This window comes from Frigoribacterium sp. PvP054 (assembly GCF_040547465.1).
Lineage (GTDB): Bacteria > Actinomycetota > Actinomycetes > Actinomycetales > Microbacteriaceae > Frigoribacterium.
In genome coordinates, this window is record NZ_JBEPPU010000001.1 from 517,765 (window position 1) to 573,215 (window position 55,451).

Sequence of the window (55,451 nt, forward strand, 5' to 3'; positions counted from 1 at the left end):
TGGACGAGGAGGGCTTGAGGCGGACGACCTCGTCGAGCGCGGCGTCGAGGTTCGAGTTCAGCTGCTCTTCGGTGAAGCCGGCCTTGCCGATCACGAAGTGGACGTTCGCGTGCTTGTCGACGCGGAACTCGATCTTGCCGCCCTTGATGTCGTTGACGGCCTGGGCGACGTTGGGGGTCACGGTGCCGGTCTTGGGGTTGGGCATGAGGCCACGGGGGCCGAGCACCTTGCCGAGACGACCGACCTTGCCCATGAGCTCGGGGGTCGAGACGGCCGAGTCGAACGACGTGTAGCCGCCGGCGACCTTCTCGATGAGCTCGTCGCCACCGACCTCGTCGGCACCGGCCGCGATGGCGGCCTCGGCCGCGGCACCCGTCGCGAAGACGATGACGCGGGCGGTCTTGCCCGTGCCGTGCGGCAGGATGACGGTGCCGCGCACCATCTGGTCGGCCTTGCGGGGGTCGACGCCGAGCTTCAGCGCGACCTCGACGGTCGAGTCGAACTTCTTCGAACCGGTCTCACGAGCGACGGCGACGGCCTCGCTGGTGCTGTAGAACTTGCCTGCCTCGATCTTCTCGGCAGCGGCGCGGTACGCCTTGGACTTCTGAGCCATGTTGGACCTCTTCGTACTGGGGACGTGGTAGCGAGCCTGGCCGGCTCTCCCACTGGTGTCAGGGGCGTGCAGGCGGGTCGCCTGCACGGAGGGGTGCTGCTTAGGCGTCGACCGTGATGCCCATGGAGCGGGCGGTCCCGGCGATGATCTTCGCCGCGGCGTCGATGTCGTTGGCGTTCAGGTCGGCCTGCTTGGTCGTGGCGATCTCGCGGACCTGGTCCATGGTCAGCTTGCCGACCTTGGCGGTGTGCGGGGTCGACGAGCCCTTGGCGACGCCGGCTGCCTTCTTGATGAGCTCGGCGGCGGGCGGGGTCTTGAGGACGAACGTGAACGAACGGTCTTCGTACACGGTGATCTCGACGGGCACGACGTTGCCGCGCTGCGACTCGGTGGCCGCGTTGTACGCCTTGCAGAACTCCATGATGTTCACGCCGTGCTGACCCAGGGCCGGGCCGATGGGCGGGGCGGGGTTCGCGGCGCCGGCGTTGATCTGAAGCTTGATCAGACCCGTGACCTTCTTTTTCGGTGCCATTGTTCTTTTCCTTCTTCTGGGGTTCGAGCCGGTCGCGGTCGCGACCTGCTCTCCCGGTGGCCCGCGGCGCGGACTCCGGTGATCTGATGACCTGGGGGTGCTGGCGTCTGCCTGCTAGAGCTTCGTGACCTGGTCGAAGCTGAGCTCGACCGGCGTCTCGCGCTCGAACAGCGAGACCAGCACGGTGAGCTTGCCGCTCTCGGGCTTGATCTCGTTGATCGTACCGGGAAGTCCGGCGAACGACCCCTCTTTGATCGTGATCGTCTCGCCGATCTCGAAGTCGACCTCGGCGGGGATGACGCGCTGGGCCTGCTTGCCGCCCTTGGCGCCACCCTTGGCCGGGGCCGGGGTGGTGTCGACCTGGACGAGGCTCTTCAGCATGTTGAAGGCCTCTTCGAAGCGCAACGGCGTGGGGTTGTGGGCGTTGCCCACGAAGCCCGTGACGCCGGGGGTGTGACGGACGACCGACCAGCTGTCCTCGTTGAGGTCGAGGCGGACGAGCACGTAGCCCGGGATGCGCACGCGGGTGACGAGCTTGCGCTGACCGTTCTTGATCTCGACGACGTCCTCCATCGGGACCTCGACCTGGTAGATGTAGTCCTCCATGGTCATGGAGACCATGCGGTTCTCGATGTTCTGCTTCACGCGTCGCTCGAAGCCGGCGTACGAGTGGATGACGTACCACTTGCCGGGCTTGCCGCGCAGTTCGTAGCGGAAGGCCTCGTACGGGTCGACCTCGGCCGGCTCGTCGTCCTCGACCTCGGTGGCCGACACGTCGACGTCGACGTCGTCGTGCGCGATCTCGGCGTCGGCGTCCTGGACGGACTGCTCGGCCTCGGCGACGACGGCGTTCGCCGCGGTGGCGTCGCCCTCGTCGGCGGCCTGCTCGGCCTCGGAGTCGGCCTCGTCGTCGGTCGCCTCGACGGCGGCCTCGGCCTCGGCCGCGTCGTCGATGTCGAGCGCGTCGTCGACGATCGCGTCGGCCTCGGGGTCGCGCGCCTCGGCGAGCGTGTCGAGCAGGCCGTCGAGGTCGCTCGTGTCGGTCGAGCCGGCGTCGCCCTCGTCGACGATCGACAGGGCCTCGGTCTCGGCGGGCTCGACGGCGTCCTCGTCGGCGGCCAGCGTGCCGCCCTCTTGGGCCTCTTCGACCTCGGAGGACTGCTCGGCAGCGGTGGCGAGGTCGATGTCGTCGCGCTCGTTGTCAGGCAATGGTTCTTCTTTCGATCGGGGTTGTCGGGTGCTCGTGCCCGGTGGCACGGGCCCCGGGTCGCACATGGTGCTCGGGATGTCGCGACGGCGGCTCGACGTCAGCTGCCGGTCGGACCGTTGCCGAAGACGTACCCGACGCCGGTGCCGAACACCAGGTCGAGCAGCGAGACGAGGGCCATCATGATGACCACGAAGACCAGCACGACGCCCGTGTAGCTGAACAGCTCTTTGCGGGTCGGGGTGACGACCTTCTTGAGCTCGGCGATCACCTGGCGGATGAACAGCGCAATGCGGGCGAACGGGCTGCGACGCGTCGCGCTGTCGCTCTTCGCCTTGTCGACGACGTCCTCACTGGGGACGTCAACGTCTTTTCTCGCCACTGTTCCGACCTTCCGAGCTCGACCCGTGGGCCTGTGTCCGTATCTGTGTGTGATCACCGTGTCATGAGGAACACAGCCGGGCTGCAGGGCGGACAGGACTCGAACCTGCAACCTGCGGTTTTGGAGACCGCTGCTCTACCAATTGAGCCACCGCCCTATGGGATCGACGCCCTCCAGATGACCTCTCGGTCGGCCCCCCGGGGAGCCTGCCCCTCACCGCCCGGTCGTTGGTGAACCGGATTGCAGAGGCGCGCTGAAGCTTGGCGCATTCGATCGCCTCGTCAAGTGTAGGCGAAGCGACGGGCGGGTGCAAAGCCGGTCCGGCCCACGACGGTCCGACCCGGTCGGTCACGGCCCCTCGCGACCTGTCCCGCGCGGACCCTCCCCCGCTAGGCTTGCCCGCGTGACCCCGACCGCGCGCCGCCTCTCGTCCCGTATCTCGTCGATCGCCGAATCGGCCACGCTGGCCGTCGACGCGAAGGCCAAGTCGCTGTTGGCCGAGGGCCGCCCGATCATCAGCTACGGCCCCGGCGAACCGAACTTCCCCACCCCCGACCACATCGTCGAGGCGGCCGTCGTCGCCGCCCGCGACCCGCGCAACCACCGGTACTCGGCCGCGGCCGGTCTGCTCGAGCTGCGCGAGGCGATCGTCGAGAAGACCCTGCGCGACAGCGGCACGACGGTCACGACCTCGCAGGTCGTCGTCACCAACGGAGGCAAGCAGGCCGTCTACCAGGCCTTCCAGGCCCTGCTCGACGACGGCGACGAGGTGCTGCTGCCCGCGCCGTACTGGACGACCTACCCCGAGGCCGTCGCCCTCGCCGGCGGCGTGACGGTCGAGGTCTTCGCCGGTGCCGACCAGGGCTACAAGGTCACGGTCGAGCAGCTCGAGTCCGCGCGCACCGAACGCACCAAGGTGTTGCTCTTCTGCTCGCCGTCGAACCCGACCGGTGCCGTCTACTCCCCCGACGAGGTCGAGGCGATCGGCCGGTGGGCCCTCGAGGCCGGCGTCTGGGTGATCACCGACGAGATCTACCAGGACCTCACCTACGACGGAGTCACGGCGACGTCGATCACCGCGGCCGTGCCCGAGCTGGCCGACCAGGCGATCCTCGTGAACGGCGTCGCGAAGACCTACGCCATGACCGGCTGGCGCGTCGGGTGGATGGTCGGCCCCGCCGACGTGATCAAGGGTGCCGCGAACCTGCAGTCGCACCTCACCTCGAACGTCTCGAACGTGTCGCAGCGCGCCGCCCTGGCCGCCCTCACGGGCCCGCAGGACGACGTCGAGGCGATGCGCGTCGCCTTCGACGCCCGCCGCGGCACGATCGTGCGCGAGCTCAACCGCATCGAGGGCGTCGTCACGCCGACCCCCGAAGGAGCGTTCTACGTCTACCCCGACGTGCAGGGGCTGCTCGGCCGCGAGTGGGGCGGCGTCACGCCGACCACGTCCCTCGAGCTCGCCGACCTCATCCTCGAGCAGGCCGACGTCGCGACCGTGCCGGGCGAGGCCTTCGGCCCGAGCGGTTACCTCCGCCTGTCGTACGCGCTGGGTGACGACGAACTCCTCGAGGGCGTGCAGCGCCTCCAGCGCCTGTTCTCGTGACCGCGAGCCGCCCGCTCGTCCGCTCCCGCGCCTCCTGAGGGCCGGGTCCACCGATCGGTGGACCCCGCGTCGACCGGTCGGGCCTGGTGCGCGGCGCCCCCGCGGCGCACGCTGGTCCCATGACACCGGAGCCCGTCGTGCGAGTGCGCGACCTCACCAAGTCCTACGGCACCGCCAGGGCCCTGCACGGCCTCTCGTTCGACGTCGCCCCGGGCGAGACGCTCGGGTTGCTCGGGCCGAACGGCGCCGGCAAGTCGACCACGATCGAGATCCTCGAGGGCTACCGCGACCGGTCCGGCGGCGAGGTGTCGGTGCTGGGCGTCGACCCGCGGCACGGCGGCCTCGACTGGAAGGCACGGCTCGGCATCGTGCTGCAGACCTCCGGCGAGCAGGGCACGGCCACGGTGCGCGAGCAGGTCGCCCACTTCGCCGGCTTCTACCCGGCCCCGCGCGACGTCGACGAGGTGATCGCGGCCGTCGGCCTCGAGGCGCAGGCGGGTGCGCGCATCCGCTCGTTGTCCGGCGGGCAGCGGCGTCGCGTCGACGTCGCGCTGGGCGTCGTCGGCGGCCCCGAGCTGCTCTTCCTCGACGAGCCGACCACGGGCTTCGACCCCGAGGCGAGGCGTCGGTTCTGGCAGCTGATCCGGTCGCTCTCGGCCGACGGCACGAGCATCGTCCTCACCACGCACTACCTCGACGAGGCCGCCCAGCTGAGCGACCGCGTCGCCGTCGTCGCCCGGGGCCGGCTCGTCGCCGAGGGGCGACCCGACGAGCTCGGGGACGAGGAGGCGCGCACGCCCCGCGTCACCTGGGTCGACGAGCACGGACGACACGACGTCCGCACCTCCGAACCGGGCGCCGTCGTCGCCCGCCTGCACGCCGAGCTCGGCGAGCCCCGCTCGCTCGAGGTGATCAGGCCGTCGCTCGAGGACGTGTACCTGGGGCTCGTCGCCGCCGCCGAGCGGGAGGCGGACGGGGCGCCGGGCGCGACCGCCGCCGATGACGGGCACCGCGCCTCCTCGTCCGAGGTGACCTCGTGAGGACGCTGGCGCTCGGGTTGAGCCGGACCCGCTACGAGGTGCGGGGGTACTTCCGCGCCGGCGACACGGTCTTCTTCACGTTCTTGTTCCCCGTGGTCATGCTGGCGATCTTCTCGACGGCGTTCAGCGCGTCGGGCTCGTTCGGCACGCGGCCGGACGGCACCGAGGTGGGGGCCGCCGCGTTCTACCTGCCGGGCATGATCGCCGCGGGCATCCTCTTGTCGGGCGTGCAGAACCTGGCCGTCGACATCGCCCTCGAGCGGGGTGACGGCACCCTGAAGCGGCTCGCGGGCACCCCGCTGCCGGTCGGGTCGTACTTCGTCGGCAAGTTCGGGCAGGTGCTCGTGACGAGCCTGCTGCAGGTGGGCCTGCTCGTGCTGGTGGCCCGCGTCCTGTTCGGGGTGCCGCTGCCGACCCAGGCGGGCTCGTGGCTGACGCTCGCCTGGGTGTACCTGCTCGGCATCGCGACGTCGGCCCTGGTCGGCATCGCCCTGTCCCGCCTCCCCCGCAGCGGCAAGAGCGCCACGGCCGTCATCGTGCCGATCACGCTGGTGCTGCAGTTCGTCTCGGGGGTGTACCTGCCCTTCACGCAGCTGCCCGACTGGCTGCAGGCCGTGGCCTCGGTGTTCCCGCTCAAGTGGCTCGCCCAGGGCATGCGCAGCGTCTTCTTGCCCGACACCTTCTCGGCCGCCGAGGCCGGCGGCTCGTGGGACCTGCCGGGCGTGGCCCTGTGGCTGGCGGTCTGGCTCGTCGCCGGGGCCGTCGCGTCGCTGCTGACCTTCCGCTGGATCAGGAAGGACTCGTGAGCCGTCCGGCACGACCGGTGCCGGCCGCTAACGTGGGCGACATGAGCGGCATGAGCGGTGTCGGCGCGTCCCGCGACCGGGCCGAGGCGGAGTGGTCGGCCTTGTCGGGCACCGCGATCTCGATGCGCTGGTGGGACGCCGGCCTGACGGCCACGGCCGTCGTGTCGGCGGTCCTGGCCACGACGTCGTCGACCGGCCGGACCACGGCGTCGTTCGTCGGCATCGGGCTGCTGCTGCTCGCCTGGTTCGGACTCGCCCGACCGGTGGTGCGTCGCAACGACGGCCTGCTCTCGGTGCCCGCCGTGTCCGCCGCGGCGGCCCTCGTCGTCGTCGGCGGCGTCGCCGTCGCCGCCACGCCGGAGCTCGCGGTCGTCCAGGCCTTCCTCATGCCGCTGCTCTGGACCCTGCTGCCCGCTCCACGGTCGGCGATCGTGGCCAACGTGGCCCTCTGCCTCGCGATCTCGGTCGGCTTCGTCGTGAGCATCGGGTGGTCGACCGAGGCCGTCTCGACGGCCGCCACCAGCGAGGGCCTCTCGCTCGTCTTCAGCATCGCGCTCGGACTGTGGATCACGACGATCGCCCGCGTCGGCGCCGAGCGCGGTCGTCTGCTCGACGAGCTGCGCGAGGCCCAGGCCGAGCTCGCGGTCCGGCACCGCGACGCCGGCACGAGCGCGGAGCGCGAGCGCCTGGCCCGCGAGATCCACGACACGATCGCCCAGAGCCTCACCGGGGTCGTCATGCTCGCCCAGCAGACCCGTGGCACGCTGGCCGCCGGCGACGTCGCGACGACCCTCGACCGGCTCGACGTCATCGAGACGGCCGCGCGCGAGGCGCTCACCGAGGCCCGGACCCTCGTCGCCGCGACCGCGTCGTCGGGCCCGGCCGGCACGGACGTCTCGGCGGCCCTGCAGCGCCTCGGCGAGCGGTTCGGACGCGAGAGCGGCATCGTCGTGACGGTCGACGCCGGCGAGGTCGAGCTGCCCCGCGACCTGCAGGTCGTCGTCGTCCGCTGCGCCCAGGAGGCGCTGGCCAACGTGCGCAAGCACAGTGCGTCCCCGACGGCGCGGGTGACCCTCACGGCCGCGGGCCGGACGGCCGTGCTGGTCGTGGCCGACGACGGCGCCGGGTTCGACCCCGCGACACCGTCGACCGGCTTCGGCCTCGACGGGCTGCGCGAGCGACTGGGCCTGTCGGGAGGTCGGCTCGAGATCGCGTCGGGCGACGACGGCACGGTCGTCACCGCCCGCGTCCCCCTGGCCGGGGCGGCGGCCGCGTGAGCGGGCCGACCCCGGACGACGGAACCGGCGGGACCGCCGCGACCGCAGGGACCGCCGTCGAGGGCACGCCGGCGGCCGTTCCCGGGCCCTCACGGGACGGGGCGACCGTCCACCGCACCCTCGTCGCCGACGACCACCCGATCGTGCGGCAGGGCATCGCCGCCCTGCTCGCGTCGACCGACGACTTCGTCGTCGTCGGCCAGGCGAGCGACGGACACGAGGCCGTCGCCCTGGCGGACTCCCTCGGACCCGACCTGATCGTGATGGACCTCCGCATGCCCGGGCTCGACGGGGTGGGTGCGACCGAGGCCGTCCTGGCACGACACCCGTCGACCCGCGTCGTGGTGCTCACCACCTACGAGTCGGACGACGGCATCCTCCGGGCGATCGAGGTCGGCGCCAGCGGCTACCTGCTCAAGGCCTCTCCGGAGGACGAGCTGCTGGCCGGCCTCCGAGCCGTCGCCGCCGGGCAGGTCGCCCTGGCTCCCGCGATGGCGACCCGACTCGTGGGCCGGGCACGGGCCGGCGTCGACGCCGGGCCTCGCACCAGCCCGCTGAGCCCGCGCGAGACCGAGGTGCTCGCCCTCGTGGCCGAGGGGTGCTCGAACCGCGAGATCGGGCGACGACTGTTCGTGGGCGAGGCGACCGTCAAGACGCACCTGCTGCACGTCTTCGAGAAGCTCGGCGTGCGCGACCGGACGCGCGCGGTCACGCTGGCGCTCGAGCGCGGCCTCCTGCCGCGGGGCTGAGCGCGCCGAGCCCGACGGACCGGCTCGGCCGACCTAGAGGGAGAGCCCGAGCAGGACGGGCTCGGGGTGCAACAGCACGCCGAACTCGGACTGCACCCGTTGCTGCACGTAGCGCGCGAGCTCGGCGACCTCGTCACCCGTCGCACCGCCCCGGTTGGTCAGCGCCAGCGTGTGCTTGCTCGAGATCGCGGCCCGCGAGCCGGGCAGGCGGAAGCCCTTCGCGACGCCCGCGTGCTCGATCAGCCAGGCGGCGCTGAGCTTGACCTCGGCCGGGGCCCGCGGGGCGGGGGCGGCCGGTTCTTCGCCGAGGGGCACGACGCGTCGCTCGGGCTCGGGGCCGGTCGGCCACCGCGGGGCGTCCGGCGGCAGGCTCGACGCGTCGGCGCGCGAGACGACCGGGTTGGTGAAGAACGAACCGCTGGACGCGGTGTCGCGGTCGTCGGGGTCGAGGACCATGCCCTTGGCGGCGCGCAGGGCGAGGACGCTCGAGCGCACGTCGCCGACCGAGACCCGGGCCCCGAGCTCGACGCCGAGGGCCTTCGCGAGCTGCGGGTACGCGACCTGCTCGCTCGCGCCTCCGTCGTCGACCAGCGCGAACTCGACCGCGGTCACGACGCCGCGGCGACCCTTCTTGAACACGCTCGTCCGGTAGCCGAGGTCGAGGTTCGCGGCGGGGATGCGGACGAAGTCGCCCGAGTCGTCGTCGAGGAAGTCCACCGCGACGAGGGTCGACGCCACCTCCTGCCCGTAGGCGCCGATGTTCTGGATCGGCGAGGCCCCGGTCGAGCCCGGGATGCCGCTGAGGGCCTCGAGCCCCGACCAGCCCCGGTCGACCGTGTGGGCCACGAGGTCGTCCCACGGTTCGCCGGCGGCGACCCGGAGGTGCACGCGGTCGTCGTCCGAGTCGACGCGCTCGACGCCGCGCGTGGCGACGCGCACGACCGTGCCCTCGAAGGGCTCGTCGGAGGCGACGGTGTTCGACCCGCCGCCCAGCACGAACCAGGGGTCGTCGCCCAGTGACGCCTCGCGGACGGCGGCCAGCAGGTCGTCGGTCGTCGTCGCCTCGACCAGGCGGGCGGGTTCACCACCCACCTGCATCGTCGTGAGCTCGGCGAAGGTCGTCACGCCAGGGTCACCACGACCTGCGCCTTGCCGAGCACCGCCCGGCCGGCGGACGTGACGGTCAGGTCGACGCGGGCCGTGCCGGCCTCGTCGTCGACCACACCGACCTTCGCGGTGACGACGATCTCGGCACCGGCGGCCGGGTCGACCACCACGGGCCGCGTGAAGCGCACCTGGTAGTCGGACACCCAGCCGAGCACGCCGGCGTCGTCCCCGGCGCCCTCGAGCCACTCGACGACCGGTTGCACGGCCGTGCCCATCGTCAGCATGCCGTGGGCGAGCACGCCCGGCAGGCCGACGTCGGCCGCGACGTCGTCGCGGTAGTGGATGGGGTTGAAGTCGCCCGACGCACCCGCGTACCGCACGAGCGAGTCGCGCGTCAGGGGGTAGGTCTTCTCGGCGACGACCTGGCCGACCTCGAGCGCGCTCACGCGGCGGCCCCCTCGTCGCCGCGGACGACGAGCGTCGAGACGGCCGTGACGACGTGCCGCCCGTCGGCGTCGCGCATCTCGGACGACGCGGTCACCATCGCGTTGCCGCCGAGCGTCTTGACGCCGGTGACCGTCAGGGTCGCGGTGAGCTCGTCGCCCGCCACGATCGGACGGCTCAGCGAGAAGCGCTGTTCGCCGTGCACGACACGGGAGAAGTCGATGCCCGCGTCGGGCTCGGCGAGCAGCTGCGCGAGCGTCGCCTCCTGCACCACGACGGCGAAGGTCGGCGGCGCCACGACGTCGGCGTGGCCTGCCGCGCGGGCGGCCTCGACGTCGAACGACAGCGGGCTCGTCGAGCCGGTCGCGCGCGCGAACTCGCGCACCTTCTCTCGACCCACCAGGTAGGGCGGGACCGGCGGGAAGACCCGCCCTTGCAGCTCTGGGTTCACGGACACGCCGTCGAGTCTAACCAGCGGGGTACGCCCCCCGGCCCGGTGTCGGGGGCACGGCGTACGGTCACGGCATGAGCGACGCGAACATCGACCCCGACATCACGCCCGTCGACCCGGCAGCGGCCGAGTCCGACCAGACGACCACCACCGAGCAGACCGAGACCGAGACCGACCAGGCCGCCACGGCGCGCGACGAGAACGCGCACCCGGCACACGGCGAGACCCTCGGCGGCGCCCGCCCCGACGCCGGCAGCACGGCCTCGAAAGACCCCGACGACTGGGTGACCGGCGACGAGCCGATCACCGGCCCGCAGAAGAGCTACCTCGACACGCTGGCCCGCGAGGCCGGCGAAGAGCTGCCCGCCGACATGACCAAGGCCGAGGCCAGCGAGCACATCGACCGCCTGCAGCAGAAGACGGGCCGCGGGGCCTGACCCCGCCCGCCCCGAGGGCGCCCGGGCCGATCTGCGAAGAACGGGCCGGGCGCCCTTCCCCTGCCCCGCCGTCGGACGTACACTCCAGGCACGTCTGGGATGGTAACTCGACGTGGGCACCCTCCTCCGGCGCGTGCCGGTACTGATCCACCTGCACCTCGAGCGCCGAGGGTGCGACGGGGTGCATCCGAGTCCTCCCCCGACTCGGGTGCACCTCTTCACGTCGGGCGACGTGCCACGCACCGCACGCTCCGTCCGGGTCCGCCCCCCTCGCGCCCTCCGCCGGGCGACGCCCGTCTAGGGTGAGCGGATGACCTCTGCCGGGCACCGCGGCCACCCTCCCGCCGCGGGCCGGCGCGGCGGGGCCGTCTCGACGGCACTCGCCCTGCTCGGGTCGACCCACCCCGGGCCGACGATCGTGGTGACCCTCCTCGCCGTCGTGCTGGGCGCCTCCTCGGGGTTGCCGCTCGGACGGCTCGTGCTGCTCGCCCTGGCCGTGCTGCTCGGGCAGGCGTCGATCGGCTTCGCGAACGACTGGCTCGACGCCGGACGCGACCGGGCCGTCGGCCGCACCGACAAGCCGGTCGCCCAGGGACGCGTGAGCGTGTCGGCCGTGCGGGCCGCCGCCGTCGTCTGCGGGCTGTCGATGCTCGTGCCCTCGTACGCCCTGGGCTCCGCGGCGGGCACGGCACACCTCGTGCTCGTGGCCTCGGGGTGGGCGTACGACCTGGGCCTCAAGCGCACGGCGCTCTCGGTGGCGCCGTTCGTCGTCAGCTTCGGCCTGTTGCCCGCCGTCGCGACCCTCGCCGCCGCCCCGCCGGCCGCACCCGCCGCGTGGGCCGTGGCGGTCGGCGCCGTGTTCGGCGTCGCCATCCACTTCACGAACGTGCTGCCCGACCTCGACGACGACGCCCGCACCGGCATCTCGGGCCTGCCCCACCGACTGGGGCGCACCGTCTCGGGCGTCGTCGCCTTCGTCGCCCTCGCCGTCGCCGCCGTCCTGCTGCTCGGCGGCCAGCTCGAGGGCGACTCGTCGACGCCCGGGCTGGTGGCCGCGGTCGTCGGCACCGGCGTGACCCTGGCGATCGCGGTCGCCGGGGTGCGCCTCGTGCGGGCGGGGCGCGTCGACCGCACCCTGTTCCGCCTGATCATGGCGGCGGCGGTCCTGCTCGTCGTGCAGCTCGCGCTGAGTGGCGGGACGATCGTCGCCTGAGACGCGATCGGCCGGGACGCGGGGCGACGCGTCAGGCCCAGCGCATCGCGTAGACCGAGGCGAGAACGTGCCGCGTGGGGGCGTGGAGGACCGCTCCGAGCGCCAGGTCGCGGACCCGGGCGGCTCCCGCACCGACCGGACGACCGAGCGCGGTGTTCCACTCGGCCTGACGGGCGGCGCGGAGGGCGGCCCTCGCCCGCCCGGCCTCGAACCGACCGAACGCCGCCGGGTCGAGCACCCGACCGCCCCGTCGACGCAGCGCCGCCGCGAGCACGGTCTCGAGGGCCGCGCCGTCGAGCCAGCCGAGGTTCATCCCCTGCCCGCCGATCGGGCTGATCTCGTGGGCGGCGTCGCCGATCAGCACCACGCGACCGACGACGGTGCGCGTCGCCAGGCGCCTCCGCACGCCGAACGCGCTGGTCGTCGTCGTGGTCGCCGGATCGACGTCGGCCCCCGTGCGGTGCGAGACCAGGGCGGCGAGGTGCTCGGCGGTCGGGGCGGTCGGGTTCGGGGCGGTCGCGGTCGGTGCCGCCTGCGTCGGCGCCCGTCGCCCGACCGCCTCGGGCACCGTGCCGACGTGGACGACGAACCGTCGACGACCACCCGGCAACGGGAACGACTCGACGACGCCGGCCCGCTCGAGGTGGACGACGGCGTCGGGTCCGTGCCCCGTCGCGTCGGCGACGTCGCCCATGACGTACCGATCGGGCAGGTCGCGCGCCCGGCTGTCGACCCCGACCGCCGCGCGGACCGCGCTGCGCGTGCCGTCGGCACCGACGACGAACCGGGCGGCGGCGACCACGGGGCCCGCGTCGTCGACACCGTGGACCACCACGTCGTCGTCCCGCTGCTCGAGCCCGACGAACCGGACGCCACGGCGGAGGGCGTCGTCGCGGCGATCGGCCAACCCCCGACGCAGCACGGCCTCGGTCGCGTCCTGGGGCACCGCCGCGACGAACGGCCACCGCCCGGAGGTCCGGTCGAAGGGCACGGCACCGATCGTCCGCGGCCCGCTGGTCGCGATGCCCCTCCGGATGCGGACGGCCCGGGCGAGCAGGTCGTCCGCGAGGCCGAGTCGGTCGAAGAGGTCGATCGAGGGCGGATGCACCCCGAGGGCGCGCGACCGGGCAGGGTCCTCGACCCGCGCCTCCCAGACGACGGCGTCGAGGCCACGGTCCGCCAGGGCCGCGGCGAGCATCACCCCGACCGGGCCACCACCCACGATCAGGACGTCATGCGTCCGCACGGCCACCTCCTCGGGCCGGCGGCGGGGTGCCGCGGCCCGCACCCGGCTCGTGGACGAGCATCAGCCGGTAGGGCCGCTGTCGGACGACCCGCCAGCCGTCGGGCGCGACGGCCGCGAGCTCGGGTGCGGTGAAGCTGCGGCGGATCGAGAGCAGCCCGTCGACGTGCACGAACGACCGACGGCGCCACGGGCGGGTCGCGGCCCGGTACGCGAGGTAGGCCCCGCGTGCGCGCTCGATGTCGGCGTGCACCACGAGGCGGGTCGCCAGGCGCGTGCTGTCGGTCAGCACGGCGGTGCGGGCCTCGTCGTCGAGGTGGTGCAGCACGTGGTTCGACACCACGACGTCGAAGGTCTCGCCGTCGGCGACCAGCTCGCCGCTCGCCGCCCGTCGGAACTCGACCCCGGGGGGCGTGGGGCGAGACACCGAGAACGCGTGGGCGCGGGCGTCGGGGTCGACGGCGACGACCTCGAGGGCGAGGCCGTCTCGTCGTGCCCACCCGGCCAGGGCGCGCGCGAGGTCGCCGCCGCCCGCTCCGAGGTCGAGCAGACGGGTGGTCCGGTCGGTCGTCAGCATCGGACGCAGGCGGCGACGGTAGACCCGCCGCCACCCGGCGACGAGCCCGTTGACGACCGGGAACGCCCGGTACGTCGCGGTCAGCAGCGCCGGGTCGCAGTCCGGGTCGTCCATCAGTTCGACGAGGTCGACTCCGCGCCGCGACAGGTCGGGCCACCGGGGAGGCCGGTCGTCGAGTGCCGGGACCGAGGAGGCGCGGGTCGGGTTCACGAGACCGTGCGTCGCGTCATCAGCGCGGTCTCGACGGTGAGCCCGGGGCCGAACGCCATGGCGCCGACCCGCTGCGCCGAGGGGGACGACGCGTCGACGCCCACGAGGGCCGGGTCCGGGCCGTCCGTCGCCGTGGTGCCCGGGCCGGCCAGGAGGTCGCGCAGGATGAACAGCACGGTGGCGCTCGACATGTTGCCGTAGTCGCGCAGGACGTCGCGTGAGGGGGCGAGCTGACGGTCGCTGAGGCCGAGCTGCTGCTGCACGCGGTCGAGGATGCTGCGGCCGCCCGGGTGCACCGCCCAGAGGTCGACGTCGCCGACGCCGACGCCCCCGGCCGTGAACAGCGGCGCCAGGGCGGAGTCGATGTGCAGCTCGATGATCTGCGGCACGTAGCTGCTCAGCACCATGTCGAACCCGAGGTCGCCGATGGTCCAGGCCATGTCGGTCTCGCCCACGGGCGTCAGGACCGTCTCGAGCACGTCGAGGTCGAGCACGACGCTGCCCGCCGGTGCGGGGCGCGCCGTGACGACGGCCGCGGCGGCTCCGTCGGCGAACACGGACGAGGCGACGATGGAGTCGGGGTCGTCCGAGCTGCGCAGGTGCAGCGTGCAGAGCTCTGCGCAGACGACGAGCACGACCGCGTCCGGGTCGGCAAGGCAGAAGTCCCGGGCCGCGGCGAGGGCCGGGAAGGCTCCGTAGCAGCCCATGAAGCCGAGGTGGTGGCGACGCGTCGACGGTGAGAGCCCCAACCCCCGCACCAGCAGGTAGTCCGGACCGGGTGCGAAGAACCCGGTGCACGAGACGCTGACGACGTGCGTCACGTCGTCGGGCCCGAGGTCGGGGGCACCGGCGAGCGCGGCACGGGCGGCGCCGAGGAAGAGGTCGGGCGACCGGTCGACGTAGACCTGGTTGCGCGTGCCCGTGCCGGGGCGGAGGATCTCGTTCGTCGCCGCGTCGTAGAACGTCGCCTCGCCCTCGCGGGGTCGCCGGTCGAGCTCGTCGACCACGGTGTGCCGCGTCTCGATGGCCGAGGCCCCGAACGCCGCCCCCACGATCCGCTGCCCGAGGCGCCCGAGCCCCGGCTGCGTCGCGAAGATCTCGCGGACGTCGTCCTGACGGATGATGGTCGGGGGCACGGCGGTGCCGATGCTGCGGATGCTCACGGCCATGCCTCATCGTAGGCCCGGCGGCGCGGCCGCGGGCACCGCGGGCGGAGTCGACGGCGGGGCGGACGCCGAGACCGTGGACGCCGCCAGACGGGATCGGGGCCGGGGACGACGAAGGCCCGAACTCGTGAGAGATCCGGGCCTGCGGTAGCGAGGGCGGGACTTGAACCCGCGACACCACGATTATGAGCCGTGTGCTCTAACCAACTGAGCTACCCCGCCGCAAGCTGCGGGCCCTGCCGGCATCACACCGGGACGGGACCGAGACAGCCAGAGCCCCGAGTCAGGATTGAACTGACGACCCCTTCCTTACCATGGAAGTGCTCTACCACTGAGCTATCGGGGCGTGACCACCGGGCGAGCGACCGGGGTCGCTGCCGATTGGCACCAGACAAGGGTAGCAGAGCGAAAGGGGTGCTGACGCCACGTGACGCCCCGGCCCGTCGCCCCCCGTCCGGGCCAGGATCGACGGGTGCACAGCATCGAACTCCTGCTCGACCGGGCCTCGGACGCGGCCGTCCGCGACGAGTGGCGCATCCTGTCCGAGGCGGGTCTCCCGTCGCAGGGCGACCACGCCGGCACGTCGAACGCGCCGCACGTCACGCTGGTGGCCCGACCCGGCCTCGACCCCGCCGCCGACCCGCGCCTCCTGCCCCTGACGGCGGCGCTGCCGCTGCCCGCCGAAATCGGCGGGCTCCTGCTGTTCGGCGGTCCTCCGCGCGGACTCGTGCTGGTGCGCCAGGTCGTCGTGACGCGCGAACTGCTCGCGCTGCACGAGGACGTGCACGAGACCCTGGGAGGCGCGGGTGACGTCCCGCACACCACCCCCGGCCGGTGGACGCCCCACGTCACGCTCGCCTCGCGCCTGACGCCCGACCAGGTGGCGCGGGCCGTCGACGCGCTGGCCGCGGCGGACGTGCCCCCGACCCGCTCGGTGGGCCTGTCGTCGCTGCGTCGGTGGGACCCCGGCACGAAGACCGTCGTGCCGCTCGGCCCCCCGCCCGCCTAGTCGGGCGGACCAGGCCGCGCCGGCGTCGGGACCGGCGTCAGGCGACGGGGCGCGAGGCCGCCTCGAGCGACGCCAGGTCGCCCTCGGTCAGCTCGATCCGGGCCGCGTCGAGCAGGCCCTCCAGCTGACGCGGGGTGCGGGCGCTGCCCAGCGCCCCGACGACGTTGTCGCGCGAGGCCAACCAGGCCACCGCCACGGCGCCGGGCTCGACCTCGAGCCGCTCGGCGATCTCGACGACGACCTCGAGGGTGCCCTGGTTCTGCGGCGTCACGTAGCTCAGCGCCCTGCTGCCCCGGGGGGAGTCGCCCCGGCCCGCCTCGTGACGGTACTTGCCCGTCAGGAACCCGCTGGCGAGCGAGGAGTGCGGCAGCACGGCGAGGCCGTAGTGGTCGACGATGGCCGCCACGTCGCCCTCGTACTCTCCGCGGCGCACGAGGTTGTAGGCCACCTGGACCACCCGGAACGGGTGCAGGCCGTCGCGGGCGGCGATCTCGAGGGCCTGCCGGAGGCGCGCCCCGGTGTAGTTGGACGCGCCGGCACAGAGGATCTTGCCCTCGTCGACGAGCTCGCTGAGCGCACCGACCGTCTCGTCGAGCGGGGTCTCGTCGTCGTCGAAGTGCGTGAAGTAGAAGTCGACATGATCGGTGCGCAGCCGGCGGAGCGAGGCCTCGACCGCGGCGCGGATGCTGGTGCGCGACAGACCGGGCGCGTCGGGGTGCTGTCCGCACTTCGTGCTCAGCACGACCCGGTCGCGGTTGCCCGGACGGGCGAGCCAGCGACCGATGATCGCCTCGGACTCGCCCCCCGAGTTGCCCGGCAGCCAGGCCGAGTAGACGTCGGCCGTGTCGACGACCCGCCCGCCGTCGTCGGCGAACAGGTCGAGCACCTCGAGCGCGGTGGGGGCCCCGACCGTCCAACCGAAGACGTTCGTCCCGAGCGCGAGCGGGAACGGCCGGGTGCCGGCGGGCAGGTCGGCCGTCACGAGGTCGGTCGCAGGGTTCAGGGTCGTGCCAATCGTGTTCGCGGGTGCTCGCACGCGTGGTGCGCGCGCGTGGGCTCTGAGCAGAACCGTAGCCGATGGCACACCGGGGGCCTGCCGTATCGTGGCCACATGTCCTCACGAGAACCGGCCGAGACCGACACGCTGACCCCGACCGCCCCGCTCGAGGGCACCTCGACGACCTCCGGCCCGGGCGCGGAGTGGTGGCGCACCGCCGTCATCTACCAGGTCTACCCCCGGTCCTTCGCCGACGACGACGGCGACGGCGTCGGCGACCTGCCCGGCATCACCTCGCGTCTCGACGCCCTCGCCGACCTCGGCGTCGACGCCGTCTGGCTCTCGCCCTTCTACACGTCCCCCCAACGCGACGCGGGCTACGACGTGGCCGACTACCGCGACGTCGACCCGCTCTTCGGCACGCTGGCGGACTTCGACGCCCTCCGGGCACGGGCGACCGATCTGGGGCTACGGGTCATCGTCGACGTCGTGCCGAACCACACCTCGAGCGACCACGCCTGGTTCCGCGAGGCCTTGGCCGCCGCCCCCGGCTCCCCCGCCCGCGGTCGCTACCTCTTCCGCGACGGCCGCGGACCCGACGGCGAGCTGCCGCCGAACAACTGGCAGTCGATCTTCGGCGGCCCCGCCTGGTCGCGCGTGACCGAGGCCGACGGGCAGCCGGGCCAGTGGTACCTGCACCTGTTCGACTCGTCGCAGCCCGACCTCGACTGGACGAACCGCGTCGTCCGCGACGAGTTCGTCGACGTCCTCCGCTTCTGGCTCGACCGCGGCGTCGACGGGTTCCGGGTCGACGTCGCCCACGGCATGATCAAGGCCGAGGGCCTGCCCGACTACACCCCGCCCGCGGACTCGGGCAGCATGGGCGGCGGCCAGGGCGACACCGCCCCGCCGCCCTACTGGGGACAGGAGGGCGTGCACGAGATCTACCGCGAGTGGAACACCGTGCTCGCCGAGTACCCGGGCGACCGGGTGCTCGTGGCCGAGGCCTGGGTGGAGCCCCTCTCACGCCTCGCGGACTGGGTCCGCCCCGACGAGATGCAGCAGGCCTTCAACTTCGCCTACCTCGAGACCGGCTGGTCGGCCCCCGCGGTCCGAGAGGTCGTCGACGCGTCCCTCGCCACGTTCTCGAGCGTCGGCGCACCCAGCACGTGGGTGCTGAGCAACCACGACGTCGTCCGGCACGCCAGTCGGCTGGCACTCACCGCCGAGAACCCCCAGGGGCACGGCATCGGGCCGAAGAGCGAGGGGCTGCCCGTCCCCGAGCTCGGGCTGGCCCGGGCGCGGGCCGCGTCGGCGCTCATGCTGGCGCTGCCCGGCAGCGCCTACCTCTACCAGGGCGAGGAACTCGGCCTGCCCGAGGCCGTCGACCTGCCCGACGAGTCCCGACAGGACCCCACCTGGTTCCGCACCGGCGGCGAGCGCTACGGTCGCGACGGCTGCCGCGTGCCGCTGCCCTGGTCGGCCGACGAGCCGGCCTTCGGGTTCAACGCGACCGGCGCCTCGTGGTTGCCCCAGCCCGCCGACTGGTCGACCTACGCCCGCGACGAACAGCGCGGCGTCGCCGGGTCGACGCTCGAGCTCTACACGCGGGCCCTGCGACTGCGGGCCGAACACGACCTCGGGGCCGGGTCGATGACCTGGCTCGACGGCTTCGGACCCGACGTCGTGGCGTTCCGCAGCCAGGGCGTCACCGTCATCGCGAACATGGGTGACGTCGCGGTCGAGCTGCCCGTCGCGGACGTGCTGCTGGCGACCGTCGTCGTCGACGGCCCCGCCCTGCCGCCCAACGCCACCGTCTGGCTCGCGACGTCGTCGTAGCCCCCGGCCGCCGCGACGTCGACTCGCGCCGAGACCAGGAGAGCCCCACCGGTCGTGCCGGTGGGGCTCTCCTCGTGGCGTCGGCGCCGGACGGCGACGACGGGTCAGTTCGTGTTGGCCTGCAGCCAGGGGTACGGGTCGACGGGGACGCCACCGATGACGATCTCGAAGTGCAGGTGGGCCCCGGTGCTGTTGCCCGTGCTGCCGACCTTGCCGATGATGGTGCCGACCGTGACGGTCTGGCCCTCGGTGACCTCGACCGAGCCCGTCTGCATGTGCGCGTAGACGCTCGTGACCTTCTGGCCGTTGACGACGTGCTCGATCCAGACGTTGTTGCCCAGGGCGCCGGAGGGGCCGCCGACCTTGCTGACGACGCCGTCGGCGATCGACTGGATCGGCGAACCGGCACCGGGGACGAAGTCGAGCCCCTGGTGGAAGGTCGAGCAGAAGCCGCAGTTCGCGACCTGGCGGGCACCGAAGCCGCTGCTGATCGGCACGCCGGTCTGGAAGGGCCACTGGACGGTGCCGTCGACGTCGTTCGAGAAGGTGCTGGCACTGGTCGACGCGTACTCGGTGACGGCCTTCATCTCGGTGACCGAGTACCCGTCGCGCGAGACGCCGGCGTCGGCGTCGGCGGCCGTCGAGGCGGTCGCCGTGTAGCTCTGCGAGTCGGTGGCCTTCTTGGCGGCCGTCTGGGTCGGGGTGTCGACGAAGAACGCGTTGGCGGGCACGGACGTGGCCACCAGCATCGACCCCGCGAAGAGCATGGCGCCCACGACGGTGACGCGCTTCGTGGTCTTCCGGAAGGTCGCTCCGGCGGTGCGGGGTGCACGGCCGGCGGAGCCAGGGCCCGGGGTCGGGCGGACGGCCCGGGCGGCACGCAGACGCCGCGTGGCGGTCGGGCGTGCGGTGGACTCGGCGGCCCGGCGGGCGGCACGACGCGGCGAGAGGGGCTCGGAGGTGGCAGCCCCGCCGGTGGTGACCGCGACGGGCTCCGCCTCGACGACGGACTCGGTCGCGACCGACGGGGCGACGGACTCGGCGACGACCGTCGGGGCGGCGGGCACGGCGGCCGCGGCACGGCGCTCGGCCTCGCGGGCCTCACGACGGGTCAGGTACACGGGAGCGGCGGGCACGGGGGTCTCGGTCGGAACGGCACGCGTCGACACGGCGGCCACGAGGTCGTCGGTGGCGCGACGCGACGGGGTTCCGTCGCCGTCGGGCTCGGCGATCTGCTGGTACTTCGTCACGGGTGATGGGTCCTCGGGGTGCTCGGGATCAGACGGTGGGTGCACCGTCGTCTTCACGGCCGTTGCCGGTGATCTGCGGCTGCCACGCGACGCTCGTCATCGGGAGGACGGGCGCCGACAGGCTCATCACGCGATGATCACGGATCAGTAACGACCTTACAAGGGTAGCCGGTCGGTGAAGGGATGGCTACCCGCGTTCGGGTGCCAGGGTGGCGACTGCCAGGTGGTACTCAGTATTTCACGAGGGTCACGGGCGCCGACGGGCGTCTCGCTCCGGGGTCAGATGCCCGCCTCGACGACCAGGGCGGCGAGCTCGACGGCTATGGACGGGGCCGCGACGAAGGTCAGCGACTCGCTGGGTGCCTGGCCGACCTCGCCGCGGACGACAGCCCCTGCCTCGGCTGCCACGAGCGCCCCGGCGGCGTGGTCCCAGGGCTTCAGCCCGCGCTCGACGTAGGCGTCGACCCGGCCGGCCGCCACGGCGCACAGGTCGAGCGAGGCCGCCCCGAGGCGCCTCAGGTCGCGGACGCGCCCGACGACCCGGACCAGCGCCTCCGCGTGCTCCACCCGACGGGCCGCGTCGTACGAGAAGCCCGTGGCGAGCATCGTCTGCTCGAGCGACGCCGGCTCGGCCACCGCGAGGCGCCTGCCGTCGAGCCACGCGCCTCCGTCGACCGACGCCGTGAACGTCTCGCCCGACGTCGGGTTGACGACGACCCCGGCGAGCGCGCGCCAGGTGAGCGGATCGGGGCCGCCCTCGACGACCGCGATGCTGACGGCCCACTGGGGGATGCCGTAGACGAAGTTGACGGTGCCGTCGATCGGGTCGACGACCCAGGTGAGACCGGTGGTCGACGCGTCGGGGGCCCCTTCTTCGCCGAAGAAGCCGTCGCCGGGCCGCAGGACGGCCAGGCGGTCTCGTACGAAGGACTCGACCTCACGGTCGGTGTGGGTGACGACGTCGACCGTGCTGCTCTTGGTCTCGGCGACCTCGACTCCCTCGGCTCGACGACGGGCCGCGAGGTCGGCGGCGTCACGGGCGACCGAGACCGCGATCTCGAGCAACTCGGCGGGGGACGGGACGACGGGCACGGGGCCTCCTGGAGGGTCAGGTGCCCGGAAACGCAAGAACGGACTCGACGAGCGAGTCCGTTCTTAAGGGGCAACCGTGGCAAGTGAGGGATTCGAACCCCCGAAGGCTACGCCGGCTGATTTACAGTCAGATCCCTTTGGCCGCTTGGGTAACTTGCCATGCACGCCCAGCCCGTGTGATCACCGACCGGAGGCGCCAGACAAATATACAGCCTCTCGGGCCTCCGCTCGACCACACCCACCCGCCCGCCCCGCAGGACGGTTCGCGACGGCCGGTCGGCTACTGCACGGCGGAGGTGAGGCGGGCGACGTTGTCGAGCACCTTCGAGCGGAAGGGGCGGGCGAGCCAGTCGTCGAGGAAGAGCTCGCGGCTCGACTCGCGGTAGGACTGCTCGACCTCGCGCAGCCGCGAGACGAACTCGCGCCCCCGCACCATGATCGAGATCTCGAGGTTGAGGCTGAACGACCGCATGTCCATGTTGCTCGAGCCGATGACGGCGACCTCGTCGTCGATCGAGAAGTGCTTGGCGTGCAGCACGGTCGGCGAGCGGTAGAGGAAGATGCGGACCCCCGAGCGCAGCAGTGCCTCGTAGTACGAGCGCTGAGCGTGGTAGACGACGGGTTGGTCGCCGATCTCGCTGACGAAGAGCTGCACCTCGAGGCCACGCTGGGCCGCCGTCGTGATCGCGTAGAGCATGGACTCGTCGGGCACGAAGTACGGGCTGGTGACGATGATGCGTTCTTGGGCGCTGTAGAGCAGCGAGTTGAAGAGCCTCAGGTTGTTCTCGCCGTCGAAGCCCGGCCCGCTCGGCACCACCTGGCAGTCGATCGTGTCGAGCCGGTCGGCGGTGTGGACGGGGTCGGTCTCACGCAGCAGCAGCTCGTCGGTCTCGCTGTACCAGTCCGTGACGAACAGCGCGTTGATGCCGGCGACGATCGGCCCCTCGAACCGGACCATGAAGTCCTTCCATTCGAGACCACGTCGCTTGTTCTTGCGCTTCTGGTAGCTCTTGTCGACCATGTTCTGCGACCCGGTGAACGCGACGCGCCCGTCGATGACGAGCAGCTTGCGGTGGTTGCGCAGGTCGGGCCGCTGGTACTTGCCGCGCAGGGGCAGCACGGGCAGCATGAGCTGCCACTCGACGCCCATCGCGTCCAGCCTCCGCCGCGCCTTGCGGTACCCCGGGTACCCCCGGCTGGCGATGTGGTCCATCAGCAGGCGCACCGTGACGCCCCGGCGTCGGGCGTTCTCGAGCGCCAGGAAGAACGGCTCGGTCGTGCGGTCGAGGCTCGTGATGTAGAACTCGGCGTGGACGTAGCGGTGCGCCCCGTCGACCGCCTCGACCATGGCCGCCATCGACTCGTCGTAGTCGGTGTGCATCCGGCCGGTGTTGCCGCCCACGAGTGGCATCGCGCCGAGGGTGCGGTTCAGTTCGACCACCGAGTCGAGCCAGGCCGGCCACGGGTGGTCGCGCTTGACGCGCTCCATGCCCTCGGTGGTCTCGATGATGTACTTGTTGATCTCGCTCTGCTTCTCGCGGCGCCGTGCGGGCAGCTTGGTGCTGCCGATCAGCAGGAACAGCACGAAGCCGACGTAGGGGATCAAGAAGATCGCGAGCAGCCACGCGGTCGCCGTCTGCGGCCGACGGTTGATCGGCACGTAGACGATGGCGAACACGCGGATCGCGATGTCGAGGACGATGCCGAGCACGGCGATCGTCGGCGCCACCCAGGTGGGTTCGACCATGGAGGGTACCTCGGCCCCGCTCTCGCCGCGCGGCTAGCGGAAGTTCACGAACTGGAGGTCGACGTCGAGGTCGGCCGCCTTCAGCAGTGCCATGGTCGCCTGCAGGTCGTCGCGGCTCTTCGACTGGACGCGCAACTCGTCGCCCTGGATCTGGCTCTTGACGCTCTTGGGCCCCTCGTCGCGGATGATCTTGCCGATCTTCTTGGCGGCGTCCTGCTCGATGCCCTGCTTGAGCGAGGCCTCGATGCGGTACTCCTTGCCGCTGGGGAAGGGCTCGCCCACGTCGAGGTGCTTGAGGCTGATGCTGCGCTTGATGAACTTCGACTCGAGCACGTCGAGCACGGCCTTGACGCGCTCTTCGGTGCTGGCCTTGAGCAGCAGCTTCTCGCCGCTCCAGTCGACCGAGGCCCCCACGCCCTTGAAGTCGTAGCGCTGCTCGATCTCTTTCTGGGCCTGGTGGAGGGCGTTGTCGGCCTCCATCTTGTCGACCTTGCTGACCACGTCGAAGGAACTGTCTGCCATGCCGACCAGCTTACCGACGACCACCGAGCTCGGTGACGCCAGCGCGCCTCCTCGGTCTCGTCGTCGGGAGGACGACCGGCCGAGGAGGCGCGCCGACGGTGGTCGAGGACGTCAGGCCGGCGTCGACTCCGCCTCGACGGCCCTCGACACGCGGACCATCTCGTCGCGCTCGACGACCTTGACCCGCGCCCGCTCGTGTTCGTGCGACGCGCCGAGGCCGATCTCGTGCTCGTCGAGCCGGTGCCAGCCCTCGAGGTCGGTGTACTCGACGCCCCGCGACTCGAGCAGCGCCGGGACGGCCTCGTCGGACGGGTCCTCGGGCTGCCACCAGCTGGCCTGGTCGTTGATGAGGTGCTTGACGGTCTCCATCGCGTCGCTCTTGGTGTGTCCGATGAGGCCCACCGGCCCGCGCTTGATCCACCCCGTGGCGTAGACGCCGGGGACGATCTGGTTGTCGTCGTCCATGACCTGGCCCTCGTGGTTCGGGATCACGCCTCGACGCTCGTCGAACGGGATGCCGTCGAGCGGCGAGCCGAAGTAGCCGACGGCCCGGTAGATCGCCTGGATCGGCACGTCGCGCAGCTCGCCGGTGCCCTCGACGCCGCCCTGCCCGTCGGGACGGGTGCGTTCGTAGCGGAAGGCCGCCACGCGTCCCTCGGCGTCGCCGACGACCTCGACGGGCTTGGCGTAGAAGTGCAGGTGCAGGCGGCGGGAGGCCGTGCCGACCTCGCGCTGACGCCACTGGTTCAGCACCTTGTCGATGACGAAGACCTGCTTGTTCGTCGCGATGGCGGTCTTCGAGGCCTCGTCGTGGTCGAAGTCCTCGTCGTAGACGATCATGTCGACGTCGCGCACCTCGCCGAGCTCGCGCAGCTCGAGCGGGGTGAACTTCACCTGGGCCGGACCACGGCGGCCGAAGACGTGGACGTCGGTGATCGACGACTGCTTGAGCCCCTCGTAGACGTTGTCGGGGATCTCGGTCGGCAGCAGGTCGTCCGCGTGCTTGGCGAGGATGCGCGAGACGTCGAGGGCGACGTTGCCGACGCCGACGACGGCGACCGAGGTCGCGTCGAGCGGCCAGGTGCGGGGGAAGTCGGGGTGGCCGTCGAACCAGCTGACGAAGTCGGCGGCGCCGTAGCTGCCCTCGAGGTCGATGCCCGGGATGTCGAGGTCGGCGTCCTTGATGGCCCCCGTCGAGAAGATCACCGCGTTGTAGTGCTTGCGCAGGTCGTCGAGGCCGATGTCGACGCCGTAGCGGACGTTGCCGAAGACGCGGATGTCGCCGCTGTCGAGCACGTCGCGGAGGGCGTTGACGATGCCCTTGATGCGCGGGTGGTCGGGCGCCACGCCGTAGCGCACCAGGCCGTAGGGGGCCGGCAGCTGCTCGAACAGGTCGATGGAGACGTCGAAGGCCTTCTCGGCCTTGGCCAGGATGTCGGCGGCGTAGATGCCGGCCGGGCCGGCGCCGACGATGGCCAGTCGCAAGGTGGTCACGGTTGCTCCCTAGGTCTGGGGTGGCTCGGCGGGGCCGGCCGGTTGGACGATGGTGCTCGGGGTCGAGCGGGACGAGGAGGCGCGGCGCCGGTCAGGCGGACCGCTCGACCACGCGGTCGGCGAAGCGGGTGAGCGCCTTCTTGACCGGGCCGTCGGGCAGGGGCGACAGCGCCTCGAGCGCCTCGCGGGCCCACCGGTGCGCCTCGACGCGGGTGCGTTCGGTGACGTCGTGCTCTCGGACGCGCCTCACGAGGTCGGCGAAGTCGGCGTCGAGGTGTGACGTCTCGTGGGCGAGGTCTGCCGCCGGCACCCCGTCGGCCGTCGGCTCGCGGTCGGACCGCTGGGCCGCCGCCCGCGTCGCGTCGACGATGCGGTCGATCTCGTTCAGCAGCGACGACGCCTCGAGGTCGGTCCTGGCCAGCTCGCGGAGGTACAGGACGGGCAGGGTGACGACGCCCGCGCGCAGGTCGGTGCCGGCCTTCTTGCCGGTCTCGGCGGGCTGGTCGGAGAGGTCGATGACGTCGTCGATCAACTGGAACGCGATGCCGATCTTCTCGCCGAACTCGGCGACGGGGGCCAGGTACTCGCGCGGGGCCCCGCTGAACATCACCCCGGCACGGGCGGCCGTCGAGATCAGCGACCCCGTCTTGTCGGCGAGGACGTCGAGGTAGTGCACGATCGGGTCGTCGCCGTCGCGGGGGCCGACGGTCTCGTGCAGCTGACCGAGGCACAGGCGCTCGAAGGTCTCGGCCTGCAGCAGGATGGCCTCTTGGCCGAGCCCCGAGACGATCGTGCTGGCCCGGGCGAACAGCAGGTCGCCCGCCAGGATGGCGACGTTGTTGCCCCACACGGTCTGGGCGCTGGGGACGCCACGACGCATCTGCGCCTCGTCCATGACGTCGTCGTGGTAGAGCGAGGCGAGGTGGGTGATCTCGGTGGCCTGGGCCGAGGCCACGATGCCCGGCGTCGCCCCGTCGCCCAACTGGGCGATGAGCAGCGTCAGCGTGGGCCGGACGCGCTTGCCGCCCGCCGCGAGCAGGTACCGCGTGGTGGCGTCGGCGATGTCGTCGGCGAAGGCGATCTCACGCAGCAGTCCTTCTTCGACGAGCTCGAGCCCGTCGTCGACGGCCGCCACGAAGCGGCGCTCGGTCGGCGTGGCGAACAGCTTCTCGCCGAGGCCGAGCGACCGGCCCAACGAGTTGCGCTGCGCGGGAGGCGCCCCCGCGTTCACGAGGTGGCCCGCTTCGAACGCGAGGAGGCGCGCGCGGCACCCTGCGCCGGCTTGCGTCCGCGGTGCAGGGCGACGATGCCCAGGCTGAGGTCGCGGTGGGCGACCCGGGTGAAGCCCGCGCCGCGGATCCACTGGCTGAGCACCTGCTGCTCCGGCCACTGCTCGATCGACTCGGCGAGGTACGAGTAGGCCGGGCCGTTGCTGCTGGTGAGCTTGGCGATGAGCGGCATGCCGTACTTGAGGTACGCGCGGTAGGCCACCCGCAGCAGACCGAACGGGGGCGTCGAGAACTCGCAGACGACGAGTCGGCCGCCGGGCTTGAGCACCCGGTTCATCTCGGCGAGGGCCACCTTCGGCCGGTTGACGTTGCGCAGGCCGAACGAGATGGTGACGGCGTCGAAGGTGTCGTCGTCGAACGGCAGCGACTCGGCGTTGCCCTCGACGAACTCGAGCTCGGGGTGGCGTTCGCGGCCGACCTCGACCATGCCCTTCGAGAAGTCGAGCGCGACGACCTCGGCGCCGCGCTGGGCGATGGCCGCCGAGCTCGTGCCGGTGCCCGCCGCGATGTCGAGCACCTTGTCGGCCGGGCCCGCGCCGATCGCCTTGACGGTGGCGATGCGCCACAGCACCGCGTTGCCCGCCGAGAGCACGTCGTTCGTGCGGTCGTAGTGGCGCGCGACGCCGTCGAACATCGAGGCGACCTCGTCGGGTTGCTTGTTCATGTCGGCCTTGGTCACGATGGTCGATCCTACCGTCTAGCACTGGGGGTGTCCCGAGTAGGGTCGACGGGTGAACTCCCCCGCGTTCAGCGCTCCGTCCCTCGCCGTCCGCACCACCCGCATCGACCACATCAGCCCCCTCCTCGACGTCGTCGACCGGGCCCGTCCCTTGGTCTTCGTCCGCGGCGGCGCGGGCATGGCGGGCATCGGCGAGGCCCTGCGACTCGAGTTCTCCGGCCCCCACCGCATGACCGAGGCGGCCGACGCCTGGCGTGCCGTCGCCGCCGCGGCCACCGTCGACGACGAGGTGGGCGTCCCGGGCTCCGGGCTGGTCGCCTTCGGCTCGTTCGCCTTCGACGACGAGTCCGCCGAGAAGAGCGTCCTGATCGTCCCCCGCATCGTGATCGGGCGTCGTGACGGCGTCGCGTGGATCACGCGGGTCGACGGGGCCGAGCTGCCCGCCGGGAAGCCGGTCGGCGCCTCCGTCCGGCTCTCCCTGGTCGACGGGGCCCTCGGCGCCGACGACTACGCACGGGCCGTGGCCGGGGCGGTGCGCGCCATCGACGACGGCCGCGTCAGCAAGGTCGTCCTCGCACGCGACCTCGTCGGCACCCTCCCGGCCGAGGCCGACCTCCGCCTCGTCGCGGCCACCCTGTTGACCGCCTACCCCGACTGCTACGCCTTCGCGGTCGACGGGTTGATCGGAGCCAGCCCCGAGACGCTCGTCAAGTCCGAACGCGGCGTGGTGTCGGCCCGCGTGCTCGCGGGCAGCGCCGCCCGGGGCGTCGACGCGGTGACCGACGAGCACGCCGCGCTGGCCCTCGCGACGTCGCCCAAAGACCTGGACGAGCACGCGTTCGCGCTCCGCAGCCTGCTGCTGTCGCTCGGGCCCCACGCCCGCGACGTGGTGACCGGCGAACAGCCGTTCACCCTGCGGCTGCCCAACCTCTGGCACCTCGCCAGCGACGTGCGCGGCCGCCTCACCGACGGCTCGAGCTCGCTCGACCTCATCGCGTCGCTGCACCCGACGGCGGCCGTGGCCGGCACCCCGACGACGGAGGCGCTGGCCCTGATCCGAGAACTCGAACCGTTCGACCGCGGCCGCTACGCCGGGCCGGTCGGCTGGGTGGGGGCCGACGGCGACGGCGAATGGGCGATCGCCCTCCGCTGCGCGCAGGTCGACCCGGACGGCTCGGTGCGGGCGTTCGCCGGCGCCGGCGTCGTCGCCGAGTCGGTGCCCGAGCGCGAGGTGGCCGAGACCGCCATGAAGTTCCGCCCCGTGGTCGACGCCTTCAGCCGATGACCGCCCCGGCGACGTCGTGGTCGCGCCCGGTCGCCCTCGTCGTGGCGGCGGCCTTCTTCATGGAGAACCTCGACGCGACGATCCTGTCGACGGCCACCGCGACGATCGCCGACGACTTCGGCGTGCAGCCCGCGCAGCTCGGGCTGGCCGTCACGGGCTACCTCGTCGCGGTCGCGGCGTTCATCCCGTTGGGGGCCTGGCTCGCGGAGCGCTGGGGTGCCCGCCCGGTGTTCCTCGGCGCGGTCGTGCTCTTCACTCTCGCCTCGGTGGCCTGTGCGGCGAGCACCGACCTCGTCGCCCTGACCACGTCGCGTGTGGTGCAGGGCTTCGCCGGCAGCATGATGGTGCCCATCGGGCGGCTGATCGTGCTGCGCAGCACCGAGAAGTCCGAACTGATCCGGGCCATCGCGTACCTCACCTGGCCCGCGCTCGTCGCCCCGGTCGTCGCCCCGCTGATCGGCGGCCTGCTGACCGAGCACCTCGGCTGGCAGTGGGTGTTCCTCGTCAACGTGCCGGTCGGCGTGGCCCTGCTCGTCGCGGCCTGGCGGGTCGTCCCCTCCCCCGAGGTCGGCGACCGCCAACCGCTCGACCTGGTCGGCCTGACGCTCGTCGCCGGGTCGATCGTGTCGCTCGTGCTCGCCTTCGAGCTGCTCGGCGAACCCACGACGCTCGTGCCCGGCGCGCTGCTCGCCGCCGCCGCGGTCGTGCTCGGCGCCGGCGCGGTGCGGTGGTTCCGTCGGGCGGCGCACCCCCTGCTCGACCTCGCGGCGTTCCGCATCGGGTCGTTCCGCGTGACGAACCTCAGCGGCTCGCTCTACCGGGCCGTGGTCAACGGCATCCCGTTCGTCGTGCCGCTGCTGCTGCAGGACGGCTTCGGCTGGTCGCCCGTCGAGGCCGGCCTGATGCTCATGTGGGTCTTCGTCGGCAACCTCGCGGTCAAGCCCTTCACGACCCCGCTGCTGCACCGCTTCCGCATCGTGCCGATCGTCGTCGTCGCGACCGTCGCCCTCGCGGCGACCTTCGTCGCGACCGCCCTGGTCCGGCCCGACACGTCACCGGTGGTCGTGGCGGGCGTGCTGCTGCTGAGCGGCGTCTTCCGGTCGGTCGGCTTCACGGCCTACAACACGTTGCAGTTCGCCGACGTCCCGGCACCGATGATCGGCCCCGCCAACGCGATCGCCTCGATCACGAGCCAGCTCGCCGTCGGGCTCGGCGTCGCCGCCACCGCCCTCGCCGTCCGCGTGGCCGACGTCGTCGCCTCGGCCGACGGACGGGCGTCCGCGGCGACCGGGTACCAGGCCGCGCTGATCGTGCTGGCCGCGCTGGCCCTGCTCAGCGTCGTCGAGGGGCTCCGGCTGCCCAGGGGGACGGGCGACGCGGTGCGGACCCGCGCCTCCTAGGCCCGCCCGCGGTCGGGCGTCGCCCTACGACGTCGCGAGCTTGGTCTTCTCGAGCTCGACGTCGAACTGCGCGGCCGGCCACTCGAGGCCGCGCGACGAGAGCGCGTCGACGAGCAGCTTCTGGACGGCCACCCGGGCGTACCACTTGCGGTCGGCGGGGACGACGAACCACGGCGCGGTCTCGGTCGAGGTCCGGCGGATCGCCGTCTCGTAGGCCTCCTGGTAGTCGTCCCAGACGAGGCGCTCCTCGAGGTCGCCGGGGTTGTATTTCCAGTGCTTCTCGGGGCGGTCGAGGCGGTCGGCGAGGCGCTCCTTCTGCTCGGCGGACGAGATGTGCAGCATGACCTTGACCAGCGTCGTGCCGTTCGCGACGAGCTCGTCCTCGAAGGCCACGATGTCGAGGTAGCGCTGCTCGATCTCCTCCGGCGGGGCGAGGCGCCGCACCTTGCCGATCAGGACGTCCTCGTAGTGCGACCGGTCGAAGACGCCGATCATGCCGGGGCCGGGCAGCTCGCGTCGCACCCGCCAGAGGAAGTCGTGCGCGAGCTCGTCGGGCGTCGGCGCCTTGAACGCGTGGTGCGCCACTCCCTGCGGGTCGACCGCCCCGACGACGTGCCGCACGATGCCCCCCTTGCCGGCCGTGTCGGTCGCCTGGAGGACGAGCAGGACGTTGCCCGTGCTGCCTCCGCTGCGGCTCTGGGCGAACAGCTTCTCCTGCAGCTCGCCGAGGGTCTCGCGCCCCGACTCGAGCACCTGCTGCGAATACGACTTGTCGCCCGTGAAGCCGGGGGTCGACGAGGTGTCGACGTCGGCGAGGACGAAGCCCTCGCCTGCTCGGAGGGACTGGGAGGGCGGGGTCGTCCACGTCTTGGCCATGCCCCCGACCCTACGACCGGGCACGGAGAACCGCCCCGTCGTGGGGCGGACGGTCAGCGAGCGAGCGGCACCTCGACCAGCACCGGGCCGTCGTACCGGGCCACGAGCGCGCGGTCGAGTTCAGCCCGGGTGGCCGCCTCGACGTGCCGCCAGCCGTACGCGCGGGCGAGCGAGGGCAGGTCGACGTCGTGCGGGGTGAACTGCACGCGCGTCATGGCCTCGGCCGAGGCCGTCGACGCCACCTCGAGCCCGTCGAAGATCGTGCCGCCGCCGTCGTTGCCGACGACCACCTGCAGCCGCGGCCGCGTCTCGCCGAGGCCCGCCAGCAACGAACCGACGTCGTGCAGCAGGGTCAGGTCTCCGACGAGGACGCGCGTCGTGCCCGCGGCGGGATCGTCGCGCTGACTGGCGAGGGCGATGCCGGTCGCGGTGGCGATCGTGCCGTCGATGCCCGCCAGGCCCCGGTTGGCGTGGACGGGGATCTTCTTGCCCGGCACGACCTGGTCGAGTTCGCGGATCAGCCGCGACGCCCCGAGCACGAGCCGGTCGTGCGGCCAGCTCACCCGCCAGAGGGCCTCGGCCAGGGCGCGACGCGTGACCGGCCTCCGCAGCAGCTGCACCTCTCGACGGAGGAACTCCGCGCGCTCGGCGGCCTCGGTGCGGTCGACCGACCCGTCGTCGTCGGCGCCGACCTCGGCCCGCCCGCCGTCGGCCCCGTCCGCGACCTCGGCCGCGGCCTCGAGCAGTCGGCGTCCCGTGTGCACCCAGCGACCGACCCAGGCCCGGTGGGCGGGGTCGTCCGCCGAACCGGCCGCCGAGGAGGCGCGGGTCACCTCGACGGCCTCGACGACGCGTGCCGAGCGACTCGGGTCGTAGGCCTCGGCCCCGGCTGCGCGGACGACGACGACCTCGACGCCGTCACGCGTGAGCAGGGCGGGGACCTGACGACTGAGCGTCGGGTGCCCGAACACGACCACGCGGCGGACGCGACCGCCGAAGTCGGTGTCGTCGAGGAGCGCCCGGTAGGACGGCACGAGGTGTGGGCCGAACCGTGCGCCGCTGGACACCTCGGCCACGAGCGGGGCACCGAGCGACCGTGCCAGCGACTCGGCGTCCGGGCCGGCCGCGTGGCCGGCGACGACCAGGGTCGCGGGCTCGACGTCGACCTCGACCGGGGTCGGTGCCGCCGGCGGCGGAGGCCGGACGGGCTCGGGCCGGGCGGGAGGCAGGGTCTGCTCGCCCGACGAGAGGGGCTCGCGGAACGCCACGTTGACCTGGACGGGCCCCCGTGACCGCGCGAGCGCGCCGTGCGAGTCGCCGCCCAGGGCCTCGGCCACCGCGTCGCGGGCCAGGGCCCGGACGGCCTCGTGGTCGACCGGACCGGTGCGGGGCGCCTCGACGTCCCGCACCCAGCCGACGGCCGTCGCGAACAGGCCCGGCTGGACGGTGGTCTGGTTCGACCCGATGCCGCGCATCTCGACCGGACGGTCGGCACTGAGCACGATCAACGGCACGCCAGAGTGGTGGGCCTCGAGGACGGCGGGGTGGAGGTTGGCCACGGCGGTGCCCGACGTGGTGACGACGACGCTCGGCACACCCGTCTCGGCGGCGAGGCCGAGGGCGAGGAATCCACCCGACCGCTCGTCGATGCGGACGTGGAGCGTCAGGCGTCCCGCAGCCTCGAACTCGGCCGCCGCCAGGGCGAGCGCCTGGCTGCGTGACCCGGGGCTGAGGACGACGTCGCGGACGCCCGCGTCGACCAGGGCCCCGAGCAGCGACAGGGCGTACTCGGTCGAGGGGCTGGCCACTTACTGCTTGCCGGTCTTGTCGTCGTTGTCGAGGTCGAGCAGCTCTTGCTCGAGTCGACGGATGCGCTCGTCGGTCGTCTCGCGGTCGAGATCGCTCGTCGTGCGCCAGGTGGTGCCCGAGAACTCGGGGTCGTCGTCGGGTGCGACGGTGCGCTGCGCCGCCGGACGACCGCTCTTGCGGGCCCGGCCGAGCACGAACCACAGCACGGCCCCGATGACGGGCAGCACGACGATGATGACGGCCCAGAGGGGCTTGTTCAGAGCCCGGAACCGCGAGGCGTCGGCGAACAGGCAGTCGATGAGCGCGAAGATGACGAACGCCGCCGCGGCGACGATGCCCACGATGAAGAGCCTGACCATGAGCTGATCCTAGGTCTCGATCCGGTGCAACGCCTGATGGTGGCGCGGCCGTTGCCGAGCTGTGACGTGGGGTGCGCAGCGACGCCGCACCGCGCCTCCCGGGCGGGGGACGCCGGGCCGGTGCCGGGTGCCCGCCGCGCGGCGGGCGCACACCCGACGGACCGTAGACTCCTCGTCGTGAAACCCTGGCTCAAGTACTCGATCGTCCGCCTCGGCCTGTTCGCGGTCGTGCTGGGCGTCCTGCTCGTGCTGCGGTTCGACCCGCTGTGGGCGACGCTGATCGCCGCGGTGGTCGGCTTCTGCGTCTCGTACCTGTTCTTCGCCCCGCTGCGGCGACGCGTCGCACTCGACCTCGCCGAGCGTCGATCGCGCCCGGCCCGTCTCGACGACGACTCGGCCGCCGAGGACGAGGCCATCGCCGACGACGAGGCCGACACGGGACGCAACCGCTAGGACGACCCGGCGCGGGCGCTAGAAGAAGAGCGCGGCCGACAGCGCCAAGGCCCAGACCAGGGCCGACAGCGACGACAGCTGCAGGGCGAGGATCAGTTCACGGGGCGTCCTGCCCGTGACGCCGATGACCGCTGCCGGCACGGCGACGATCAACGTGAAGTAGACGTAGGGCGCGTGCAGGTAGAGGAACGCGAAGTACACCAGGATGATGAACGGCAGCAGCAGGAACAGCGCGTACAGCGCCCGGGCCACCGGGTCGCCCACGACGACCGCGAGGGTGCGCTTGCCGGCCGCCGTGTCTTGCGGGATGTCGCGCACGTTGTTGACCATCAGCACGGCGCAGGCGAAGAGTCCGGCGGCGATGCCCGCCACCCAGGCGTCGAAGGGGAACTCGCGCAGCTGCACGAAGGTCGTGCCCACGGTGGCGACGAGCCCGAAGAAGACGAAGACGAACAGCTCGCCGAGGGCGTTGTAGCCGTAGGGCCGCTTGCCCCCCGTGTAGAACCACGCGGCGACCACGGCCGCGGCACCCACCGCGAGCAGCCACCAGATCTGCGTGATCACGACGACGACGACGCCGGCCACGGCCGCGAGTGCGAAGAAGGCCAGGGCGACCCGCAGCACGGTCTTCGGCCGGACGCTGCCCGACCCGGTCAGGCGCGACGGACCCACGCGGAAGTCGTCGGTGCCCCGGATGCCGTCGGAGTAGTCGTTCGAGTAGTTGACGCCGATCTGCAAGAAGACGGCGACCGCCAGGCAGAGCAGCGCGAGGGTGAGGTCCCAGCCTCCGTTCGCTCGGGCGACGCCGGTGCCGAGGGCGACCGGCGCGATGCCGAGGGGCAGGGTGCGCAGCCGGGCGCCACCGATCCAGTCGCGGGCGGTCACCCGGCGCACCGGCTGCCTGCCGGGTCGTCCACCGGGTCGGCCGCCGGGACGGCCCTTGCGCTGGGGGGTCGAGGTCTTCGTCTTCGCCACGACCCGAGTCTAGTTCGCAGCGGGCTAGCAGCTTGCCGCGAGGCCGGCCACCAACCGCGTCAGCCCGACGCGGTCCGGCTTGCCGCTGGCCAACGAGGGCAGCGTCTCGACGCGCACGATGCGGTCGGGTGCCGCGGCACGACCCGCGACGGACGCCACGATCGCGCGCAGCGCCGACAGCTCGTCGTCCGCCGGCGGCCCGAGGGGGGACGACGCAGGAGGCGCGGCGTCGGTCACCACGACGGGCACCTCGCCCCACCGGGCGTGCGTCGCACGGACGACGACGGCGTCGCTCCACCCCGGCTGCTCGCGCACGACCCGCTCGACCACGCCCAGCGACACCTTCTCGCCCCCCGAGACGATCACGTCGTCCAACCGTCCGGTCACGGTGAGGACGCCGTCGGAGACCGTGCCCGCGTCGCCCGTGCGGTACCAGCGACGGCCGTCACGGGTGACGAAGGCGGACGCGGTCCGCTCGGGGTCGTCGAGGTACCCCTCGGCGAGCGACGGTCCGCCCAGTTCGACCTGCCCGTCGACGACCTCGACGTGCGTCCGACCGACCGGCACGCCGTCATAGACGCACCCCCCGCTCGTCTCGCTCGACCCGTACGTGCGCACGACCGTCACGCCGACCCGACGGGCCCGTTCGACGAGGGCGACCGGCGTGGCCTGCCCGCCGACGAGCACGGCGTCGAACCGGCGCAGCACGTCGGCGACGGCCGGGTCGGCCTCGGCCGCGTCGAGGGCGACCGCGAGCTGCGCGGGCACGAGCGACGAGTACCGCACGGGGTGCTCGAGACCGGCAGCGGCCTCGACGAAGGCCCGGACGTCGAAGTGCCCGGGGGCGAGCAGGGCGGGTTCGGTGCCCGCGGTGATCGACCGGACCAGCACGTTGAGGCCTGCGACGTAGTGCGCCGGGAGGGCCAGCACCCACCGGCCCGGCCCGGCCAGCGCGCCGTCGGCCGCGGCGGCTCCCGCGAGCACCGCGTCGGACGACAGGGCGACGCGCTTCGGGCGACCACTCGACCCGCTGGTCTCGACGACGAGCGACACGGCCTGCGGCACCACGCGCGGCAGGTCGGCGGGCACGTGGTCGTCGGTCCGGGGAGCGACGGCCGGGCCGCCCTCGAGCGCGACCCGGAGCGCGTCGAGCACGGCACCGGGGTCACGGGCGTCGACGGCGACCAGGGGGCGGGTCACGAGCCGCGCCTCCGTCAGTACTGCCAGGGGAAGGGCGACCAGTCGGGCGCGCGCTTCTCGAGGAACGAGTCACGACCCTCGACGGCCTCGTCGGTGCCGTAGGCGAGACGGGTCGCCTCGCCCGCGAACACCTGCTGGCCGACGATGCCGTCGTCGGTGGCGTTGAAGGCGAACTTCAGCATGCGGATGGCCGTCGGCGACTTCGTGAGGACGGTGCGCGCCATGCCGAGCGCCTCGCGTTCGAGGTCGGCGTGCGGCACGACGCGGTTGACGGCGCCCATCTCGTAGGCGCGGTCGGCGCTGTACTCCTCGGCGAGGAAGAACACCTCGCGCGCGAACTTCTGGCCGATCTGCTTCGCGAAGTAGGCGCTGCCGTAGCCGGCGTCGAACGAGCCGACGTCGGCGTCGGTCTGCTTGAAGCGGCCGTGCTCGCGGCTCGCGATCGTCAGGTCGCAGACGACGTGCAACGAGTGCCCGCCCCCGGCCGCCCAACCGGGCACCACGGCGATGACGACCTTGGGCATGAAGCGGATCAGCCTCTGCACCTCGAGGATGTGCAGACGACCCGCGGACGCCGGGTCGGGCACGTTCGCCCGGTCGCCCTCGGCCTTGTAACCGTCGCGACCCCGGATGCGCTGGTCGCCCCCGCTGCAGAAGGCCCAGCCGCCGTCCTTCTCGCTGGGGCCGTTGCCGGTCAACAGGACGACGCCGATGCGGCTGTCCATGCGGGCGTGGTCGAGCACGCGGTACAACTCGTCGACGGTGTGCGGCCGGAAGGCGTTGCGCACCTCGGGTCGGTCGAAGGCCACCCGGGCCACCCGGCCGTCGAGGCTGTGGTGGTACGTGACGTCGGTCAGGGCGTCGAAGCCGTCGACCCCCCGCCACTCGGTCGGATCGAACAGGTCGGACACCTCGGAAGCCATGCCGCCAGCCTACCGACGGGGGTCGGGTCAGACCGTCGAGACGAACTGCCCGATCAGCCGGACGAGCACGAACGGGTTGGCCAGCACGCTGAGCAGCAGCGCTGCCACGCCCCACCAGCGACCGCGGCGCATGGCGACGGCGATCAGCGCCACGACGCCGACGACGATCGAGGCCAGCAGCGTGACGAGCGCGAGCACGGCCGCCGGCCCGACGACGTCGGCCGCGAGCAGGCCCAGCGCGAGGCCGTCGAGGGCGAGCAGCACGAGGGCGAGCACGAAGGTGACGACGCCCAACCGGCGGCTGCGGGGCGGCGTGGCCGCCTCGTCGTGACCGGGGCCGTCGAACACCCCGAGGCCGTCGACGTCGGGCCCGGCGGCGGCGACGCCGTCGGCCGGGCCGTCGGCTGGGCGCACGGGCTCTCGGGCGGGCTCGGGTTCGCGGTCGACCATGACGCACGACCTTACCGGGGCCGCCGGTGCGACACTGAGCGGATGCCGACCGCCGACCACCCCCCGCTCGCCGCAGCCACGCCGTCCGCCCTGCCTCCCCTGGCCGAACTGGTCGACGGGGCCCACGTCGTGCGCCTGCCCCTGCGCACGCGCTTCCGCGGGCTCGACGAGCGCGAGGCCCTGCTGGTCGAGGGCCCGTCCGGCTGGACCGAGTTCAGCCCCTTCGTCGAGTACGGCCCTGGCGAGGCCGCCGCCTGGCTCGCGGCCACGATCGACTTCGGCTGGGGTCGGCTGCCGTCGACGGGCACCCACCGGGTGGCCGTCAACGCGACCCTGCCCGCCGTCGAGGCCGACCGCGTGCCCGAGGTGCTCTCGCGGTACCGCGGCTGCCGCACGGTGAAGGTGAAGGTGGCCGAACGCGGTCAGACGCTCGCCGACGACGTCGCCCGCGTCGCCGCGGCACGCGAATGGGTCGGGCCCGACGGCCGCGTGCGCGTCGACGCCAACGGCGGCTGGACGGTCCGAGAGGCCGAGGAGGCGCTGGTCGGCCTGGCCCCGTTCGACCTGGAGTACGCGGAACAGCCCTGCGCCACCGTCCCCGAGCTCGCCGAGCTGCGACGTCGCGTCGCCGGCCTCGGCATCCCCGTCGCCGCGGACGAGAGCGTCCGGAAGGCCGACGACCCGCTGGCCGTGGCCCGGGCCGGTGCCGCGGACCTGCTCGTCGTCAAGGCCCAGCCCCTCGGCGGGATCACCGCCGCCCTGGCGATCGTCGCCGCGGCGGGACTGCCGGTCGTCGTCTCGAGCGCCATCGACACGTCGGTCGGACTCAGCATGGGGGCACACCTCGCCGCCTCCGTGCCCCACCTGCACCACGACTGCGGTCTGGGGACGGCCGCGCTGCTCGGGGCGGACGTCACCCGCGAACCGCTGCTGCCGGTCGACGGTGCCGTCGAGGTGCGCCGGGTCGACGTCGACGTCGACCTGCTGCGCCGTCACGCCGTGGACGACGACCGGCGCGAGGCGTGGCTGGGTCGGCTGCGCGCCTCCTACGCCGTCCTCGCCGGCTGACGCCGGGTCAGGACTCGAGCCCGCCGCGCGGGCCGGTCACAGGCCCGAGTAGGCGTGCAGGCCCTTGAAGAAGACGTTGACGACCGAGAAGTTGAACATCACTGCGGCGAAGCCGATGATCGACAACCACGACGAGCGCGCTCCTCGCCACCCGCGGGTCGCCCGCGCGTGGATGTACCCGGCGTAGAGCACCCAGATGATGAAGGTCCAGACCTCTTTGGTGTCCCAGCCCCAGTAACGACCCCAGGCCCGCTCGGCCCAGATGGCGCCGGCGATGAGGGTGAAGGTCCAGAGGACGAAGCCGACCAGGGCGATGCGGTAGGCGAGGTCCTCGAGTCGCTCGGCCCCGGGCAGGGTGTCCATGAAGCGCAGGCCCGCGAGCTTGGCCTGTTCGCGCTTCGTCTGCACGAGCTGGGCGGCCGACAGCCCGGCGGCGATGGCGAAGAACGCCGTGCCGAGGATGGCGACGAAGACGTGGATGACCAACCAGGCCGACTGCAGCGCCGGCGGCAGCGGCGAGACGGCCACGTAGTAGTTGACCGTGCCGATCGCCAGGAGCACGAGGTTCAGGCCCATGACGTACGCGCCGAGGAACCGCAGGTTCACCACGAACTGCACGGCGAGGTAGACCCCGACGATGATGGCCGTGCCGGTGAGCGAGAACTCGAACATGTTGGCCCACGGCACGCGGCCGGCGGCGAGTCCGCGCAGGACGACCGAGGCGACGTGCACGACGAAGCCGAGCAGCATCATCGCGATGGCGACGCGTTCGAAGCTCGAGGCCTTGGCCGGGGCGTCCGTCGGAGCCGCGGTCGACGCACCCGATCCGCCGGAGGGACGGTCCAGGACGACGGTGCTGCCGCCGGCGCCCGATCGCGAGACGGTGGCCGTCGCGAGTGCCTCGGCCTTCGCGGCACGGGCCGCCGCCTGCTGGGCGTCACCGGACCGCTTCGCCAGGTCGAGGGCGAAGGCCACGAACGAGATCGTGTAGATGGCCATCGCCGAGTAGACGGCGACGAGCGAGTAGTAGGCGAGGTCGGCGGTCATGATCAGATCTTACGTCCGCGGTCGCCCGCGCCGGGGCCGGGTTTCTCGACGTCGTGACGGGCCGGGTCGTCGGCCACCTCGCGGGCGACGTCGGCCGGGACGCCGAGGCCGCCGAGGTGCGCCTTCGCGATCTCGCCGACGGCACGTCCGAGCGTGGGGTCCTCGCCGCGGGCGAGGCCGGCGTACTCGAGGCGGACGCCCCCGTCGGTCTCGGTCGCCTTGACCCAGACCCGCCGGCGGGGCACGAAGAGGGCGGTCAGCAGGCCCGCGAACGACAGGCCCGCGAAGAGCAGCACCCAGACCTGTGACGGGTCGTGGTGGATGTCGAACGAGGCGAAGCGCTTGACGCCGTCGAACGTGATGGTGCCGAGGCCGTCGGGGATCGTCGCGGTCTCGCCGGGCGTCAGCTGGATCGCCTTCTCCTGCGCGTCGTCGTCGGTGCCGGCCAGGGGCGTGAGCCCGTCGGTGGTCAGCGTGTAGACCGAGGTCGGCACGCCCTGGTCGAGCCCGAGGTCGCCCGAGTAGACGTTGAGGCTGAGCACGGGGTTGGTCGTGTCGGGGTCGTCCGACGACAGGGCTCCCGTGCCGAGGTCGACGGCAGAGGGGTAGAAGAACCCGATCATGCCGAGCTGCTCGGGCAGGGCGTCGGGCACCTTGATGACCCCGAGCGAGGTCAGGTTGGTGTCCTGCGGCAGGAAGGGCACGGTGTCGCGGAAGGCGACGTTGCCCTCTCCGTCGCGGACGGTGACGTCGACCGCGTAGCCGTTGCCCAGCAGGTAGACGTTCGAACCGCCGATCGAGAGCGGCGAGTTGACCTTGATCTGCGTCTTCTCGGCGTCACCGCCCCGGGTCTCGGCGGTGACGTCGGCCGTGAAGTCCGTGGCCATTCCGGCCGCGCCGTCGGTGTCGGGCGCGTACTCCGTCGAGAACCGGTCGAGCGCGATGGAGAACGGCGACAGCTGCGACTCGTCGAACCAGCGCCCCGGGTTGAACGAGTCGTACGAGCCGAGCACGTTCGAGAACGTCTGGCCCTCGACGACGACGCGCTGACCCGAGTAGCCGAAGCCGCCGCCGATGCCGACGGTCAGCAGCACGCCCACCAGCGCCGAGTGGAACACCAGGTTGCCGGTCTCGCGCAGGTAACCGCGCTCGGCGCTGACCGAGTCGCCGAAGACCTGGGTGCGGTAGCCGGAGCGCCTCAGCTGCGCACGGGCGGCCTCGACCGCACGGGCGGCCGTGATCGAGGCGTCACCCGCGCCTCTTGCGCCCTCGAGGGTGACCGAGCGGTAGCCGGCCAGGCGTGACAGGCGTGCCGGGGTCTTCGGCGGACGCGCGCGGAGCGCCTCGAAGTGGTGACGGGTCCGGGGGATGATGCAGCCGATCAGCGAGATGAACAGCAGCAGGTAGACGGCCGAGAACCACGGCGACGAGTACGTGTCGAACACCCCGAGCTTGTCGAGCACCGGGAAGAGGTCGGGGTGGTCGGTGCGGTACTGCACGACGCCGTTGGGGTCGGAGGTGCGCTGGGGCACGAGCGACCCGGGGATCGCCGCGACGGCCAGCAGCATGAGCAGGAACAGCGCGGTCTTCATGCTGGTCAGCTGACGCCAGAAGAAGCGCAGGTAGCCGATCGGGCCGAGCTTGGGCTGCGTGATGCCGGACCCCTCGGTCGACGCGGGCCGGACCGAGTCGATGTGGTCGCTCGGACGCAGCGGGTCGCCGGCGACGTCGGTCGTGTCGACGTCGACCGGGTCGGCGTCGGCCGCGGACGAGGAGGCGCGGGTCGCGTCGCCCGCGCCCCGGTCAGACGATCGTGCCATAGCTCGCGATCACCGCCCCGACGTGCGACATGAGGCTGGACCAGAGGCCCGTGACCATGAGCAGACCGATGAGCACGAGCAGTGACCCTCCGACGATGTTGACGACGCGGATGTGCCGCTTGACGAACGAGATGGACCGTGAGGCCCAGCCGAAGCCGAGCGCGACGAGCAGGAAGGGCACGCCGAGGCCGATGCAGTAGAACGCACCGAGCAGGACGCCCTGCCAGGCCGAACCCGAGCCGAGCGCCAGCACCTGGACGGCCGCGAGGGTCGGACCGATGCAGGGCGTCCAGCCGATGCCGAAGACGACGCCGAGCAGCGGTGCCCCCGCCAGGCCCGTCCGCGGCAGGAACCCGGGCTTCAGGGTGCGCTGCAGGAACGTGAACTGCCCGATGAACACGAGACCGAGCAGGACGACCACGACGCCCATGACCCGGGTGACGATCTCACGCCACTGGATGAGCCAGAACCCCGCCGAGGCGAAGGCCAGCGACGTGCCGACGAAGACGACCGAGAACCCCAGGACGAACAGGACGACGCCGAGCACGAGCCGTCGGCGGTCTCGCCGCTTGGCCCGCGCCTCCGTCGCCCCCGTCGTCAGACCGCCGACGTAGCCGAGGTAGCCGGGGACGAGCGGCAGCACGCAGGGCGACAGGAACGAGATGAGACCCGCCAACAACGCCACCGGCAGGCCGACCGCGAGCTGACCGCCCACGACCGCGTCGAAGAAGGGATTGCCCTGGTACACCTAGGACGTCTCGGCGAGGGTGTCGGAGATCAGGGTGTCGAGGATGCCCGGCCCGTCGAGGCCGCCGAGGATGCGGGCGGCGATCCGCCCCTGCCGGTCGAGGACGATCGTCGTCGGGACGGCGTTGGGGGCGATCGTGCCGGCCAGGGCGAGTTGGACGGCGCCGTCGTTGGCGTCGACGACCGAGGGGTAGGTGACGTCGAACGTGCGGGCGAAGGCGAGGGAGGTGTCCGCCTGGTCGCGCACGTTGACGCCGAGGAACTCGACGCCCTTGTCGGCGTAGGCCTGGTTCAGCTTCTCGAGCTCGGGGGCCTCGAGGCGGCAGGGCGGGCAGGCGGCGTACCAGAAGTTGAGGACGACGACCTCGCCCTCGTGGTCGGACCGCGAGACGGTCTCGCCCGCGTCGGTCTCGGCGGTGAACTCGACCGGGTCGGCGCGGTCGTCGGGGGCGATCTCGGTGACGGTGCCGTTGCCCGAGATGTAGTTCTCGGTCGTGCCGTTGCCGTACTGCTTCGCGAGGTCGTCGGCCGTGCTCGAGCAGCCCGTGGCGACGAGGGCCACGACGGCCGTCAGGGCGGCCGCGCGGGCGACGAGTCGGGCGCGGGTCGGGCGGATGGTCTGGCTCACACTGCTCCCAGGTCGACGGCGGACGCGTTCAAGTGTGCAGCGGGTTCCTGGTAGCCGACCTCGACGAAGCCCCCGGCGCGACGCTCGAGCGTGGTGACGCTCGACAGGGTGCACCGACGGCGTCGCGGGTCGTGGAACAACCGGGCGCCGGTGACGCTGCGGTGGACCATCCAGATCGGCAGCTGGTGGCTGACCAGGACGACGTCGCCGTCGTCGACGCTCGACCAGGCCTCGTCGACGGCCGACAGCATGCGGGCGGCGATGCTGACGTAGGCCTCGCCCCAGCTGGGCTTCAGGGGGTTGACGATCCAGGGCCACTCGGCGGGCACCTTGAGCTGCCTGGCGATGCTGAAGTCGCTGCGCCGGCCCTCGTACTTGTTGGTCGGCTCGACGAGTCGCTCGTCGACCTGCACCTCGAGGCCGAAGGCCGACGCCCAGGGGGCCGCGCTCTCTCGGGTGCGTTGCAGCGGAGAGGCGAAGAGGGCCCGGACCGGGACGCCCTGCTCTCGGAAGGCCTCGGCGGACGCGGCCGCCATCCGGTGGCCGAGGTCGCTGAGACCGAAACCGTCGAGCCGGCCGTAGAGCACGTGCTCGGGGTTGTGCACCTCACCGTGCCGGACGAGGTGGATCTGCTGCGCGGGCATGGAGACGAGTCTAGGTCGGCCGTCGCTGCACACCTCCCCCACGGAAACCTCCAAGCTCCGGCGCCCCGGGGCCGCTGACGCGGGGCGCGGCCTGTAAACTCGGGCCTCGTGATCGAACGCACCCTCATCAAAGACCTGTCCGCGCTGCCCGACGGACCCGTGACCGTGACCGGCTGGGTCGAGACGGTGCGCGATCAGAAGAAGGTGCAGTTCGTCGTCCTGCGGGACGAGACCGGTGCCCTGCAGCTGGTCCGACCCCGCACCGCCGCCGACGTGCTCGCCGCCGCGGGCGAGACGGACGACGTCGCCGACGCCATCTCGTCCCTCTCGCAGGGCAGCTTCGTCACGGTCACCGGCGAGCTGAAGCACGACGAGCGCGTCAAGCTCGGTGGCATCGAGGTCAAGGTCGAGACCCTCGTCATCGACTCCCTGGCCGACCCCGAGACCCCCATCGCCGCCGACAGCGGCATCGACAAGCGCCTCGACTGGCGCTTCCTCGACCTGCGCGTGCCCCGCAACGCCTTGATCTTCCGGGTGCAGACGACCTTCGAGCACGCCCTGCGCACTTGGTGGATCGAGCGCGACTACGTCGAGATCCACACCCCGAAGCTCATGGCGACCCCGAGCGAGTCGAACGCCGAACTGTTCAAGGTCGACTACTTCGACGGTGTCGCCTACCTGGCGCAGAGCCCGCAGTTCTTCAAGCAGATGGCCCAGTCGGCCGGCTTCGGCAAGATCTTCGAGATCGCCCCGGTGTTCCGTGCCGACCCGTCGTTCACCTCACGGCACGCGACCGAGTTCACGGGCGTCGACGCCGAGATCAGCTACGTCGAGAGCCACGAGGACGTCATGCAGATGCAAGAGCAGCTGTTGGCCTTCGCGTTCCAGGCCGTGGCCGACAAGCACGGCGCCGAGATCAAGGAGCTCTTCGACGTCGACGTCGTCGTGCCGACCGTGCCCTTCCCGCGCATCCCGCTGGCCGAGGCCAAGCGCATCGTGGCCGAGCGCGGCTACGAGGTGCCCCGTGCCGACGCCGACATGGACCCCGAGGGCGAGCGCCGGATCGCCGAGTACGTCGCCGAGGAGTACGGCCACGACTTCGTGTACCTGACCGACTACGACGCGTCAATCCGCCCGTTCTACCACATGCGTCACGACGACGACCCGCAGCTCACCAAGAGCTACGACCTGATCTACCGCGGCACCGAGATCACCACGGGCGCCCAGCGCGAGCACCGCATCGAGGTGCTCGAGCAGCAGATCCGCGAGAAGGGCATGAAGCCCGAAGAGCTGTCGAGCTACCTCGACTTCTTCCGCTTCGGCGCCCCGTCGCACGGTGGCTTCGGCATGGGTCTCGCCCGCGTGCTGATGCTCATGCTGCACCAGGCGAACCTGCGCGAGGTGACCTTCCTCTTCCGTGGCCCCACGCGCCTCCAGCCGTAGCGTAGACCCCACGGCGACGCCCCGACGAGTCCGGCTCGTCGGGGCGTCGCCGTGTCCACCGGGGGCCCGCCGCCGGGTCGCCCCTCAGAGGAAGGCGCTGCGGAGCGCCGTCCGCAGGCGGTCGGGCTCGACGCGCCAGATCGTGTGCACCCGGCCGTCGAGCAGGACGACGGGGATCTCTTCGGCGTACTCGGCGGTGAGCTCGGCGTCGTCGAGGATGTTCTTCTCGTCGACGGGAAGCGCAGCATCGGCGAACTCGGCCTCGGCCAGCACCTCGGCGAGCGCGGACCGGGCGTCGTCGCAGAGGTGGCAGCCCGGCTTGGTCAACAGGGTGATTCGCGGTTCGGCCATGCCCACAAGGGTAGCGACGGCCGCGGCTGCCCCGGGCACGACGAAGGCCCCCGGCGACCGGTGGTCGGCGGGGGCCTTCGTGTACAGCGGCTACTTCTTGTTGCGACGCTGGTGACGAGTCTTGCGAAGCAGCTTGCGGTGCTTCTTCTTCGCCATGCGCTTGCGACGCTTCTTGATGACAGAACCCATAGAGGACCTCACTGATTTCTGGATTGGACCGACCGGGTCCGAAACAGAACCGCGGAAAAATGCCTCGGCTCAGTCTACTAGGACGGCCCGAGAAAGTCGAAGTGGGTCAGCCGACGTCGGCGACGCCGGTCCGCAGCACGGCCACGACGGCCGATTCGGGCACGCGGAAGGACCGTCCGAAACGGATGGCCGGCAGCTCGCCCGAGTGCACCATGCGGTACACCGTCATCTTCGACACGCGCATCATGTCGGCCACCTCGGCGACCGTCAGGAACCGCACATCCGAGAGATCCTGCGACATGACCCTGCCTCGACTCGGGCCCCGTGCCGGGGCTGTGGGGCAGAAGGGTGTTTCCCGTGTGCCTGGGGGCAACTCTAGGGGCGCGTGTGACTCGGTGTAAAGGAACGGTCGGGCTCTACGGCCCCGTGCGCCCGAGGCGCTTGCGCACCGGGTCGATCACGCGCTCGTCGAGGGCACCGAGTGCGCTCTGTGCGTCGTGCAGGGCCGAGGAGGCGCGGTGCTGGGCCCCGGCCACGTAGCGGCCCAGCGTGCTGCCGACGTCTTCGGCGTCGGGCAGGCTCTCGGCCGCCCTCCGCAGCGGGGCGGGCACGGTGGCCCCGGCCCACGCCGCGAACGGCGTGCTGGTCAGCGCGTCCGAGACCAGGGAGTCGACGCTGACGAACGGGATCAGCCAGTCCTCGACGGCCTCGAGCGGCCCCGGCTCGACCGAGTAGTACCGGTGCTGGCCTTCTTCGCGGACGGTGACCAGGCCGGCCTCGCGCAGCACGCGGAGGTGCTTCGAGACCGTGGGCTGGCTGATGCCGAGCGAGGTGACCATCTCGCCCACGCTGATGTCGGCGTTGGCGGAGTCGGTCGACGTCGAGGCATCGAGCAGCACCTTCAGGAGGTCTCGGCGGGTGGCGTCGGCGATCACGGCGAAGATGTCCGGCATGCAGCCAGCGTAGTGACCCGGCGCGGGCACGGCCTCGGGCACCGCCGGGATAGCATGACCGGCGTGACTCGCGCCCCCGTCGCCGGTCGACGCCGCCCCTCGGACCCCGGCCGCTCGCCCTGGCACAGACTCAGCGACGCGATCGACGACATCGGTCGCAAGTCGCCCGCTCGCTTCGCCATCCTCATCTTCACCGGCCTGATCGTCGTCTTCACGCTGGTGTTCTCGCTGCCCGTCTCGTCCGCCGACCGGACGGTCACGCCCCTGGCCGACTCCGTCTTCACGGCCGTCTCGGTGATCTGCGTCACCGGCCTCGCGACCGTCGACATGGCGACGCACTGGTCCCTGTTCGGCCACGTCGTCATCTTCGTCGGCGTGCAGATCGGCGCGATCGGGGTGCTCACCCTGGCCTCGATCATGGGTCTCGTGGTGTCCCGCAAGCTCGGCCTGCGGGCGCGACTCATGGCGGCCGGCGACCAGAACCCCCTGCGGGTGCACGCGGGCCCGGTGCCCGAGGGGCAGGCCGTCCGGCTCGGCGAGATCGGCGGGTTGCTGACCACCGTGGCGCTCAGCTCGTTCGTCATCCAGCTGGCCATCGCCCTGCTGATGATCCCCCGCATGCTGATCGACGGCATCCCCGTCGGCGACGCCGTGCTCGACAGCTTCTACTACTCGGCGATGGCCTTCACCAACACCGGGTTCACCCCCAACGCCGACGGCCTGGCCGCGTTCGAGAACGACTACTGGTTCCTCAGCCTGATCATGATCGGGGTGTTCCTCGGCAGCATCGGGTTCCCCGTGATCTACGCACTGGCCCGGAACCCCCGCAACCCCCGCCGCTGGTCGGTGCACGTGAAGCTGACCCTGCTGACGACGGCGATCCTGATCGTGTTCGGCATGGTGCTGTACATCGTCCTCGAGTTCGACAACCCGAAGACGTTCGGCGGCATCGAAGCCGGCCCGACGGTGTTCCAGTCGCTGTTCCTCAGCATGATGACGAGGTCGGGCGGCTTCTCGACGATCCAGATCTCCGACCTCAACGGGTCGTCGCTGCTCGTCACCGACATGCTCATGTTCATCGGCGGCGGCTCCGCCTCGACGGCCGGTGGCATCAAGGTGACCACGCTCGCCGTGCTGTTCCTCGCGGCGTTCGCCGAGGCGCGCGGTCAGCGGTCGATGGAGGCCTTCGGCCGCCGCATCCCCAGCGACGTGCTGCGCCTGGCCGTCAGCGTCGTGCTCTGGGGTGCCACGATCGTGGCCGTGTCGAGCATCCTGATCATGCACATCACGAAAGAGCCCCTCGACCACGTCCTGTTCGAGTCCATCTCGGCGTTCGCCACCTCGGGCCTCAGCACGGGCCTCACCGAGCGCCTCCCCGACTCGGCGAAGTACATCCTGGCCGTCACGATGTGGATGGGCCGCGTTGGTACAGTGACACTCTCCGTCGCCCTGGCCGCCAGCCAGCGACGCCAGCTGTTCACGAGAGCCGAGGAGCGACCGATCGTTGGTTGACAAGATCAAGCACGACGCCCCCGTGCTCGTCATCGGCCTCGGGCGCTTCGGCGCCGCGACCGCCGGGCAGCTCGAGCGTCAGGACCGCGACGTCCTGGCCGTCGACACCGACGCCGGCCTCGTGCAGAAGTGGGCCGACCGCGTGACGCACGCGGTCCAGGCCGACGCCCGCAGCATCGACGCCCTCAAGCAGATCGGCGCACAGGACTTCTCGATCGCCGTCGTCGCGGTCGGCTCGTCCATCGAGGCGAGCGTCCTGATCACCGCGAACCTCGTCGACCTGAAGGTGCCCCAGATCTGGGCGAAGGCCATCAGCCAGTCGCACGGCAAGATCCTGGCCCGCATCGGCGCCAACCACGTCATCTACCCCGAGCGCGAGGCCGGCGAGCGCGTCGCGCACCTCGTCTCGGGCCGGATGCTCGACTACATCGAGTTCGACGATGCCTTCGCCATCGTCAAGATGTACCCGCCGAAGCCCGTCCGCGGCGCCTCGTTGGCCGCCTCGAACATCCGGACCAAGTACGGCATCACGATCGTCGGCGTCAAGAGCCCCGGAGGCGCGTTCGTCGAGGCCACGCCCGAGACCGTCATCAGCAACCACGACCTGATCATCGTGTCGGGCGACAGCCGCGCGATCGAGCGCTTCGCCGCCCTCGAGGGCTGACCGCGGCCCGACGAGCGGCGGTGCCGACGGGTCGGCGGCCCTGGGGGCGGTGCCCGGCGGGTCAGCGCCCTTCGGCGATCTCGCGGTTGCGGGCGAGGGCGGCCTGCGTGGCCCGCTCGAACAGCTCGAGCAGGCCACCGTCGGCGAGCTCGGCGACGGCGCGCTCGGTCGTGCCGCCGGGGCTCGTCACGCGGCGGCGCAGTTCGGCCGGCGCGGTCTCGGCCGGGAGGACGTCGCTCGCGGCGAGCAGCTCGCTCGCGCCGCGGAACGTGCCCTGGACCATCGTGGCGGCCTGCGCGCGGGTGAAGCCCAACGCGACCGCCGCCTCCTGCAGTCGCTCGATGAGGTAGAAGACGTAGGCGGGGCCCGAACCCGAGATCGTGCTGAGCGCGTCGATCTGCGGCTCGGGGACGACCACGACGTCGCCGACGACGGCGAAGAGCGACCGGGCGAGCTCGAGGTCGGCGTCGGTCGACCGTGACCCGGCGCTGAGCCCGGTGACGCCGAGCCCGACGTGCGACGGGGTGTTCGGCATGGAGCGCAGCACCGAGACGGAGTCGGGCAGGGCGGCCTCCATGGTGGCGGTCGTGACGCCCGCGGCGAGGCTCACCACGACGGTGCCCGCGTCGAGCACCGGGCCGATCTCGCGCAGCAGGTCGACCACCATGTGCGGCTTGACGCCGATCAGCACGAGCCGGGCACCCACGACGGCCGAGGCGTTCGCGCTCGGGTCGGTCTCGGTCGCGAGCGAGGTGACGGCACCGTGCCGCAGGGCCCGGGCCTTGACCTCGGTGCGGTTCGTCACCCGCACGCCCCCGTCGACGGTGACCTCGGGGCGCAGCAACCCCTGCAGGATGGCGCCGCCCATCGAGCCGGCTCCGAGAATCGCTGTGGTGGGGAGGGTGGTGACCATCCGGCCATCCTAGGATCGACCAGGACCACACGAGGGGATCGAACCGATGAGCAGTCACGGCGGCAACAAGGCGATCATCGCCGCACTCAGCGCGAACCTGGGCATCGCGGTGACGAAGTTCATCGCGTGGGCCTTCTCGGGCTCGTCGTCGATGCTCGCCGAGGGCGTCCACTCGCTCGCCGACTCGGGCAACCAGTTGCTGCTGTTGCTCGGCGGCCGCAAGGCGAAGAAGGCGGCGGACGCCGAACACCCCTTCGGCCACGGCCGGGAGCGCTACGTCTACGCGTTCGTCGTGTCGATCATCCTGTTCAGCGTCGGCGGGGTCTTCTCCCTCTACGAGGGCGTCGAGAAGCTGCGCGAGCCGCACCCGCTCGACGTGCCGTGGCTGCCCGTGCTCGTGCTGGCGATCTCGCTCACGCTCGAGGGTTTCTCGTTGCGCACGGCGATCCGCGAGTCGCGTCCGAGCAAGGGCCAGCAGAGCTGGGCGTCGTTCATCCGCCGGGCCAAGGCGCCCGAGCTGCCCGTCGTGCTGCTCGAGGACGCCGCGGCGCTGCTCGGCCTGTCGTTCGCCATGATCGGCGTCGTCCTGACCTGGATCACGGGCGACGGCGTGTACGACGCGATCGGCACGATCGCCATCGGCCTGCTGCTCGTGGCGGTGGCGGTGGTCCTCGGCATCGAGACCAAGAGCCTGCTCGTCGGCGAGGGCGCCTCGGCCGACGACGTGCGGAAGATCCGCGACGCGATCACGGGCGGCCCCGAGGTCGAGTCGATCATCCACATGAAGACGCTCTACCTCGGCCCTGACGAGCTGCTCGTCGGCGTCAAGGTCGCGATGCCCGGCCGGACCGTGCTCGCCGACGTGGCGAGCGGCATCAACGCCGTCGAGGCGCGCATCCGCGAGGCCGTGCCGATCGCCCGCGTCATCTACGTCGAGCCCGACGTGTGGGTCAAGCCCGGCCAGGTCGACCCGCCCACCGACGCGATCGTCATCCGCGCCGCCGACTGAGGACCGAGGAGGCGCGGGTCACCGACCAGGGTCAGCGCGGTACGGCGCGGCCCGGTGCGGTGCGGTGCGGTGCGGCGCGGCGCTCTTCAGCGACGCTCGGCGAAGAACGCGTCGAGCTGCGCCCGGCACTCGGCCTCGCGCACCCCGGCGTAGACCTCGGCGCGGTGCGGCAGCCTGCGGTCGCGGACGATGTCGTAGACGCTGCCCGCGCCTCCTGCCTTCTCGTCCCAGGCGCCGTAGACGAGACGCGGCACGCGCGCGGCGAGCAGCGCGCCGGCGCACATCGGGCACGGTTCGAGCGTGACCACCAGGGTCGTGCCGGTGAGGTGCCAGTCGCCCGTGTGCCGGGCCGCGGCCCGCAGGGCGATCACCTCGGCGTGGGCCGTCGGGTCCTGACGCAGTTCGCGCTCGTTGCGTCCGGTGGCGATCACCACGCCGTCGACGTCGACGACCACGGCACCGACCGGGACGTCGGCCGAGACCCGACAGGCGTCGGCCTCGGCGAGGGCGAGCGACATCCAGTCGTCGAACTCGGGCGGGACGGCGATCACGGGGCCTCGGCGGGGTCTCGGCGGCTCGCGGAACCGGTCGACTCCGCTACCGTTGAGCCTATGCGAGTGCACGTAGCGGACCACCCCCTCATCACCCACAAGCTGACCGTGCTCCGCGACAAGAGCACGCCCTCACCCACCTTCCGGGCGCTGACCGAAGAGCTCGTCACGCTGCTGGCCTACGAGGCCACGCGCGACGTGCGCACCAGCCCCGTCGACATCGAGACCCCGGTCGGCCCGACCACCGGGCTCGAGATCAGCCAGCCGCGGCCGCTCGTCGTGCCCATCCTGCGGGCGGGGCTCGGCATGCTCGAGGGAATGACCAAGCTCGTCCCCACGGCCGAGGTGGGGTTCCTCGGCATGGTGCGTGACGAAGAGACCCTGCAGCCGACGACGTACGCCGAGCGCCTGCCCGACGACCTCTCGAACCGCCAGTGCTTCGTGCTCGACCCCATGCTCGCCACCGGCGGGTCGCTCATCGCGGCCATCGACTACCTGCTCGACCGCGGGGCCGTCGACGTCACGGCGGTCTGCATCCTCGCCGCCCCCGAGGGCCTCGCGGCCGTCGAAGAGGCCATGGCGGGTCGCGACGTGCACGTCGTGCTCGGCGCCGTCGACGAGAGGCTCAACGAGCAGGGCTACATCGTGCCCGGGCTCGGCGACGCGGGCGACCGCCTGTACGGTCTCGCCTGACGCGACCCGCCTGCACGACCCGCACCGCGCCTCCTGGACGTCAGGAGGCGCGGTTCGTCGTCCCGGGGCTCGTCACGACACCCGGGGGCGGGCCTCGCTTGACATCGGGACGCGTGGTGTAACAAGATCGACCCCATGACCAACAGTGTGCTCACCCCGACCTCTCGTGAGGCCCTCGGGAGCGCCGGCATGATGATGCCGATGCACGCTGTCATGTGTCGAATGTGTGCCTGATCCGGCCACACACCTCGCCGAGTCGAAGCTGCTGACACCGCCAGCTGAGCTCGCGGCCCCACCCGGTCGCTGAGCCACCGACTCCCGGATGCTCCGCGTCGTCACCCCCGACGCGCATCCCGAACGGTGCACCGCACCGACTGCTCGTGACGTACGGCACCATCGCCGGCGGGATCGAGCACCGACACACATCGAGCAGCCCCTCGGCATCCCGGCGACCCGTCGGCCCGAGCGGCGGCCGCCGTCACGCTAGGACCCCGCCTGTCATGTCCCTCATCCTCGACCGCCCCGTCACCGCCACCCGAACCGTCTCCGCCGCGCGACCCGCCACGCCGGCTCCCGTCCGCGAGGTGGCCCCGATCCGGTCCGCCGCCGTTCCGACCGCCACCGCCGCCTCCCCGGCACCTCGGCCCCGCGCCGTGCCCGAGGGCACCGAGGCCCGCGGCTTCGTCCTCTACGTGGGGCTCGACGAGCTCAAGGCCGCGGCCGACGGCACGTCGCTCGGCGACGTGGTCTCGCAGATCAAGGAACTCGTCGCCCGCATCGCCCCGGCCGCCGAGACCCACGCCGCCGTCGCCCTGGCACCCGAGGGCGCCGGCGGACGCGACGTCGAGGTCGTGCGCCTCGCCCTGCAGGACCCTGCCGCCCTCGCGAAGCGCCGGCAGGTCACCGAGGACGACGAACCCGGCGCACGCGGCGGCGTGGTGGTCGACATCTCGCGCAAGCGCCTGCTGCTCGACGGCGACGTGGCCCCCCTGACCTACAAGGAGTTCGAGCTGCTGCAGTACCTCGTCCTGCGCGAGGGCCGCACCATCGAGCGGGCCGAACTGATCGCGAGCCTGTGGGCCGACGGCGACGACGAGGTGCCGAACGAGCGCACCATCGACGTGCACGTCCGCCGCCTCCGGTCGAAGCTCGGCGCCTTCGAGGACATCGTCCGCACCGTCCGGGGCGTCGGCTACCGGTTCGACCGGCACGCCGACGTGTCGATCCGGCACGCGTCCACGCCGTCGCCCGACGTCTTCTGAGCCACCCCCGCCCGCCGGGACCCGGTCGGTGCCCGGGGCGTCCGGGCGGGTGCGGTGGCGGGACCCGGTCGTCCCCCGGAGTTCTCAGGAATTGCTCGGGTTCGACCCTGGACCACCGTTACCGATCCGTTATAGATTGTGTCTCGCCGACGTCGTTTGCTGTGGCGGCCGAGGCGGAATGTGATTGCAGGACACTCTTGGTGCAAGGGAAGAGGGCCGGTCGCCGTCGGGCGACCGGCCCTCTGTCGTCCGCCCCGACGCCCGACCCCGGCGTGGTGGCGTCCGGTGGCGGCCCGACGTCGGTGGCCTTTCGTAGACTCGTCCTCGACGAACGTGAGGGACGACATGAGTGAGACATCGATGGCCGTGGGTGCCTGGGAGGCCCTCTTCAGGGCCCAGGTCAGCGTCATGCGCGAACTGACCGACTGCTTCCCGACCAGCGAGATCTCGTTCAACGAGTACGACGTGCTGTTCAACCTCTCGAACCAGCCCGACCGACGCGCCCGCATCCGCGACCTGACGCGCCACCTGCTCCTCACACAGCCGAGCATCAGCCGCCTCGTCGACCGGCTCGCGTCGAAGGGCATCGTCGAGAAGGCCTCCGACCCGGGCGACGGGCGCGGCATCATCGTGGCCATGACCGACGAGGGCTACGACCTCTACCGTCGCACGGCCGTCAGTCACGCCGCGGCGATCCGGCGACGCGTGGGCGGTGCCCTCGACGACGACGAACTGGCGTCCCTCGCCGACCTCTGCACGAAGCTGCGGCTCGGCACCCCGATCGAGGCGAGCGCATGACGTCACCCTCGATCGTCTGGCTGCGCGACGACCTCCGCCTCGCCGACAACCCGGCCCTGACCGCTGCCGTCGAGCGCGGCGAGCCCGTCGTCGTGCTCTTCCTGCTCGACGACGAGACCGAGGGCATCCGCCCCCTGGGCGCGGCGTCGCGGTGGTGGCTGCACCACAGCCTCTCCGCCCTCGCCGCCTCGCTGGGCGAGATCGGCGGCCGGCTCACGCTGCGCCGCGGCCCGCAGGCCCGCGAGCTGCCCCGCCTCGTCGACGAGGTCGGCGCCGGTGCCGTCTTCTGGAACCGCCGCTACGGCCTGGCCGCACGCGACGCCGACGCCGACCTCAAGTCGTCGTTGCGTGACCGCGGCCTCGACGTCCGCAGCTTCCAGGCCAACCTGATGTTCGAACCGTGGACGATCCAGACCGGCCAGGGCCAGCCCTTCAAGGTCTTCACGCCGTTCTGGCGAGCCTGCCTCGACCGCCCGGAGCCGCGCCACCCCGAGGCCGCGCCCGACGAGCTGCACGGGCCTCGCACGGCACCCGACAGCGACGACCTCGACTCGTGGGGCCTGCTGCCCACGACGCCCGACTGGGCCGGCGGCCTGCGCGAGGCGTGGACCCCGGGTGAGGCGTCCGCCCTCGACACCCTCGAGCGCTTCGCGACGGGCCACCTCGCCGACTACGGCCTGCGCGACGAACCGGCCCAAGAGGCGACCAGCCACCTCTCGCCGCACCTCCGCTTCGGCGAGGTCAGCCCCTTCCAGGTGTGGCACCGCATGCGCGGCGACCTCGCACCCGACGCCCGCGAACAGGCCTCCGGGTTCTTGCGCGAGCTGGTCTGGCGCGAGTTCAACCACACCGTCCTCTTCGCGAACCCGCACCTGGCCACCGAGAACTACCGGCCCGAGTTCGACGAGTTCCCGTGGCACGAGCTCGAGCCGGGCGAGCTCGAGGCCTGGCAGCAGGGCACGACGGGCATCCCCCTGGTCGACGCCGGCATGCGCGAGCTCTGGACGACCGGCTACATGCACAACCGCGTCCGCATGGTCACGGCGAGCTTCCTCGTGAAGAACCTGCTGGCCGACTGGCGCGTCGGTGAGCAGTGGTTCTGGGACACCCTGGTCGACGCCGACGAGGCCAACAACCCCGCCAACTGGCAGTGGACGGCGGGCTCGGGAGCCGACGCCGCGCCGTACTTCCGGGTGTTCAACCCCGTGCTGCAGGCCGACAAGTTCGACAAGCACCGCGACTACGTGCGGCGCTGGGTGCCCGAGGTCGACGACGACTCGTACCCCGAGCCCATGGTCGACCTCAAGGCCTCCCGACGTGCCGCGCTCGACGCCTACGAGTCGATGCGACGACGCACGCGGTCCGACTGACGACCGCCCCGGCCCGTTCCACCCTGCTCTGCTCCGCCCTGCTCTGCTCCGCCCCCGAGAGGACCACCCCCGTGACGACGACCCTCGAGCCCACCGGCTCCGCGTCCCCGACGGGGATCGACGCCGTGTTCGCCGCCCGCCCGTCCGACCGCCGGGGGCCGAGCGCCGTCTGGGCGACCTTCGACCGCACGGGCACCACGCACCACGGCTCTCAGGGCGAGATCGCCCCGGGCACCGCACCCGGCGTCGACACCGCCTACCGCATCGCCTCGTGCACGAAGAGCTTCACGGCCACGGCCATGCTCGCCCTCCGTGACGCCGGGCTCGTCTCGCTCGACGCGCCGATCACCGACTTCGTGCCGGCCTTCGCCGAGGTGACCCTGCCCACGTCGGACTCGCCGGTGCCGACGCTGCGCATGCTGCTGACCATGTCGGCCGGCTTCCCCACGGACGACCCGTGGGGTGACCGGCAGGAATCCCTCACCGACGACGAGCTCGACGCGGTCCTGCGTGCCGGGTTGACCTTCGACAGCGTGCCCGGCACGACCTTCGCGTACTCGAACCTCGGCTTCGCCCTGGTCGGGCGGGCGATCGCCGTCGTCGCCGGGCGCCCGTACCGCGAGGTCGTCGAGTCGACGATCCTCGAGCCCCTCGGGCTGTCCGCCACGGGATTCGAGGCGACCGTGCCGGCGGCCGGTGGCGTCGCGACCGGCCATCGCCGCGCCTCCGACGGGGGCGAGCCCCTGCCGTTCTCCGGCCCCGGTGCCTTCTCGCCCATCGGCGGGCTCTTCAGCACGGTGACCGACCTCACCCGCTGGGCGCGGTGGCTCGGCTCGGCCTTCGACCCCGAGGGCCGGGGCGACCTCGACGGCATCCTGTCACGCGCCTCCCGTCGCGAGATGCAGCAGGTCCAGCGGTTCGTGCCGGCGAGGGCCGGGCACCCGGGCGGCTACGGCTTCGGACTGTTCGTCGAGCACTACCCCGACCACGGCCCCGTGGTGTCGCACAGCGGGGGCTACCCCGGCTTCTCGGCCCACATGCGCTGGCAGGCCGCGACCGGCCTCGGCGCCGTCGGCTTCGA

General features: G+C 72.3%; 57 protein-coding genes, 4 tRNA genes and 1 pseudogene (2 of these 62 only partly in view). 22 read left to right on the plus strand and 40 right to left on the minus strand.

What is annotated here, in order from left to right; genetic code table 11:
* The 5 genes from rplA to ABID81_RS02345 form a co-directional block, all read right to left on the minus strand.
* Nucleotides 1-613 carry the 5' portion of a 50S ribosomal protein L1 gene (gene rplA, locus ABID81_RS02325; protein ID WP_354593215.1) on the minus strand. 77 nt of this gene lie to the left of the window's left edge, so only the first 613 of its 690 coding nucleotides appear in the window; its start codon is at nt 611-613; the stop codon falls past the left edge of the window.
* Between the two features lie 100 nt (nt 614-713).
* On the minus strand, nt 714-1,145 hold the full coding sequence (gene rplK, locus ABID81_RS02330) for a 50S ribosomal protein L11 (protein ID WP_354593216.1): 432 nt from the start codon (nt 1,143-1,145) through the stop codon (nt 714-716).
* 114 nt (nt 1,146-1,259) lie between these two features.
* Nucleotides 1,260-2,354 carry a transcription termination/antitermination protein NusG gene (gene nusG, locus ABID81_RS02335; protein ID WP_354593217.1) on the minus strand — a complete coding sequence of 365 codons (1,095 nt, stop codon included), beginning with the start codon at nt 2,352-2,354 and terminating at the stop codon, nt 1,260-1,262.
* A gap of 98 nt (nt 2,355-2,452) precedes the next feature.
* Entirely contained in the window at nt 2,453-2,734 is a 282-nt protein-coding gene (gene secE / locus ABID81_RS02340; protein ID WP_194594379.1) for a preprotein translocase subunit SecE, read from the minus strand.
* A gap of 84 nt (nt 2,735-2,818) precedes the next feature.
* Nucleotides 2,819-2,891: transfer RNA gene (locus tag ABID81_RS02345), tRNA-Trp, on the minus strand.
* Between the two features lie 246 nt (nt 2,892-3,137).
* Between ABID81_RS02345 and ABID81_RS02350 the strand changes: the two genes are divergently transcribed.
* The 5 genes from ABID81_RS02350 (at nt 3,138) to ABID81_RS02370 (ending at nt 8,212) form a co-directional block, all read left to right on the plus strand.
* Nucleotides 3,138-4,340: a pyridoxal phosphate-dependent aminotransferase gene (locus ABID81_RS02350; RefSeq protein ID WP_354593218.1), complete on the plus strand. Its 1,203-nt coding sequence runs from the start codon at nt 3,138-3,140 to the stop codon at nt 4,338-4,340.
* A gap of 119 nt (nt 4,341-4,459) precedes the next feature.
* Nucleotides 4,460-5,380: an ABC transporter ATP-binding protein gene (locus ABID81_RS02355; RefSeq protein WP_354593219.1), complete on the plus strand. Its 921-nt coding sequence runs from the start codon at nt 4,460-4,462 to the stop codon at nt 5,378-5,380.
* Complete coding sequence (locus ABID81_RS02360; RefSeq protein ID WP_354593220.1) at nt 5,377-6,186, plus strand: ABC transporter permease; 810 nt, start codon at nt 5,377-5,379, stop codon at nt 6,184-6,186. The genes ABID81_RS02355 and ABID81_RS02360 overlap by 4 nt, the downstream gene beginning before the upstream one ends.
* Nucleotides 6,187-6,227: 41 nt before the next feature.
* The gene (locus ABID81_RS02365; protein WP_354593221.1) at nt 6,228-7,463 is read left to right on the plus strand and encodes a sensor histidine kinase; all 1,236 of its coding nucleotides are present in this window, start codon (nt 6,228-6,230) and stop codon (nt 7,461-7,463) included.
* Nucleotides 7,460-8,212, plus strand: a complete 753-nt coding sequence (locus tag ABID81_RS02370; RefSeq protein WP_354593222.1) for a response regulator — start codon at nt 7,460-7,462, stop codon at nt 8,210-8,212. The genes ABID81_RS02365 and ABID81_RS02370 overlap by 4 nt, the downstream gene beginning before the upstream one ends.
* Before the next feature lie 33 nt (nt 8,213-8,245).
* Here the strand turns inward: ABID81_RS02370 and ABID81_RS02375 are convergent, their stop codons facing one another.
* From ABID81_RS02375 to ABID81_RS02385, 3 genes are read right to left on the minus strand one after another with little or no spacing between them, the layout of a single operon-like run.
* Nucleotides 8,246-9,337, minus strand: a complete 1,092-nt coding sequence (locus ABID81_RS02375) for a UDP-N-acetylmuramate dehydrogenase (protein WP_354593223.1) — start codon at nt 9,335-9,337, stop codon at nt 8,246-8,248.
* On the minus strand, nt 9,334-9,765 hold the full coding sequence (locus ABID81_RS02380) for a MaoC/PaaZ C-terminal domain-containing protein (protein WP_354593224.1): 432 nt from the start codon (nt 9,763-9,765) through the stop codon (nt 9,334-9,336). Before ABID81_RS02380 ends, ABID81_RS02375 begins: the two co-directional genes overlap by 4 nt.
* A complete protein-coding gene (locus ABID81_RS02385) occupies nt 9,762-10,220 on the minus strand; it encodes an FAS1-like dehydratase domain-containing protein (protein WP_354593225.1) in 459 nt (152 codons plus the stop codon). Before ABID81_RS02385 ends, ABID81_RS02380 begins: the two co-directional genes overlap by 4 nt.
* Nucleotides 10,221-10,435: 215 nt before the next feature.
* Here ABID81_RS02385 and ABID81_RS02390 point away from each other — a divergent pair.
* Together ABID81_RS02390 and ABID81_RS02395 are read left to right on the plus strand one after the other, a co-directional pair.
* Nucleotides 10,436-10,651: pseudogene (locus ABID81_RS02390) on the plus strand (DUF3072 domain-containing protein); the annotation flags it as partial.
* 310 nt (nt 10,652-10,961) lie between these two features.
* A complete protein-coding gene (locus ABID81_RS02395) occupies nt 10,962-11,864 on the plus strand; it encodes a UbiA family prenyltransferase (protein ID WP_354593226.1) in 903 nt (300 codons plus the stop codon).
* A gap of 31 nt (nt 11,865-11,895) precedes the next feature.
* Here the strand turns inward: ABID81_RS02395 and ABID81_RS02400 are convergent, their stop codons facing one another.
* The 5 genes from ABID81_RS02400 to ABID81_RS02420 all read right to left on the minus strand — a co-directional run bounded on the left by ABID81_RS02400 (nt 11,896) and on the right by ABID81_RS02420 (nt 15,406).
* The gene (locus ABID81_RS02400; RefSeq protein WP_354593227.1) at nt 11,896-13,110 is read right to left on the minus strand and encodes an FAD-dependent oxidoreductase; all 1,215 of its coding nucleotides are present in this window, start codon (nt 13,108-13,110) and stop codon (nt 11,896-11,898) included.
* Entirely contained in the window at nt 13,097-13,894 is a 798-nt protein-coding gene (locus ABID81_RS02405; protein ID WP_354593228.1) for a class I SAM-dependent methyltransferase, read from the minus strand. The genes ABID81_RS02400 and ABID81_RS02405 overlap by 14 nt, the downstream gene beginning before the upstream one ends.
* On the minus strand, nt 13,891-15,063 hold the full coding sequence (locus ABID81_RS02410) for a type III polyketide synthase (RefSeq protein ID WP_354593229.1): 1,173 nt from the start codon (nt 15,061-15,063) through the stop codon (nt 13,891-13,893). The genes ABID81_RS02405 and ABID81_RS02410 overlap by 4 nt, the downstream gene beginning before the upstream one ends.
* A 145-nt stretch (nt 15,064-15,208) precedes the next feature.
* Nucleotides 15,209-15,282 (minus strand) — tRNA-Met (locus tag ABID81_RS02415).
* 52 nt (nt 15,283-15,334) lie between these two features.
* Nucleotides 15,335-15,406: transfer RNA gene (locus ABID81_RS02420), tRNA-Thr, on the minus strand.
* Between the two features lie 126 nt (nt 15,407-15,532).
* On the opposite strand from ABID81_RS02420, the gene ABID81_RS02425 reads away from it, so the two are divergent.
* Nucleotides 15,533-16,069: a 2'-5' RNA ligase family protein gene (locus ABID81_RS02425; protein WP_354593230.1), complete on the plus strand. Its 537-nt coding sequence runs from the start codon at nt 15,533-15,535 to the stop codon at nt 16,067-16,069.
* Between the two features lie 37 nt (nt 16,070-16,106).
* Here ABID81_RS02425 and ABID81_RS02430 read toward each other — a convergent pair whose 3' ends face one another.
* The gene (locus tag ABID81_RS02430; RefSeq protein WP_354593231.1) at nt 16,107-17,105 is read right to left on the minus strand and encodes an aldo/keto reductase; all 999 of its coding nucleotides are present in this window, start codon (nt 17,103-17,105) and stop codon (nt 16,107-16,109) included.
* 75 nt (nt 17,106-17,180) lie between these two features.
* On the opposite strand from ABID81_RS02430, the gene ABID81_RS02435 reads away from it, so the two are divergent.
* Nucleotides 17,181-18,905 carry a glycoside hydrolase family 13 protein gene (locus ABID81_RS02435; RefSeq protein WP_354593232.1) on the plus strand — a complete coding sequence of 575 codons (1,725 nt, stop codon included), beginning with the start codon at nt 17,181-17,183 and terminating at the stop codon, nt 18,903-18,905.
* Between the two features lie 104 nt (nt 18,906-19,009).
* On the opposite strand, the gene ABID81_RS02440 is transcribed toward ABID81_RS02435, so the two are convergent.
* The 8 genes from ABID81_RS02440 to ubiE all read right to left on the minus strand — a co-directional run bounded on the left by ABID81_RS02440 (nt 19,010) and on the right by ubiE (nt 26,978).
* A complete protein-coding gene (locus ABID81_RS02440; RefSeq protein WP_354593233.1) occupies nt 19,010-20,155 on the minus strand; it encodes a M23 family metallopeptidase in 1,146 nt (381 codons plus the stop codon).
* A gap of 279 nt (nt 20,156-20,434) precedes the next feature.
* Entirely contained in the window at nt 20,435-21,247 is an 813-nt protein-coding gene (locus ABID81_RS02445) for an inositol monophosphatase family protein (protein ID WP_354593234.1), read from the minus strand.
* A gap of 77 nt (nt 21,248-21,324) precedes the next feature.
* Nucleotides 21,325-21,406: transfer RNA gene (locus tag ABID81_RS02450), tRNA-Tyr, on the minus strand.
* Nucleotides 21,407-21,527: 121 nt separating this feature from the next.
* On the minus strand, nt 21,528-22,994 hold the full coding sequence (gene cls / locus ABID81_RS02455; RefSeq protein ID WP_354593235.1) for a cardiolipin synthase: 1,467 nt from the start codon (nt 22,992-22,994) through the stop codon (nt 21,528-21,530).
* 33 nt (nt 22,995-23,027) lie between these two features.
* A complete protein-coding gene (locus ABID81_RS02460) occupies nt 23,028-23,516 on the minus strand; it encodes a YajQ family cyclic di-GMP-binding protein (protein WP_354593236.1) in 489 nt (162 codons plus the stop codon).
* A 111-nt stretch (nt 23,517-23,627) separates the two neighbouring features.
* On the minus strand, nt 23,628-25,010 hold the full coding sequence (locus ABID81_RS02465; RefSeq protein WP_354593237.1) for an FAD-dependent oxidoreductase: 1,383 nt from the start codon (nt 25,008-25,010) through the stop codon (nt 23,628-23,630).
* Between the two features lie 91 nt (nt 25,011-25,101).
* Entirely contained in the window at nt 25,102-26,241 is a 1,140-nt protein-coding gene (locus tag ABID81_RS02470; protein WP_354593238.1) for a polyprenyl synthetase family protein, read from the minus strand.
* Complete coding sequence (gene ubiE / locus ABID81_RS02475; RefSeq protein WP_354593239.1) at nt 26,238-26,978, minus strand: bifunctional demethylmenaquinone methyltransferase/2-methoxy-6-polyprenyl-1,4-benzoquinol methylase UbiE; 741 nt, start codon at nt 26,976-26,978, stop codon at nt 26,238-26,240. Before ubiE ends, ABID81_RS02470 begins: the two co-directional genes overlap by 4 nt.
* Before the next feature lie 52 nt (nt 26,979-27,030).
* On the opposite strand from ubiE, the gene ABID81_RS02480 reads away from it, so the two are divergent.
* Complete coding sequence (locus tag ABID81_RS02480; RefSeq protein WP_354593240.1) at nt 27,031-28,263, plus strand: isochorismate synthase; 1,233 nt, start codon at nt 27,031-27,033, stop codon at nt 28,261-28,263.
* Nucleotides 28,260-29,663: an MFS transporter gene (locus ABID81_RS02485; protein ID WP_354593241.1), complete on the plus strand. Its 1,404-nt coding sequence runs from the start codon at nt 28,260-28,262 to the stop codon at nt 29,661-29,663. The genes ABID81_RS02480 and ABID81_RS02485 overlap by 4 nt, the downstream gene beginning before the upstream one ends.
* 24 nt (nt 29,664-29,687) lie before the next feature.
* On the opposite strand, the gene ABID81_RS02490 is transcribed toward ABID81_RS02485, so the two are convergent.
* Genes ABID81_RS02490 through ABID81_RS02500 form a run of 3 tightly spaced genes read right to left on the minus strand, consistent with a single transcriptional unit; the run spans nt 29,688 to nt 32,707 of the window.
* Entirely contained in the window at nt 29,688-30,539 is an 852-nt protein-coding gene (locus ABID81_RS02490) for a PPK2 family polyphosphate kinase (RefSeq protein ID WP_354593242.1), read from the minus strand.
* A 53-nt stretch (nt 30,540-30,592) separates the two neighbouring features.
* Nucleotides 30,593-32,347 (minus strand): 2-succinyl-5-enolpyruvyl-6-hydroxy-3-cyclohexene-1-carboxylic-acid synthase, encoded by a 1,755-nt coding sequence (gene menD / locus ABID81_RS02495; RefSeq protein WP_354593243.1) that lies wholly within the window; start codon nt 32,345-32,347, stop codon nt 30,593-30,595.
* Nucleotides 32,348-32,707, minus strand: a complete 360-nt coding sequence (locus ABID81_RS02500) for a PLD nuclease N-terminal domain-containing protein (RefSeq protein WP_354593244.1) — start codon at nt 32,705-32,707, stop codon at nt 32,348-32,350.
* Between the two features lie 177 nt (nt 32,708-32,884).
* Here ABID81_RS02500 and ABID81_RS02505 point away from each other — a divergent pair, with 177 nt between their 5' ends.
* Entirely contained in the window at nt 32,885-33,160 is a 276-nt protein-coding gene (locus ABID81_RS02505) for a DUF4229 domain-containing protein (protein WP_354593245.1), read from the plus strand.
* Nucleotides 33,161-33,178: 18 nt separating this feature from the next.
* Here ABID81_RS02505 and ABID81_RS02510 read toward each other — a convergent pair whose 3' ends face one another.
* From ABID81_RS02510 to ABID81_RS02525, 4 genes are read right to left on the minus strand one after another with little or no spacing between them, the layout of a single operon-like run.
* On the minus strand, nt 33,179-34,135 hold the full coding sequence (locus tag ABID81_RS02510; RefSeq protein WP_502915168.1) for a 1,4-dihydroxy-2-naphthoate polyprenyltransferase: 957 nt from the start codon (nt 34,133-34,135) through the stop codon (nt 33,179-33,181).
* 24 nt (nt 34,136-34,159) lie between these two features.
* Nucleotides 34,160-35,335, minus strand: a complete 1,176-nt coding sequence (locus ABID81_RS02515) for an AMP-binding protein (protein WP_354593246.1) — start codon at nt 35,333-35,335, stop codon at nt 34,160-34,162.
* 14 nt (nt 35,336-35,349) lie between these two features.
* Complete coding sequence (locus ABID81_RS02520) at nt 35,350-36,258, minus strand: 1,4-dihydroxy-2-naphthoyl-CoA synthase (RefSeq protein ID WP_354593247.1); 909 nt, start codon at nt 36,256-36,258, stop codon at nt 35,350-35,352.
* 27 nt (nt 36,259-36,285) lie between these two features.
* A complete protein-coding gene (locus tag ABID81_RS02525; RefSeq protein ID WP_354593248.1) occupies nt 36,286-36,708 on the minus strand; it encodes a hypothetical protein in 423 nt (140 codons plus the stop codon).
* Nucleotides 36,709-36,750: 42 nt separating this feature from the next.
* Here ABID81_RS02525 and ABID81_RS02530 point away from each other — a divergent pair, with 42 nt between their 5' ends.
* Nucleotides 36,751-37,776 (plus strand): o-succinylbenzoate synthase, encoded by a 1,026-nt coding sequence (locus tag ABID81_RS02530; protein ID WP_354593249.1) that lies wholly within the window; start codon nt 36,751-36,753, stop codon nt 37,774-37,776.
* A gap of 36 nt (nt 37,777-37,812) precedes the next feature.
* Here ABID81_RS02530 and ccsB read toward each other — a convergent pair whose 3' ends face one another.
* The 5 genes from ccsB to ABID81_RS02555 are packed head-to-tail and all read right to left on the minus strand — an operon-like array spanning nt 37,813 to nt 42,662.
* Entirely contained in the window at nt 37,813-38,823 is a 1,011-nt protein-coding gene (gene ccsB / locus ABID81_RS02535) for a c-type cytochrome biogenesis protein CcsB (RefSeq protein ID WP_354593250.1), read from the minus strand.
* A 2-nt stretch (nt 38,824-38,825) separates the two neighbouring features.
* Nucleotides 38,826-40,643 carry a cytochrome c biogenesis protein ResB gene (resB, locus tag ABID81_RS02540; RefSeq protein ID WP_354593251.1) on the minus strand — a complete coding sequence of 606 codons (1,818 nt, stop codon included), beginning with the start codon at nt 40,641-40,643 and terminating at the stop codon, nt 38,826-38,828.
* Nucleotides 40,627-41,391: a cytochrome c biogenesis CcdA family protein gene (locus ABID81_RS02545; protein WP_354593252.1), complete on the minus strand. Its 765-nt coding sequence runs from the start codon at nt 41,389-41,391 to the stop codon at nt 40,627-40,629. The genes resB and ABID81_RS02545 overlap by 17 nt, the downstream gene beginning before the upstream one ends.
* The gene (locus ABID81_RS02550) at nt 41,392-42,018 is read right to left on the minus strand and encodes a TlpA disulfide reductase family protein (RefSeq protein ID WP_354593253.1); all 627 of its coding nucleotides are present in this window, start codon (nt 42,016-42,018) and stop codon (nt 41,392-41,394) included.
* Complete coding sequence (locus tag ABID81_RS02555; protein ID WP_354593254.1) at nt 42,015-42,662, minus strand: histidine phosphatase family protein; 648 nt, start codon at nt 42,660-42,662, stop codon at nt 42,015-42,017. Before ABID81_RS02555 ends, ABID81_RS02550 begins: the two co-directional genes overlap by 4 nt.
* A 108-nt stretch (nt 42,663-42,770) precedes the next feature.
* Here ABID81_RS02555 and aspS point away from each other — a divergent pair, with 108 nt between their 5' ends.
* Nucleotides 42,771-44,105: an aspartate--tRNA(Asn) ligase gene (aspS, locus tag ABID81_RS02560; protein WP_354593255.1), complete on the plus strand. Its 1,335-nt coding sequence runs from the start codon at nt 42,771-42,773 to the stop codon at nt 44,103-44,105.
* An 84-nt stretch (nt 44,106-44,189) separates the two neighbouring features.
* On the opposite strand, the gene ABID81_RS02565 is transcribed toward aspS, so the two are convergent.
* From ABID81_RS02565 to ABID81_RS02580, 4 genes are all read right to left on the minus strand, one after another.
* The gene (locus ABID81_RS02565) at nt 44,190-44,456 is read right to left on the minus strand and encodes a glutaredoxin family protein (protein ID WP_354593256.1); all 267 of its coding nucleotides are present in this window, start codon (nt 44,454-44,456) and stop codon (nt 44,190-44,192) included.
* A gap of 90 nt (nt 44,457-44,546) precedes the next feature.
* Entirely contained in the window at nt 44,547-44,645 is a 99-nt protein-coding gene (locus ABID81_RS02570) for a 30S ribosomal protein bS22 (RefSeq protein WP_003792170.1), read from the minus strand.
* A gap of 106 nt (nt 44,646-44,751) precedes the next feature.
* The gene (locus ABID81_RS02575) at nt 44,752-44,946 is read right to left on the minus strand and encodes a helix-turn-helix domain-containing protein (RefSeq protein WP_354593257.1); all 195 of its coding nucleotides are present in this window, start codon (nt 44,944-44,946) and stop codon (nt 44,752-44,754) included.
* Between the two features lie 115 nt (nt 44,947-45,061).
* Entirely contained in the window at nt 45,062-45,598 is a 537-nt protein-coding gene (locus ABID81_RS02580) for an ArsR/SmtB family transcription factor (RefSeq protein ID WP_354593258.1), read from the minus strand.
* A gap of 54 nt (nt 45,599-45,652) precedes the next feature.
* Here ABID81_RS02580 and ABID81_RS02585 point away from each other — a divergent pair, with 54 nt between their 5' ends.
* On the plus strand, nt 45,653-47,110 hold the full coding sequence (locus ABID81_RS02585) for a TrkH family potassium uptake protein (protein WP_354593259.1): 1,458 nt from the start codon (nt 45,653-45,655) through the stop codon (nt 47,108-47,110).
* Complete coding sequence (locus tag ABID81_RS02590) at nt 47,103-47,774, plus strand: potassium channel family protein (RefSeq protein ID WP_056257882.1); 672 nt, start codon at nt 47,103-47,105, stop codon at nt 47,772-47,774. Before ABID81_RS02585 ends, ABID81_RS02590 begins: the two co-directional genes overlap by 8 nt.
* 61 nt (nt 47,775-47,835) lie before the next feature.
* On the opposite strand, the gene proC is transcribed toward ABID81_RS02590, so the two are convergent.
* On the minus strand, nt 47,836-48,687 hold the full coding sequence (gene proC, locus ABID81_RS02595; RefSeq protein ID WP_354593260.1) for a pyrroline-5-carboxylate reductase: 852 nt from the start codon (nt 48,685-48,687) through the stop codon (nt 47,836-47,838).
* Nucleotides 48,688-48,733: 46 nt separating this feature from the next.
* Between proC and ABID81_RS02600 the strand changes: the two genes are divergently transcribed.
* Entirely contained in the window at nt 48,734-49,696 is a 963-nt protein-coding gene (locus ABID81_RS02600) for a cation diffusion facilitator family transporter (RefSeq protein ID WP_354593261.1), read from the plus strand.
* Between the two features lie 86 nt (nt 49,697-49,782).
* Here the strand turns inward: ABID81_RS02600 and ABID81_RS02605 are convergent, their stop codons facing one another.
* The gene (locus ABID81_RS02605) at nt 49,783-50,214 is read right to left on the minus strand and encodes a nucleoside deaminase (RefSeq protein ID WP_354593319.1); all 432 of its coding nucleotides are present in this window, start codon (nt 50,212-50,214) and stop codon (nt 49,783-49,785) included.
* A gap of 93 nt (nt 50,215-50,307) precedes the next feature.
* Here ABID81_RS02605 and upp point away from each other — a divergent pair, with 93 nt between their 5' ends.
* The 5 genes from upp to ABID81_RS02630 form a co-directional block, all read left to right on the plus strand.
* Nucleotides 50,308-50,940 carry a uracil phosphoribosyltransferase gene (gene upp, locus ABID81_RS02610; RefSeq protein ID WP_354593262.1) on the plus strand — a complete coding sequence of 211 codons (633 nt, stop codon included), beginning with the start codon at nt 50,308-50,310 and terminating at the stop codon, nt 50,938-50,940.
* A 500-nt stretch (nt 50,941-51,440) separates the two neighbouring features.
* Nucleotides 51,441-52,202: a winged helix-turn-helix domain-containing protein gene (locus ABID81_RS02615; protein ID WP_354593263.1), complete on the plus strand. Its 762-nt coding sequence runs from the start codon at nt 51,441-51,443 to the stop codon at nt 52,200-52,202.
* A gap of 345 nt (nt 52,203-52,547) precedes the next feature.
* On the plus strand, nt 52,548-53,000 hold the full coding sequence (locus ABID81_RS02620; RefSeq protein WP_354593264.1) for a MarR family winged helix-turn-helix transcriptional regulator: 453 nt from the start codon (nt 52,548-52,550) through the stop codon (nt 52,998-53,000).
* Nucleotides 52,997-54,370, plus strand: coding sequence for a cryptochrome/photolyase family protein (locus ABID81_RS02625; protein ID WP_354593265.1), 1,374 nt, complete (start codon nt 52,997-52,999; stop codon nt 54,368-54,370). Before ABID81_RS02620 ends, ABID81_RS02625 begins: the two co-directional genes overlap by 4 nt.
* Nucleotides 54,371-54,441: 71 nt before the next feature.
* Nucleotides 54,442-55,451: the 5' portion of a serine hydrolase domain-containing protein gene (locus ABID81_RS02630; protein WP_354593266.1), read on the plus strand. It continues 421 nt past the right edge of the window; the window shows 1,010 of its 1,431 coding nt (coding positions 1-1,010); the start codon lies at nt 54,442-54,444; its stop codon lies off the right edge, out of view.

Excerpts from the sequence above, each read along its gene's own strand:
- rplK (WP_354593216.1), bottom strand. The coding sequence starts at position 1,145 with ATGGCACCGAAAAAGAAGGTCACGGGTCTGATCAAGCTTCAGATCAAC.
- ABID81_RS02355 (WP_354593219.1), top strand. The coding sequence starts at position 4,460 with ATGACACCGGAGCCCGTCGTGCGAGTGCGCGACCTCACCAAGTCCTAC.
- ABID81_RS02365 (WP_354593221.1), top strand. The coding sequence starts at position 6,228 with ATGAGCGGCATGAGCGGTGTCGGCGCGTCCCGCGACCGGGCCGAGGCG.
- ABID81_RS02395 (WP_354593226.1), top strand. The coding sequence starts at position 10,962 with ATGACCTCTGCCGGGCACCGCGGCCACCCTCCCGCCGCGGGCCGGCGC.
- ABID81_RS02410 (WP_354593229.1), bottom strand. The coding sequence starts at position 15,063 with ATGGCCGTGAGCATCCGCAGCATCGGCACCGCCGTGCCCCCGACCATC.
- ABID81_RS02435 (WP_354593232.1), top strand. The coding sequence starts at position 17,181 with ATGTCCTCACGAGAACCGGCCGAGACCGACACGCTGACCCCGACCGCC.
- cls (WP_354593235.1), bottom strand. The coding sequence starts at position 22,994 with ATGGTCGAACCCACCTGGGTGGCGCCGACGATCGCCGTGCTCGGCATC.
- ABID81_RS02460 (WP_354593236.1), bottom strand. The coding sequence starts at position 23,516 with ATGGCAGACAGTTCCTTCGACGTGGTCAGCAAGGTCGACAAGATGGAG.
- ABID81_RS02485 (WP_354593241.1), top strand. The coding sequence starts at position 28,260 with ATGACCGCCCCGGCGACGTCGTGGTCGCGCCCGGTCGCCCTCGTCGTG.
- ABID81_RS02490 (WP_354593242.1), bottom strand. The coding sequence starts at position 30,539 with ATGGCCAAGACGTGGACGACCCCGCCCTCCCAGTCCCTCCGAGCAGGC.
- ABID81_RS02500 (WP_354593244.1), bottom strand. The coding sequence starts at position 32,707 with ATGGTCAGGCTCTTCATCGTGGGCATCGTCGCCGCGGCGGCGTTCGTC.
- ABID81_RS02520 (WP_354593247.1), bottom strand. The coding sequence starts at position 36,258 with ATGGCTTCCGAGGTGTCCGACCTGTTCGATCCGACCGAGTGGCGGGGG.
- ABID81_RS02525 (WP_354593248.1), bottom strand. The coding sequence starts at position 36,708 with ATGGTCGACCGCGAACCCGAGCCCGCCCGAGAGCCCGTGCGCCCAGCC.
- ABID81_RS02530 (WP_354593249.1), top strand. The coding sequence starts at position 36,751 with ATGCCGACCGCCGACCACCCCCCGCTCGCCGCAGCCACGCCGTCCGCC.
- ccsB (WP_354593250.1), bottom strand. The coding sequence starts at position 38,823 with ATGACCGCCGACCTCGCCTACTACTCGCTCGTCGCCGTCTACTCGGCG.
- resB (WP_354593251.1), bottom strand. The coding sequence starts at position 40,643 with ATGGCACGATCGTCTGACCGGGGCGCGGGCGACGCGACCCGCGCCTCC.
- ABID81_RS02555 (WP_354593254.1), bottom strand. The coding sequence starts at position 42,662 with ATGCCCGCGCAGCAGATCCACCTCGTCCGGCACGGTGAGGTGCACAAC.
- ABID81_RS02565 (WP_354593256.1), bottom strand. The coding sequence starts at position 44,456 with ATGGCCGAACCGCGAATCACCCTGTTGACCAAGCCGGGCTGCCACCTC.
- ABID81_RS02570 (WP_003792170.1), bottom strand. The coding sequence starts at position 44,645 with ATGGGTTCTGTCATCAAGAAGCGTCGCAAGCGCATGGCGAAGAAGAAG.
- ABID81_RS02575 (WP_354593257.1), bottom strand. The coding sequence starts at position 44,946 with ATGTCGCAGGATCTCTCGGATGTGCGGTTCCTGACGGTCGCCGAGGTG.
- ABID81_RS02580 (WP_354593258.1), bottom strand. The coding sequence starts at position 45,598 with ATGCCGGACATCTTCGCCGTGATCGCCGACGCCACCCGCCGAGACCTC.
- ABID81_RS02585 (WP_354593259.1), top strand. The coding sequence starts at position 45,653 with ATGACCGGCGTGACTCGCGCCCCCGTCGCCGGTCGACGCCGCCCCTCG.
- proC (WP_354593260.1), bottom strand. The coding sequence starts at position 48,687 with ATGGTCACCACCCTCCCCACCACAGCGATTCTCGGAGCCGGCTCGATG.
- ABID81_RS02600 (WP_354593261.1), top strand. The coding sequence starts at position 48,734 with ATGAGCAGTCACGGCGGCAACAAGGCGATCATCGCCGCACTCAGCGCG.
- ABID81_RS02605 (WP_354593319.1), bottom strand. The coding sequence starts at position 50,214 with ATGTCGCTCGCCCTCGCCGAGGCCGACGCCTGTCGGGTCTCGGCCGAC.
- upp (WP_354593262.1), top strand. The coding sequence starts at position 50,308 with ATGCGAGTGCACGTAGCGGACCACCCCCTCATCACCCACAAGCTGACC.
- ABID81_RS02615 (WP_354593263.1), top strand. The coding sequence starts at position 51,441 with ATGTCCCTCATCCTCGACCGCCCCGTCACCGCCACCCGAACCGTCTCC.
- ABID81_RS02620 (WP_354593264.1), top strand. The coding sequence starts at position 52,548 with ATGAGTGAGACATCGATGGCCGTGGGTGCCTGGGAGGCCCTCTTCAGG.
- ABID81_RS02625 (WP_354593265.1), top strand. The coding sequence starts at position 52,997 with ATGACGTCACCCTCGATCGTCTGGCTGCGCGACGACCTCCGCCTCGCC.